This is a genomic window from Pseudomonas sp. B7 (assembly GCF_016735645.1).
In the GTDB taxonomy this organism is placed as follows: Bacteria; Pseudomonadota; Gammaproteobacteria; order Pseudomonadales; family Pseudomonadaceae; genus Aquipseudomonas; species Aquipseudomonas glycinae.
The window spans coordinates 57,672-114,245 of record NZ_JAERRE010000006.1 but is presented as its reverse complement, the minus strand read 5'-3'; the positions used below and the strand labels follow the sequence as shown (position 1 = coordinate 114,245).

The 56,574-nt window shown below is 59.3% G+C and carries 54 protein-coding genes (2 of these 54 running past the window's edge); 32 read left to right on the top strand and 22 right to left on the bottom strand.

All coding sequences use genetic code 11. From position 1 onward, the window contains the following. Window positions 1-603, bottom strand: the 5' portion of a protein-coding gene (locus JKA62_RS15275) for a response regulator transcription factor (protein ID WP_007960391.1). Its footprint begins 99 nt before the window's first position; only the first 603 of its 702 coding nucleotides appear in the window; the start codon lies at window positions 601-603; its stop codon lies off the left edge, out of view. Between the two features lie 184 nt (window positions 604-787). Between JKA62_RS15275 and JKA62_RS15270 the strand changes: the two genes are divergently transcribed. From JKA62_RS15270 to JKA62_RS15255, 4 genes are all read left to right on the top strand, one after another. After that, a complete protein-coding gene (locus tag JKA62_RS15270; RefSeq protein ID WP_011334302.1) occupies window positions 788-1,945 on the top strand; it encodes an efflux RND transporter periplasmic adaptor subunit in 1,158 nt (385 codons plus the stop codon). A 15-nt stretch (window positions 1,946-1,960) separates the two neighbouring features. Then, window positions 1,961-5,059, top strand: coding sequence for an efflux RND transporter permease subunit (locus JKA62_RS15265; protein ID WP_201818488.1), 3,099 nt, complete (start codon window positions 1,961-1,963; stop codon window positions 5,057-5,059). 79 nt (window positions 5,060-5,138) lie between these two features. Then, window positions 5,139-5,780: a DUF1345 domain-containing protein gene (locus JKA62_RS15260; protein ID WP_011334304.1), complete on the top strand. Its 642-nt coding sequence runs from the start codon at window positions 5,139-5,141 to the stop codon at window positions 5,778-5,780. A gap of 161 nt (window positions 5,781-5,941) precedes the next feature. Next, window positions 5,942-6,424, top strand: coding sequence for a hypothetical protein (locus JKA62_RS15255; protein ID WP_041475285.1), 483 nt, complete (start codon window positions 5,942-5,944; stop codon window positions 6,422-6,424). A gap of 76 nt (window positions 6,425-6,500) precedes the next feature. Here JKA62_RS15255 and JKA62_RS15250 read toward each other — a convergent pair whose 3' ends face one another. From JKA62_RS15250 to JKA62_RS15240, 3 genes are all read right to left on the bottom strand, one after another. After that, window positions 6,501-8,744: an autotransporter outer membrane beta-barrel domain-containing protein gene (locus JKA62_RS15250; RefSeq protein ID WP_201818486.1), complete on the bottom strand. Its 2,244-nt coding sequence runs from the start codon at window positions 8,742-8,744 to the stop codon at window positions 6,501-6,503. Window positions 8,745-8,946: 202 nt separating this feature from the next. After that, complete coding sequence (locus JKA62_RS15245) at window positions 8,947-10,944, bottom strand: hypothetical protein (protein WP_201818485.1); 1,998 nt, start codon at window positions 10,942-10,944, stop codon at window positions 8,947-8,949. A gap of 92 nt (window positions 10,945-11,036) precedes the next feature. Beyond that, window positions 11,037-11,840 (bottom strand): hypothetical protein, encoded by an 804-nt coding sequence (locus JKA62_RS15240; protein ID WP_111539367.1) that lies wholly within the window; start codon window positions 11,838-11,840, stop codon window positions 11,037-11,039. Window positions 11,841-12,063: 223 nt separating this feature from the next. Between JKA62_RS15240 and JKA62_RS15235 the strand changes: the two genes are divergently transcribed. The 5 genes from JKA62_RS15235 to JKA62_RS15215 all read left to right on the top strand — a co-directional run bounded on the left by JKA62_RS15235 (window position 12,064) and on the right by JKA62_RS15215 (window position 17,312). After that, window positions 12,064-13,089: a LacI family DNA-binding transcriptional regulator gene (locus JKA62_RS15235; RefSeq protein WP_201818484.1), complete on the top strand. Its 1,026-nt coding sequence runs from the start codon at window positions 12,064-12,066 to the stop codon at window positions 13,087-13,089. A gap of 63 nt (window positions 13,090-13,152) precedes the next feature. After that, window positions 13,153-13,935 (top strand): sugar phosphate isomerase/epimerase family protein, encoded by a 783-nt coding sequence (locus tag JKA62_RS15230; protein WP_201818483.1) that lies wholly within the window; start codon window positions 13,153-13,155, stop codon window positions 13,933-13,935. Next, the gene (locus JKA62_RS15225; protein WP_201818482.1) at window positions 13,928-14,965 is read left to right on the top strand and encodes a sugar kinase; all 1,038 of its coding nucleotides are present in this window, start codon (window positions 13,928-13,930) and stop codon (window positions 14,963-14,965) included. Before JKA62_RS15230 ends, JKA62_RS15225 begins: the two co-directional genes overlap by 8 nt. A 58-nt stretch (window positions 14,966-15,023) precedes the next feature. Next, entirely contained in the window at window positions 15,024-16,322 is a 1,299-nt protein-coding gene (locus JKA62_RS15220; protein WP_085687082.1) for an MFS transporter, read from the top strand. 21 nt (window positions 16,323-16,343) lie between these two features. Continuing rightward, window positions 16,344-17,312, top strand: coding sequence for a 2-hydroxyacid dehydrogenase (locus tag JKA62_RS15215; protein WP_011334313.1), 969 nt, complete (start codon window positions 16,344-16,346; stop codon window positions 17,310-17,312). A gap of 6 nt (window positions 17,313-17,318) precedes the next feature. Here JKA62_RS15215 and JKA62_RS15210 read toward each other — a convergent pair whose 3' ends face one another. Further along, window positions 17,319-18,506 carry a pyridoxal phosphate-dependent aminotransferase gene (locus JKA62_RS15210; RefSeq protein ID WP_011334314.1) on the bottom strand — a complete coding sequence of 396 codons (1,188 nt, stop codon included), beginning with the start codon at window positions 18,504-18,506 and terminating at the stop codon, window positions 17,319-17,321. A 137-nt stretch (window positions 18,507-18,643) separates the two neighbouring features. Between JKA62_RS15210 and JKA62_RS15205 the strand changes: the two genes are divergently transcribed. Then, window positions 18,644-19,102, top strand: coding sequence for a hypothetical protein (locus JKA62_RS15205; RefSeq protein ID WP_201818481.1), 459 nt, complete (start codon window positions 18,644-18,646; stop codon window positions 19,100-19,102). A 36-nt stretch (window positions 19,103-19,138) separates the two neighbouring features. Here the strand turns inward: JKA62_RS15205 and JKA62_RS15200 are convergent, their stop codons facing one another. The 3 genes from JKA62_RS15200 to JKA62_RS15190 form a co-directional block, all read right to left on the bottom strand. Then, window positions 19,139-20,764 carry a methyl-accepting chemotaxis protein gene (locus tag JKA62_RS15200; RefSeq protein WP_201818480.1) on the bottom strand — a complete coding sequence of 542 codons (1,626 nt, stop codon included), beginning with the start codon at window positions 20,762-20,764 and terminating at the stop codon, window positions 19,139-19,141. Window positions 20,765-20,986: 222 nt separating this feature from the next. Beyond that, window positions 20,987-22,126 (bottom strand): glycerate kinase, encoded by a 1,140-nt coding sequence (locus tag JKA62_RS15195; RefSeq protein WP_201818478.1) that lies wholly within the window; start codon window positions 22,124-22,126, stop codon window positions 20,987-20,989. A gap of 91 nt (window positions 22,127-22,217) precedes the next feature. Beyond that, window positions 22,218-23,342: a sugar diacid recognition domain-containing protein gene (locus JKA62_RS15190; protein WP_039768706.1), complete on the bottom strand. Its 1,125-nt coding sequence runs from the start codon at window positions 23,340-23,342 to the stop codon at window positions 22,218-22,220. A gap of 171 nt (window positions 23,343-23,513) precedes the next feature. On the opposite strand from JKA62_RS15190, the gene JKA62_RS15185 reads away from it, so the two are divergent. Then, complete coding sequence (locus JKA62_RS15185) at window positions 23,514-24,824, top strand: MFS transporter (protein ID WP_201818477.1); 1,311 nt, start codon at window positions 23,514-23,516, stop codon at window positions 24,822-24,824. Window positions 24,825-24,880: 56 nt separating this feature from the next. On the opposite strand, the gene JKA62_RS15180 is transcribed toward JKA62_RS15185, so the two are convergent. The 3 genes from JKA62_RS15180 to JKA62_RS15170 all read right to left on the bottom strand — a co-directional run bounded on the left by JKA62_RS15180 (window position 24,881) and on the right by JKA62_RS15170 (window position 26,862). Beyond that, the gene (locus tag JKA62_RS15180) at window positions 24,881-25,252 is read right to left on the bottom strand and encodes a DUF6124 family protein (protein WP_201818476.1); all 372 of its coding nucleotides are present in this window, start codon (window positions 25,250-25,252) and stop codon (window positions 24,881-24,883) included. A gap of 546 nt (window positions 25,253-25,798) precedes the next feature. Then, window positions 25,799-26,161, bottom strand: a complete 363-nt coding sequence (locus JKA62_RS15175) for a hypothetical protein (RefSeq protein WP_011334320.1) — start codon at window positions 26,159-26,161, stop codon at window positions 25,799-25,801. Further along, complete coding sequence (locus tag JKA62_RS15170; RefSeq protein WP_201818475.1) at window positions 26,158-26,862, bottom strand: SDR family oxidoreductase; 705 nt, start codon at window positions 26,860-26,862, stop codon at window positions 26,158-26,160. The genes JKA62_RS15175 and JKA62_RS15170 overlap by 4 nt, the downstream gene beginning before the upstream one ends. A 99-nt stretch (window positions 26,863-26,961) precedes the next feature. Here JKA62_RS15170 and JKA62_RS15165 point away from each other — a divergent pair, with 99 nt between their 5' ends. The 3 genes from JKA62_RS15165 to rarD all read left to right on the top strand — a co-directional run bounded on the left by JKA62_RS15165 (window position 26,962) and on the right by rarD (window position 30,111). Next, on the top strand, window positions 26,962-27,861 hold the full coding sequence (locus JKA62_RS15165) for a LysR family transcriptional regulator (protein ID WP_201818474.1): 900 nt from the start codon (window positions 26,962-26,964) through the stop codon (window positions 27,859-27,861). A gap of 69 nt (window positions 27,862-27,930) precedes the next feature. Continuing rightward, on the top strand, window positions 27,931-28,944 hold the full coding sequence (locus JKA62_RS15160) for an aldo/keto reductase (protein WP_201818473.1): 1,014 nt from the start codon (window positions 27,931-27,933) through the stop codon (window positions 28,942-28,944). A 285-nt stretch (window positions 28,945-29,229) separates the two neighbouring features. Further along, window positions 29,230-30,111 carry an EamA family transporter RarD gene (gene rarD, locus JKA62_RS15155; RefSeq protein WP_201818472.1) on the top strand — a complete coding sequence of 294 codons (882 nt, stop codon included), beginning with the start codon at window positions 29,230-29,232 and terminating at the stop codon, window positions 30,109-30,111. Between the two features lie 63 nt (window positions 30,112-30,174). Here the strand turns inward: rarD and hppD are convergent, their stop codons facing one another. Then, window positions 30,175-31,251, bottom strand: coding sequence for a 4-hydroxyphenylpyruvate dioxygenase (hppD, locus tag JKA62_RS15150; protein ID WP_011334325.1), 1,077 nt, complete (start codon window positions 31,249-31,251; stop codon window positions 30,175-30,177). A 246-nt stretch (window positions 31,252-31,497) separates the two neighbouring features. Further along, entirely contained in the window at window positions 31,498-32,445 is a 948-nt protein-coding gene (locus JKA62_RS15145; protein WP_201818470.1) for a DMT family transporter, read from the bottom strand. A 77-nt stretch (window positions 32,446-32,522) separates the two neighbouring features. On the opposite strand from JKA62_RS15145, the gene JKA62_RS15140 reads away from it, so the two are divergent. The 3 genes from JKA62_RS15140 to JKA62_RS15130 all read left to right on the top strand — a co-directional run bounded on the left by JKA62_RS15140 (window position 32,523) and on the right by JKA62_RS15130 (window position 35,637). Continuing rightward, on the top strand, window positions 32,523-33,395 hold the full coding sequence (locus JKA62_RS15140) for a LysR family transcriptional regulator (protein WP_201818468.1): 873 nt from the start codon (window positions 32,523-32,525) through the stop codon (window positions 33,393-33,395). Window positions 33,396-33,501: 106 nt separating this feature from the next. Beyond that, entirely contained in the window at window positions 33,502-35,037 is a 1,536-nt protein-coding gene (locus JKA62_RS15135) for an EAL domain-containing protein (RefSeq protein ID WP_201818466.1), read from the top strand. Between the two features lie 234 nt (window positions 35,038-35,271). Further along, window positions 35,272-35,637, top strand: coding sequence for a histone-like nucleoid-structuring protein, MvaT/MvaU family (locus JKA62_RS15130; RefSeq protein ID WP_011334329.1), 366 nt, complete (start codon window positions 35,272-35,274; stop codon window positions 35,635-35,637). A gap of 206 nt (window positions 35,638-35,843) precedes the next feature. Here JKA62_RS15130 and JKA62_RS15125 read toward each other — a convergent pair whose 3' ends face one another. Continuing rightward, entirely contained in the window at window positions 35,844-36,362 is a 519-nt protein-coding gene (locus JKA62_RS15125) for a DUF4946 domain-containing protein (RefSeq protein ID WP_007958947.1), read from the bottom strand. Window positions 36,363-36,504: 142 nt separating this feature from the next. Between JKA62_RS15125 and gloA the strand changes: the two genes are divergently transcribed. After that, complete coding sequence (gene gloA / locus JKA62_RS15120; protein WP_201818464.1) at window positions 36,505-37,026, top strand: lactoylglutathione lyase; 522 nt, start codon at window positions 36,505-36,507, stop codon at window positions 37,024-37,026. Window positions 37,027-37,107: 81 nt separating this feature from the next. On the opposite strand, the gene ahpF is transcribed toward gloA, so the two are convergent. From ahpF to JKA62_RS15105, 3 genes are all read right to left on the bottom strand, one after another. Beyond that, window positions 37,108-38,670: an alkyl hydroperoxide reductase subunit F gene (gene ahpF / locus JKA62_RS15115; RefSeq protein ID WP_011334331.1), complete on the bottom strand. Its 1,563-nt coding sequence runs from the start codon at window positions 38,668-38,670 to the stop codon at window positions 37,108-37,110. Window positions 38,671-38,800: 130 nt separating this feature from the next. Next, window positions 38,801-39,364 carry an alkyl hydroperoxide reductase subunit C gene (gene ahpC / locus JKA62_RS15110; RefSeq protein ID WP_007958941.1) on the bottom strand — a complete coding sequence of 188 codons (564 nt, stop codon included), beginning with the start codon at window positions 39,362-39,364 and terminating at the stop codon, window positions 38,801-38,803. 136 nt (window positions 39,365-39,500) lie between these two features. Further along, on the bottom strand, window positions 39,501-40,439 hold the full coding sequence (locus JKA62_RS15105) for a site-specific integrase (RefSeq protein WP_011334332.1): 939 nt from the start codon (window positions 40,437-40,439) through the stop codon (window positions 39,501-39,503). A 177-nt stretch (window positions 40,440-40,616) separates the two neighbouring features. Here JKA62_RS15105 and JKA62_RS15100 point away from each other — a divergent pair, with 177 nt between their 5' ends. Next, entirely contained in the window at window positions 40,617-41,621 is a 1,005-nt protein-coding gene (locus tag JKA62_RS15100; RefSeq protein ID WP_011334333.1) for a DNA-binding protein, read from the top strand. Here the strand turns inward: JKA62_RS15100 and gorA are convergent. Together gorA and galU are read right to left on the bottom strand one after the other, a co-directional pair. Further along, window positions 41,618-42,976 (bottom strand): glutathione-disulfide reductase, encoded by a 1,359-nt coding sequence (gene gorA / locus JKA62_RS15095; protein ID WP_011334334.1) that lies wholly within the window; start codon window positions 42,974-42,976, stop codon window positions 41,618-41,620. The genes JKA62_RS15100 and gorA overlap by 4 nt on opposite strands. Before the next feature lie 129 nt (window positions 42,977-43,105). Next, window positions 43,106-43,945, bottom strand: coding sequence for a UTP--glucose-1-phosphate uridylyltransferase GalU (galU, locus tag JKA62_RS15090; RefSeq protein ID WP_007958937.1), 840 nt, complete (start codon window positions 43,943-43,945; stop codon window positions 43,106-43,108). A 247-nt stretch (window positions 43,946-44,192) separates the two neighbouring features. Here galU and JKA62_RS15085 point away from each other — a divergent pair, with 247 nt between their 5' ends. Together JKA62_RS15085 and JKA62_RS15080 are read left to right on the top strand one after the other, a co-directional pair. After that, a complete protein-coding gene (locus tag JKA62_RS15085; protein ID WP_041475286.1) occupies window positions 44,193-44,381 on the top strand; it encodes a hypothetical protein in 189 nt (62 codons plus the stop codon). 139 nt (window positions 44,382-44,520) lie between these two features. Then, window positions 44,521-44,817, top strand: coding sequence for a hypothetical protein (locus JKA62_RS15080; protein ID WP_011334336.1), 297 nt, complete (start codon window positions 44,521-44,523; stop codon window positions 44,815-44,817). A 2-nt stretch (window positions 44,818-44,819) separates the two neighbouring features. Here the strand turns inward: JKA62_RS15080 and JKA62_RS15075 are convergent, their stop codons facing one another. Continuing rightward, window positions 44,820-45,050, bottom strand: a complete 231-nt coding sequence (locus JKA62_RS15075; RefSeq protein ID WP_011334337.1) for a hypothetical protein — start codon at window positions 45,048-45,050, stop codon at window positions 44,820-44,822. 72 nt (window positions 45,051-45,122) lie between these two features. Continuing rightward, on the bottom strand, window positions 45,123-45,479 hold the full coding sequence (locus tag JKA62_RS15070) for a hypothetical protein (protein ID WP_011334338.1): 357 nt from the start codon (window positions 45,477-45,479) through the stop codon (window positions 45,123-45,125). Window positions 45,480-45,690: 211 nt separating this feature from the next. Between JKA62_RS15070 and JKA62_RS15065 the strand changes: the two genes are divergently transcribed. The 5 genes from JKA62_RS15065 (at window position 45,691) to ada (ending at window position 48,833) form a co-directional block, all read left to right on the top strand. Beyond that, window positions 45,691-45,993, top strand: a complete 303-nt coding sequence (locus tag JKA62_RS15065) for a DUF1883 domain-containing protein (RefSeq protein WP_007958929.1) — start codon at window positions 45,691-45,693, stop codon at window positions 45,991-45,993. A 34-nt stretch (window positions 45,994-46,027) separates the two neighbouring features. Further along, window positions 46,028-46,198 carry a hypothetical protein gene (locus JKA62_RS15060; RefSeq protein ID WP_007958927.1) on the top strand — a complete coding sequence of 57 codons (171 nt, stop codon included), beginning with the start codon at window positions 46,028-46,030 and terminating at the stop codon, window positions 46,196-46,198. Window positions 46,199-46,289: 91 nt separating this feature from the next. Beyond that, window positions 46,290-47,003, top strand: a complete 714-nt coding sequence (locus JKA62_RS15055; RefSeq protein WP_201818463.1) for a 2OG-Fe(II) oxygenase — start codon at window positions 46,290-46,292, stop codon at window positions 47,001-47,003. 5 nt (window positions 47,004-47,008) lie between these two features. Beyond that, complete coding sequence (gene alkB / locus JKA62_RS15050; RefSeq protein ID WP_201818461.1) at window positions 47,009-47,671, top strand: DNA oxidative demethylase AlkB; 663 nt, start codon at window positions 47,009-47,011, stop codon at window positions 47,669-47,671. A gap of 88 nt (window positions 47,672-47,759) precedes the next feature. Then, entirely contained in the window at window positions 47,760-48,833 is a 1,074-nt protein-coding gene (gene ada, locus JKA62_RS15045; protein WP_011334341.1) for a bifunctional DNA-binding transcriptional regulator/O6-methylguanine-DNA methyltransferase Ada, read from the top strand. On the opposite strand, the gene acuI is transcribed toward ada, so the two are convergent. Next, complete coding sequence (gene acuI / locus JKA62_RS15040; RefSeq protein WP_201818459.1) at window positions 48,834-49,817, bottom strand: acrylyl-CoA reductase (NADPH); 984 nt, start codon at window positions 49,815-49,817, stop codon at window positions 48,834-48,836. 214 nt (window positions 49,818-50,031) lie between these two features. Between acuI and JKA62_RS15035 the strand changes: the two genes are divergently transcribed. The 6 genes from JKA62_RS15035 to JKA62_RS15010 all read left to right on the top strand — a co-directional run. Continuing rightward, window positions 50,032-51,093, top strand: a complete 1,062-nt coding sequence (locus JKA62_RS15035) for an NAD(P)H-dependent flavin oxidoreductase (RefSeq protein WP_201818458.1) — start codon at window positions 50,032-50,034, stop codon at window positions 51,091-51,093. A 174-nt stretch (window positions 51,094-51,267) separates the two neighbouring features. Beyond that, window positions 51,268-52,023 carry a molybdate ABC transporter substrate-binding protein gene (gene modA, locus JKA62_RS15030; protein ID WP_201818457.1) on the top strand — a complete coding sequence of 252 codons (756 nt, stop codon included), beginning with the start codon at window positions 51,268-51,270 and terminating at the stop codon, window positions 52,021-52,023. Then, window positions 52,024-52,704, top strand: coding sequence for a molybdate ABC transporter permease subunit (modB, locus tag JKA62_RS15025; protein ID WP_201818456.1), 681 nt, complete (start codon window positions 52,024-52,026; stop codon window positions 52,702-52,704). Between the two features lie 3 nt (window positions 52,705-52,707). Then, window positions 52,708-53,787: a molybdenum ABC transporter ATP-binding protein gene (gene modC / locus JKA62_RS15020; protein ID WP_011334346.1), complete on the top strand. Its 1,080-nt coding sequence runs from the start codon at window positions 52,708-52,710 to the stop codon at window positions 53,785-53,787. A 73-nt stretch (window positions 53,788-53,860) separates the two neighbouring features. Further along, window positions 53,861-54,898 (top strand): DNA topoisomerase IB, encoded by a 1,038-nt coding sequence (locus JKA62_RS15015; RefSeq protein ID WP_201818450.1) that lies wholly within the window; start codon window positions 53,861-53,863, stop codon window positions 54,896-54,898. 143 nt (window positions 54,899-55,041) lie between these two features. Further along, window positions 55,042-56,574, top strand: the 5' portion of a protein-coding gene (locus JKA62_RS15010) for an ABC-F family ATP-binding cassette domain-containing protein (RefSeq protein WP_201818448.1). The gene runs 93 nt beyond the window's last position; 1,533 of the gene's 1,626 nt are visible here — the first part of the coding sequence; it begins with the start codon at window positions 55,042-55,044; the stop codon falls past the right edge of the window.

Sequence of the window (56,574 nt, the reverse complement as noted above, 5' to 3'; positions counted from 1 at the left end):
CTTGGAAATCGCCACGTCCACCGAACGGTCAGTGCCGTTGAACTCGATACCGCGCAGGCGTTGCAGGATCTGGTCGCGGCTCAGCACTTCACCGGCATGACGGGCCAGCACCACCAGCAGGTTGTATTCGCCGCTGGACAGTTCCACCGGTTGTTCGCGCCAGGTCACCGTGCGCTCCGACAGGTCGATGCACAGGTTGCCCATCAGGATCCGGTCGTTGGCGGTCATCGGCTCGCCGAGGCTGCTGCGCCGCAGCAAGGTGCGTACCCGCGCCAGCAGGACCCGTGGCTCGCAGGGTTTGGTGACGTAATCGTCGGCGCCCATTTCCAGGCCCAGTACCTGATCGTGGCTGTCGTCACGGGCGGTGAGCATCAGGATCGGCAGCGTTGCCGAATCGGCCCGCAGCAATCTGCAAACCTGCAAGCCGTCGAGGCCCGGCAGCATCAGGTCGAGAATCACCAGATCCGGCGGATTGAGCCGCGCCCGTTCGCGCACATGGTCGCCACGGCCGATCACGCTGACGGAGTAACCGTTGCGCTCCAGATAGCTGGAAATCAGTTCGGCGAGGGCGGTGTCGTCTTCGACCAGAAGAATGTTGGGCATTGAGGTGATCCAGAACAGGCGGTGGCGACTGCTATGTCGCAAAAAATTTCAAGGCCTGAAGGATATACGCCCTCGCCCGTCCCTGAGCAAAACCCTTACACAATTTCACACAGCACCTACAAAGCTTCACCGCTACCCTCGGCGACTGTCCGTAGGATGCGCAGATCAATATTGGGGGTTGTACATGTCGAAGAATCTGCTGGCCGGGCTCGGCCTGATCGCATTGGCGCTGACGCTGAGTGCCTGTGATAAATCCTCGAACGCCGAGGAACAGGCGCCGCCGGCCACCGTGCGGATCGAAACCCTTGAGGCGCGCCCCCTGTCGATCAGCAGCGAACTGAGCGGGCGGATTGCCGCCCCGCGCATCGCCGAAGTCCGCGCCCGGGTCGCCGGCGTAGTGCTGCAACGCACCTACCGCGAAGGCAGCGACGTGAAAAAGGGCGACGTGCTGTTCCGTATCGATCCGGCGCCGTTCAAGGCTGACCTCGATAGCGCCGAAGCGGCCCTGCGCAAGGCCGAGGCAAACGCGTTCCAGGCAAAACTTCAGGAACAGCGCTACGCCCAGTTGATCGACGACAAGGCCATCAGCGCTCAGGATTACGACAACGCCCGCGCCAACGCCCGGCAGACCGCCGCCGATGTTGCCGCCAACAAGGCAGCCGTCGAGCGGGCGAAGCTGAACCTCGGTTACGCCACCGTCACCGCGCCGATTTCCGGGCGCGTCGGGCGTGCCCTGGTGACTGAAGGTGCGCTGGTCGGCCAGAACGAAACCACGCCCATGGCGCTGATCCAGCAGCTGAACCCGATCCACGCCGACCTCACCCAGTCGACCCGCGAACTCAACGAGTTGCGCAGGGCATTCCGTTCCGGCCAGTTGCAGCAGGTCGGCCAGGATCAGGTCAAGGCCACGCTGATCCAGGACGATGGCAGCCTCTATCCGCTGCCGGGCAAATTGCTGTTCAGCGATATCACGGTCGATCCGGGCACCGGACAAATCATTTTGCGCAGCGAGTTCCCCAATCCGGATCTCGATCTGTTGCCGGGCAGCTACGTTCGCGTGCGTCTGGAGCAAGGCGTGATCCAGCATGGCCTGACCGTGCCACAACGCGCGGTACAACGTGACAGCGCCGGTGTGGCGCAGGTCCTGACGGTCGACGACCAGATGCGCGTTGCCCAGCAGCCAGTGCAGCTCGGCGCGGTACAGAACGACCGCTGGATCGTCACCGGCGGCCTCAAGGCCGGCGACCGCATTGTCATCGAAGGCCTGCAACACGCCCGTCCGGGCGAAGTGGTGCAGATCGACGACACCCCTCTTCCACTTGCCCAGACCTCTGGTCAGTAAGCAGGACGCTCTTCTATGCCGCAGTTCTTTATCGACCGCCCGGTGTTCGCCTGGGTCGTCGCGTTGTTCATCCTGTTGGCCGGTGCGCTGGCCATCCCGCAATTGCCGGTGGCGCAGTACCCCGACGTCGCGCCGCCGCAGATCGAAATCTATGCCGTGTACCCCGGCGCCTCGGCGCAGACCGTCGACGAAAGCGTGGTCAGCCTGATCGAGGAAGAGCTCAACGGCGCCGATCACCTGTTGTATTTCGAATCCCAGAGCAGCCTGGGTAGCGCCACGATCAAGGCGACGTTCCAGCCGGGCACCAACCCGGAGCTGGCGCAGGTTGATGTGCAGAATCGCCTGAAAGTAGTCGAGTCGCGCCTGCCGCAAGCGGTCAATCAGCAAGGTTTGCAGGTGGAGAAAGTCTCCGCCGGTTTTCTGCTGCTGATCACTTTGACTTCCAGTGACGGCAAGCTCGACGACGTGGCGCTCAGCGATTACCTGGCGCGCAACGTGATGAACGAGATCAAACGCATCGACGGCGTCGGCAAGGCCCAGCTGTACGGCGCCGAGCGGGCGATGCGGATCTGGGTCGACCCGCAGAAGCTGATCGGTTTCAACCTGACGCCGGCCGACGTCAACGCCGCCATCGTCGCGCAGAACGCCCAGGTCTCGGCGGGCAGCATCGGCGATCTGCCGAACCCGAGCACTCAGGAAATCACCGCGACAATACTGGTCAAGGGTCAGCTTTCGACGCCCGAAGAATTTGCCGACATCGTGCTCAAGGCCAATCCGGACGGTTCCACCGTGCGCATCAAGGATGTGGCGCGGGTCGAGATCGGCAGCCAGGAATACCAGTTCGGCACCCGTCTTAACGGCAAGCCGTCCACCGCCGTCGGTGTACAACTGTCGCCGGGCGCCAACGCCCTCAGCACCGCGACCTTGATCCGGGCAAAGATGGATGAGCTGTCGCGCTACTTCCCGGCCGGCGTGGAATACAAGATCCCCTACGACACGTCGCCATTCGTGAAGGTCTCGATCACCAAAGTGATCTATACCCTCGGCGAAGCGATGCTGCTGGTGTTCGCGGTGATGTTCCTGTTCCTGCAGAACATCCGCTACACACTGATTCCGACGCTGGTGGTGCCGGTGGCGTTGATGGGTACTTTTGCGACGATGCTGGCGCTGGGTTTCTCGATCAACGTGCTGACCATGTTCGGCATGGTGCTGGCCATCGGCATTCTGGTGGACGACGCCATCGTGGTGGTAGAGAACGTCGAACGGATCATGGCCACCGAAGGCCTTTCACCGAAAGAGGCAACGCGCAAGGCGATGAGCCAGATCACCGGCGCGATCATCGGCATTACCCTGGTGCTGGTGGCGGTGTTCATTCCGATGGCGTTCATGCAGGGCTCGGTGGGCGTCATCTATCGGCAGTTCTCGTTGTCGATGGCGACTTCGATCCTGTTTTCGGCATTCCTCGCCCTGACCTTGACCCCGGCACTGTGCGCCACTTTGCTCAAGCCGATTGCCAAGGGTGAACATCACGAGAAAACCGGGTTCTTCGGCTGGTTCAACCGCCGATTCGAACAATTGACGGATCGTTATCAGGGCTGGGTCGGTTACGCACTGAAACGCACCGGTCGCTATCTACTGATTTACGTTGTGCTGCTGGTGGGTCTGGGCCTGTGCTTCGCGCGCCTGCCCTCCTCGTTCCTGCCGGTCGAGGATCAGGGTTACACCATCACCGACATTCAACTGCCACCCGGCGCGAGCAAGAACCGTACGGTGCAGGTGGTCGAGCAGATCGAAGCGCACAACGCCGGCGAACCGGGTGTTGGCGACAGCACGGTGATTCTCGGTTTCAGCTTCTCCGGCAGCGGGCAGAACGCCGCGCTGGCGTTCACCACGCTCAAGGACTGGTCGCATCGCGGCAGCGACGACTCGGCAAGTTCGATTGCCGACCGCGCCAACATTGCCCTCAGCCAGATCAAGGACGCAGTGGCCTTCGCCGTGCTGCCGCCGCCGGTGGATGGCCTCGGCACATCCAGCGGCTTCGAGTTCCGCCTGCAGGATCGCGGCGGCCTCGGTCATGCGACCTTGATGGAGGCGCGCACCCAACTGCTGGAAGCCGCCGAGAAAAGCCCGATCCTGATGAACGTGCGTGAAAGTGCATTGGCCGAAGCGCCGCAAGTGCAGCTGGAAGTGGACCGCAAGCAGGCCAGCGCCTTGGGGGTTTCGTTCGCCGATGTTGGCAACGTGCTGTCCACTGCCATTGGCTCTTCGTACGTCAACGACTTCCCCAATCAGGGGCGGATGCAACGGGTTGTCGTGCAGGCCGAAGGCGACCGTCGAAGTCAGGTCGATGACTTGCTGAAGATGCACGTGCGCAACGACGCCGGGAAAATGGTGCCGCTGTCGGCATTCGTGCGAGCCACATGGACTCAAGGCCCGGCGCAGCTGACCCGTTACAACGGCTACCCGGCGATCTCGATTTCCGGCGAGCCGAAACCCGGCCACAGCACCGGCGAAGCCATGGCGGAAATCGAACGGCTGGTGGCCCAGGGACCGAAAGGTCTGGGTCAGGAATGGACCGGTTTGTCGCTGCAGGAGCGTTTGTCCGGCAGTCAGGCACCGATTCTGCTCGGGCTGTCGCTGTTGATCGTGTTCTTGTGTCTGGCGGCATTGTACGAGAGCTGGTCGATTCCGACTTCCGTGCTACTCGTCGTACCGCTCGGTGTTCTCGGCGCGGTGCTGGCGGTGACCTTGCGCGGGATGCCCAACGATGTGTTCTTCAAGGTTGGCCTGATCACCATCATCGGCCTGTCGGCGAAAAACGCGATCCTGATCATCGAGTTTGCCAAGAGCCTGTATGACGAAGGTCATGACCTGATTGATGCCACGCTGCAAGCGGCCCGTCTGCGGTTGAGGCCGATTGTCATGACTTCGCTGGCGTTCATTCTGGGTGTGGTGCCGCTGGCGATTGCCACCGGCGCGAGTTCGGCGAGCCAGCAAGCGATTGGCACCGGGGTGATTGGCGGGATGATTACCGCGACACTGGCGGTGATTTTCGTACCGGTGTTCTTCGTAGTCGTGATCAAACTTGTGCGCAGGTTCGCCAAGCCTGATTGATAGAGCGCTCCCGGCGCGGTGGCCACAGGTCGCCGCGCTGGGCTAAGGTGTCTGAACCACCCTGGCCCATCGAGTCCCCATGCGCTTCCTCGCCCGCACCCACCCTCGCCTGTCTGCCGCTGCTTTGTTTGGGCTTGCCGTCGGCCTGCTCACACCCGCCGACTCCGTCATCAGCAAAATCCTCATCGGCTGGAATGCCGGGATCTGGACGTACCTGATCCTGATGCTTTGGCTGACCATCCGCGCCAAAGCGCCGGACGTCAAACGCATCGCCGAAGTCGAGGATGAAAATGCCGGGCTGGTGCTGTTCGTCGTCTGTATCGCCGCTTTGGCCAGCCTGGCGACCATTACTGTCGAACTGGCTGGCAGCAAGGACCTGGAAACCACCCGAAAACTCCTGCACTACGGTTTTACCGCATTGACCGTGATTGGCTCATGGCTGCTGATCGGGGTGATCTTCTGCGTCCACTACGCCCGTCTGTTTTACACCTGGGACGGCAAGGAGCCGGCGCTACGCTTTTCCGAAGGCCTGACGACACCCGATTACTGGGACTTTCTGTACTTCTCGTTCACCATCGGCGTCGCTGTGCAGACGGCAGATGTCGGCGTGGCCACGCGAGAGATCCGCAAGATCGTGCTGGCACAGTCGTTGATCGGGTTTGTGTTCAACACGGCGATTCTCGGGTTCTCGATCAACATTGCGGCAGGGTTGTTTGGTTGACAAAAAATACTGCATGAACAGCACTCATGCTTCACCTTTTCCGACGTTTGTAAACTGTCAGGTATGACAGTTTACAAACGTCGGTCTTAAGCGCTCTGATAGGGAATCCGGGAAGTTCCATTACCTGGATATCCAATGTCATCAATGCAGAGACAACTTTTATGAAAAATATCAAAAGCATGGCCAAGGCCGGTAATTGCTCTGGAACCGTTGGCACTGACAAACCCTTCAATGCCCAACTGGTCGAGCTGACATCAAAAGTATTTCCCCCTCCATTTGGTACAGCTTTGGTCATGTTTGCCAGGCATCGAGAACCACACCCGAGCTACAAGACAAAAGAAATCCATATTTCGTTCGGTAGAAGTTTGGCGAATGATGAATACATTGTCACGCCAGAGTCCAATCAGGTTCGTATCACCTTTGTCGACAACACTTTATCGACAGAGCCTTTGATTTATTCGCAGAAAAGCGGAGTCGCAACGTTGGCATTTGACAATGAAGAAGGCATTTTTTCGGGAAAATTGACAAATATCGTACTGCTGAATCAGGACGAAGATGACTTAGAGCTGCTGGTCAACCTGGATTTCAGTGCGCAGGGTAATGTCTATATCGCAGGACTCAAAAAGAATTTGAAGGTTGCTTGAGACGCATGAATATTGGCACGCAATAAAAAAGGAAGCATTGGCTTCCTTTTTTATTGATCTCTTATTACAGCGTTATCTAGAAGTTATAACGGGCACCGATGTTCAAGCCTATTGGCCGCTCTATATTTTTCCCGTTGCTGTAGTCCGCATCAAAGTGCACCTGCAGGCGGTCGGTCATGGCAATTGCCACGCCAACGGCCAGTTCACCTCGACTCCCCGACAAATCATTGTTGAATTCATTGTTGTTGACCTTGACCTCATTGTTTTTCGCGAACTCGTGCGCCATCGCGACACGGGCGTAGGGTTGAACTTTCAAATCGCGTTCGAGCGCAAATGTGCGTCCCACGGTCATGCCGGCCTCGCCCAGGAGTGATCGAGTACGGTCGCCATCGGCTTGCATGTCGTTATCCAGGGAAAAATGCTTGCCCTCAATGACCACGCCGGACCACTTGGTGTAGGGCTCAATGAAAACACCATCTTCCAGTTTGATGCGCCGCCCCAGCTCGACTGAACCACCCAATCCCGTGTTGTCGTAATCGCCCTTGGCCCTGCCACCGTCACTCAAGCCGACTTTTGCGTCGTTGCGAAAGCGGTTCACCTTGAGTACAGCATCAACGTAATAACCGCTGAGCGGGTCAATCCAGGTGAGGTAGGTTCCCAGATAATTGCTTGTAACCGTGCCGGAAGTGCCGCCATCCAGGTTCAGATCCGATTTGCTGTGCCCTGCCATCACGCCGATCAGCCATTGTCCGTCTCCAAATGGCAGTGGAGTATCAGCGCCTAACGTAAAACCCTGCTGGGTTTGCTGGTAGCCGACACCTGAGGCATCGGCGACATTGTATTTATTGCCATAGGTACGCCCCCACGCACCACCTTGCCCACCGTTGAAACGCAACTCGCCCATGCGCGAATGCAGTGAGGCAAGTTCGCCATACCACACGGTTGGCGCAGTTTTAAATAGCGCCAACACCGAACGCGTTCCAGGGCTGACCGTTTTGGTTGTGGGATCAAGAACCCAGTCATTGCCGTTTTTTTCCAGACCGTATGAGTAGGTGCCAAGGTCGACAGGATGATTTATGAAGAACTCTGCATCGCCCCCGGCAGTCTGCACCACCCTGATCGGTTGACCGGCCGCCGGATCGACACCGGAACTGCTGATTGCGAGCTCATGGCGCCCCGTCGCTGTCCCCGTCACATTCAGCAAGTCTGTCTGACCCGTGGCGAAGTCAGTGCCCAACTCGAAATGGCCAGTTCCCGCCAGTTGCCCGACGTTTAATTGATAAAAAGCATTGTCAGCGCCGAAGCGCACGGTGCCACCGTTCAAAGTAAGGTTTTCAATCTGGCCATCGCCCACCAGAACCCAACGAGATGTGTCGTTGATGGTTGCATGAGAAACGTTTTCCAAACGCCCGGTCAGCGCCGAGTTGTTTTGCAATACCAATTCAGCCGTGCTGCCAGCTTCATTGATGACATTGCCATTCAAGGTACTGTTATTCACCGTCATCGAGGCCGTTGCACCGCCCCGTACATCCAGTATCGTGCCGTTGCCTGCCAACAGATTCGCATTGTCCAGAGTGATGGTCGCTCTGGACGATCCAGCGTTGGCGAAGTCGACCAGAATGGCGGAGCCCGTTACGCCTTCAACGGTTGTCTTGGTAAGGGTCAGTGTCGCAGGCTGAACGGAGTTACCGTCCAGACCAATGATTACGCCGTTTTGTCCTCCTATGATTGTGCTGTCCGTTGCCGTTGCCTGACCGCTCGCCAGGCGCACCCCATAACTGCTGGCACCCGTTGCCTGAAGGGTTGAGTCGACAATATCCAGACGACTGAACGCGCTAACCAATGCGCCGCCCGTCACGCCGGTTATAACGCTTTTGCCGCTTACGGTGGCAGTCGATCCGGTCAGGGTACTTGCGTCACGCACAACCTGAAGCCCGACACGATTACCATTGATCGTGCTGTTTTTGATGCTGCCATCGCTGTTGACAAGTGTCACCGCTGCCAAACCACTTGCACCTGAAACGTTCGCGCCGCTCAGATTGACTTGTGAACCATTGCGGGCAGCAATTTGTTGAGTATTACCCGAATTGACATTGAGGACTGAAGCATCCGTGTTGATAAACAAGGTGTCAGCACCATTGACATTCAAGGTTGCATTGGAACTGAGCGTCCAGTCCTCGGGAGTGCCTCCAGTAATCGTTGTAGTCCCTCCGATCAGATTTCCTCCGATGGCGATTTGCGAAAACGGAGCTAGAAACGATGAAAGCACTAGCCCCCAACGGATATCGCGTAGACGTACATTCGATATTTTTCTTTGCATAGTGAACACCTGTTATTTAAAACGAGCCACGGGGAAAGGGCCATGAAAACGAGGGTCGCTAAGCTAGCTTGAAGTAGCGTAGATTTATGTAGGATTAATCTCTTTCTTTGTCGGAAAAACCCACCATAAAACTTTTATGCGGTGAACAAAGTAACAGCAGACAGCACGCCCGGCTCCCCGGCCGCACTGTCTGCCGCCCGCTTTAAGGTGCGGGGTAAACTTCGTCACAGTATTGTCCTTCGCTGTTAGTCAGCAGGATGAAATGCTGCGCTTTTGCTGAATCGGGAGTCGGTGTTGTGCCCGTACGAGTAATGGTATAAGACAGCACTCCGTTGGCCCGGTTGGCTGGTTTGAAGTGTGTTTCATACACACCAATGTCAATGGTTGCGCCTGCATCTGGATAAGGATCAGGTACGTCTAGCTGTGCTGTAGTGTCCGTCCCTGGAACCAGTACCGGAGGAGTGGCATCAGTATACGCAGCGAAACTCAACGTAATTTTCTCGCCAGAAACGGTGTAGGCACTTTTCGGAATGATGACGCGCAAGTTCCGGCGAGAAGTTCCGTCACCGGTGCCCCAGTTCAATGTTGTACAACCGATTCTTTTCAGTGGGCCAGCAAGATTTTGCACTTCAGGTGCCGGTGTCTGGATTGGAAACGCAGCAACAGGAATATCTTTTGGAGTACAGGAAATCGGGTTGGGATTGTTATCACTATGAAGTATCCAGTGGACAGGTTTGGTGCCTGGACCGTGAGTGAATATAGTGTTCCAGGGTAAAGTCGCCTCTAGCGTTGTGCCCTCATCACCGCCCCGCAGCTCGAAGGTTTTGACCAACTCATTGTCATAGTAGATCGTAGCTTTCCAACCTTCTTCGGCAGGAGGGGCCGTGAACAGTTCTACGGAAAGTGTCGCATCATTCCCGTAGTCCGACTCCTCTACCTTGTCTGTACTACCGCCCGCAAACTGCAGTACAGGTTTCTCAAGAACAGGGTTGACCGGATTGGGCTCATCGGGATTGACGGGGCCGAAGTAGAAGATGTTGACAAGGGTCGTGTCCTTGTTGCCACCAATATATCGATTGCCTCTGAACATGGCATACCTGAACTCGGTTACTTCATCACCGTCGGTATTGCCGTATACCTTCTTGATCTTGTCATAGGGTACATCCCAGGTCAGCTTTCCACCGACGGCGCCACTGACGGGTTTCTCACCCAACTCCTCACTACCCCAATAAGCCGCCAAGGTGTCTGTTGGCGCATTCGGAACAGGCACTTCGGCCTCAAGAGTAACGCCCACACTGCAGTCGCCCAGATCAATCAGGTCGTCTGCAGCCAGTGGCACGACCGGAATATCAAACTCCGTCGGATCGGCAATCCGTCTGATTTCACGGGAGACGGGATTCGAGTTTTTTCCCTCGTTACCGGCAAGGTCCCGTACTTTATAGATAACCGTGTTACTACCCTCTTCAGCGTCAACGTAAGTCTTGATGGGTATCGTAAATTCACGGGAAGCAGGCAAGGTGACTTTAACTACCGGCTCGTCACGCACCGTATCCGGAGCCTTGCCAAACCAGGCCCACAATTCGTCCGTGGCGTGATAATTGTCGTAAGCCGCAGCAGTCAACACGATACCGCCCGGATTATCCGCGATAACCTTTTCATCGATGACACTGCCCGGCGGGATGGAGGCCGGATAATTGGCCGCCTTGGGAGAAAGATTGGAAGCCGGGTTTTTGACTCTGTAAGGCGGCGTCCGGTCAATGGCGTATGTCTTAATCAGCGAATTGCCTTGGTTGACCGCGCCGTACCAGTAGATATATTGAACTTCGTATTCTGTTGGAGCCTCCGGTGTCGTTTTTTCGGTCATCCATGGCGTTAACGGAATGGTTTTTGGCAAAGGCCACTTGCGTTCGGCAATCGGCCCCAGCGCTTGCATGGGTTCGATGTCGCTCCAAAGGGTTGTGCCTTTTTCGCGAATTTTGAACTCGATCAAATCATCTTTATCTTCTGGTTCAGTTGGCTTTGGGATCGTGTACTCAAGTGGTGCGGAAAGCGCTGACACCGGAATACGCAAGTCGCCGCCAGGCAGCGTTTGCGCAGGAATGTCGACGGCTGGAGGATCTGCGAACACTCCAACTGCGCCATAACTTTTCTGAAGTAAAACCCTCCTGGACAATATAGCCTTTTCAACCCGACTGTTCATTTTAAAACTCCCGCTATTAAATTAATCAAGACGTGATATTTTCGATTACTGCTTCCCAACAGTGCTGCTCAAAACTCACTTATCGTCAAACTTCAAGGGCCGCAGGGCATTTCTTGACCTGGCAGAATTCTGTCAATTTTTACCAGTGCGACCTCGGACGTTCCTACTAGTCGGCTTCCACGAAACATTCGATAAATGACGGTGGCTGAGGATTCCCTCTCCATGGGTTCTATATGTACATCGTAGGGCTCCACCAAGAGCGGATATCCTTCACGAATGTCCTTGTCAGTCAGACTATTCCGTACATTTCCCCATCTCGCGCCAACGATCTCCGGGCCGCTGCCATTTAGCGAAGAGTACCCTCGCCAGGTCACTTCACATCGATCGCCTGTTCTAAATAAAGTTAATGGCGGAACATGAATATGTATGCCTTCCCAAATCGGCGGAGTGGTTTGGCAGTGGTAGTAACCCCAAATATCGGTATTCAAAAATTTGGCACCTTCCAGATCGACCGCTACAGGCGTGCGATCAATCGTCAGGTTCCGCCGCTGTGATTTGGATGGATTATCGGCCGTGTCTAAAAGGTCATACCAGAGTTCTCCGACGCCATCATTCAACAAGTGCTCGGGGCCGATATGTATCCTGAACTCAGGCCGCATATCTTCGGGTCGGTAGATGTTCTGGATTTTTACCGGGGTTTGACCGGGCTGCTCAAAGTTCACAGTCAGAATATCCCGCTCCCCGGGATCGGTGGCCGGCTCTTTCCAGAGGGGGACGACAACGTCAATCCCCGTGCGGAGTAACTCGAGCGGAATCCATCCCTCCGGATCGATTGCCGGATCTTCTACGCCGTCGACCTGCGGCGGATCGAAATCCAACGGACCACTTGAGATCACGAGCAATCCCCCTCTTGAACATGGCTGAATGTCAGATATTGCATTGACTGGACGCTGACCAGATTAAGCGCCGTGTCGAAGCGATCGCCAACTGTCAGATCTGACAGGTCTTTCTACCGTCGGTCGGTTTTCTTTGTGGGGAAGCGGTTTTTCTGGCTTGACGAGGAGTCGAGAAACGGGTCTCCTGAAACCGGTTTCATGACATAAAAACAAGGTTCACCCTATGAACGACTTCTCCGCCGCCCAGCGCAGCCGCGTCACCATGCTCGACGTCGCCGAACACGCCGGTGTGTCCAAGGCCAGCGTCTCGCGCTTTATCGGCGATGACCGCGCCCTGCTCTCCGATGCCATTGCCCAGCGCATCGAGCAGGCGATTGCCGAACTCGGCTATCGCCCCAATCAAATGGCTCGAGGCCTGAAACGCGGACGCACCCGACTGATCGGCATGCTGGTGGCCGATATCCGCAACCCTTATTCGATTGCCGTGATGCACGGGGTGGAAACCGCCTGCCGCCGACATGGCTATAGCCTGGTGGTGTGCAACACCGACCGCGATGACGAGCAGGAACGCCAGCACCTGGCGCTGTTGCGCTCGTACAACATCGAAGGGCTGATCGTGAACACCTTGGGCCACCACCGGGATGAACTGGATGAGCTGAAGCGGGAAATGCCACTGGTGCTGGTGGATCGCAAGGTCGATGGGCTGGACAGCGACATGGTCGGTTTGAACAACCCGCGAGCCATCGAGCTGGCGATGGAACATCTTGAGCAACGCGGCTATCGCGATGTGCTGTTGGTGACGGAACCTTATGACGGCACCAGTTCGCGGATCGAGCGGGTCAGCAGTTTTCAGCAGCAGGTTGGCCAGCGCAAAAGCATGAATGGTGCGGTGCTGGAAACCGGCCCAAGCCTTGCGAACGATCTTCAAACCTTTTTAGACACACCTGATTCGGGCCCTAAAGCCCTGTTCTGCGCCAATGGCGTGGCGGCGCTGGCTTGCACCCGGGCCCTGCGCGAGATCGGCTGCCGGTTGTTTGAGGATGTCGGGATGATCGCGCTGGATGATCTGGATTGGTATCCGTTGGTAGGTAGCGGGATCACCGCCCTCGCTCAGCCTACAAAGGAGATTGGGGCGCGGGCGTTTGAGTGTTTGCTCAAGCGGTTGCGTGGGGATGATGAAGTCGCGCGAACTCTGGATTTTGCACCGATGCTGATCGAGCGCGGCTCAACGCTCAGCAAGGCGGAATAAGACCCTACGGGGCCACCAAAAAATTTTTGAACAAAATGAAACCGGTTTCAGAGGTAGATAACAATGAATAGACCTGCCGTTTCCATCAGCCTGTCCAGCTACGGCGCCGACCTCGTCCGCCGCAATGGTCAGGCTTCGTTCATCAAAGTGCTGGCCGCCGCCGGCGCCAATCGCATTGAATGGCGCGAAGAACTGCTGACCATCGAAGTCCCCGAACAACTCGCCGCCGCCACACAAGCCGAAGGCCTGCAAAGCGTCTATTCCTCGCCCACCGAACTGTGGCTGGTCGGTCAGTCACGGCCCAATCCCGAACTCATCACTGCGCTGCAAAACGCTGAAGCGTTCGGCTCGAAGTGGCTGAAGGTTTCCCTGGGTTTCTTCACCGACAACAACGACCTGCAGACACTGGGGCAAATACTCGCGCAGAGCCCGGTGCAACTGCTGGTAGAGAACGACCAGACCTTGCACGGGGGCCGAATCGAACCGTTCCAGCGGTTCTTCGCCGCCGTCGAGCAACACAACCTGCCGATCAAGATGACCTTCGACATCGGCAACTGGCAGTGGCAAGACCAGTCCGCCAGCAGCGCCGCGCGCTTGTTGGGCCGTCATGTCGGTTACGTGCATTGCAAAGCCGTGGCCCGCCGCGCCGACGGCAAACTTGTAGCTGTGCCGCCCGCCGCCACCGACCTGCATCTGTGGGAACAACTGCTGCGGCACATGGCCCAAGGGGTCATGCGCGCCGCCGAATACCCGTTGCAGGGCGATGACCTGGTGCAACTCACCACCGAACACGTCGCCGCCCTCGCCCGCCTCGGCCAATCCCGTCTGGAGCCTGCTCATGTCTGAGATCGATATTCTGTCGTTCGGCGAAACCATGGCCATGTTTGTCGCCGAACAGAGCGGTGATCTGGCAACGGTCGAGCAGTTTCACAAACGGATTGCCGGGGCCGACAGCAACGTGGCCATCGGACTTTCCCGACTTGGTTTCAAGGTCGCGTGGTTGAGCCGTGTCGGTGCCGATTCGCTGGGACGATTTGTCGTTGAAACCCTGGCCCGCGAAGGGCTGGATTGCAGTCACGTTGAAGTCGACCCGGCGCACCCGACCGGTTTCCAGCTCAAGTCGCGCAACGATGACGGCAGCGATCCGACGGTCGAGTACTTCCGCCGTGGCTCGGCGGCCAGTCATCTGTCGCTGCAGTCGATCACCCCGAAACTGCTAGGCGCCCGGCATCTGCACGCCACTGGTATTCCGCCGGCGCTGTCCGCGTCGGCCCGGGAAATGTCCCGTGAACTGATGACCCGCATGCGCAACGCCGGGCGCAGCGTGTCGTTCGACCCGAACCTGCGCCCGAGCCTCTGGGCCGGCGAGCGGGAGATGATCCGCGAGATCAACCGCCTCGCCGCCCTCGCCCACTGGGTGTTGCCGGGGTTGAGCGAAGGCCGGCTGCTGACCGGGTTTGAAGATCCGGCGGATATCGCCGCGTTCTATCTCGATCAGGGTGCCGAAGCCGTGGCGATCAAGCTCGGGCCTCAAGGTGCGTATTACCGCACCCACCTGGATCAGGGGTTTGTCGCCGGGGTGCCGGTCAAAACCGTGGTCGATACGGTCGGCGCCGGCGATGGATTTGCGGTCGGGATGATCAGTGCCCTGCTGGAGCATCAGAGCTTTCCCGAGGCGGTCAGACGTGCCAACTGGATTGGCAGTCGGGCGGTGCAGAGCCGGGGTGACATGGAGGGTTTGCCGACCCGTTCCGAACTAGCCGTTGAATTCGAGGCCGCCATTGCTGGCAAGTCGAATCGTCTCACCGCAGCTCCCACAGTGTCCGTGGAGTACACAAAACCTGTGGGAGCTGGCTTGCCAGCGATGAGGCCCTGACAGACAACACATTTTTTGAACCTGCTGCGACAAAAACAACAAGCTCAGGAGCAAGACCATGAAAACCGCAACCCTCGCCACCCGCCGCTGGTGGTACATCATGCCGATCGTGTTCATCACCTATAGCCTGGCGTACCTGGACCGCGCCAATTATGGATTCGCTGCTGCCTCCGGAATGGCTGAAGACCTGATGATCACGCCGGGGCTGTCCTCGCTGCTCGGTGCGCTGTTCTTCCTCGGTTACTTTTTCTTCCAGGTACCCGGCGCGATCTACGCGCAAAAGCACAGTGTCAAGAAGCTGATCTTCGTCAGCCTGATCCTCTGGGGCGGGCTAGCCACACTGACCGGCGTGGTCTCCAACGCCTATTGGCTGATTGTCATCCGCTTCATGCTCGGCGTGGTCGAAGCGGCGGTGATGCCGGCGATGCTGGTGTACCTGTGCCACTGGTTCACCCGCGCCGAACGCTCGCGGGCCAACACCTTCCTGATCCTCGGCAACCCGGTGACCATGCTCTGGATGTCGGTGGTTTCCGGGTATCTGGTGCAGCATTTCAGCTGGCGCTGGATGTTTATCATTGAAGGCTTGCCGGCGGTGCTTTGGGCATTCATCTGGTGGAAGCTCGCCGATGATCGCCCTGCCCAGGCCAAGTGGCTCAACGATCAGGAAAAGCACGATCTGGAAAGCGCTCTCGCCGCCGAACAGGTCGGCATCAAAGCCGTGAAGAACTACGCCGAAGCCTTCCGTTCGCCGAAGGTGATCATTCTGGCGCTGCAATTCTTCTGCTGGAGCATCGGTGTCTACGGCTTCGTGCTGTGGCTGCCGTCGATCCTCAAGGCCGGCGCGCAGATGGACATGATCGAGGCCGGCTGGCTGTCGGCGTTGCCGTATCTGGCGGCGGTGATCGGGATGCTGCTGGTGTCGTGGGGCTCGGACAAGCTGCAAAAGCGTAAACGTTTCGTCTGGCCACCGCTGCTGATTGCCTCAGTGGCGTTCTACGGCTCCTACGCGTTGGGCGCGGAGCATTTCTGGTGGTCGTACACGCTGCTGGTGATTGCCGGCGCCTGCATGTACGCGCCTTACGGGCCGTTCTTCGCCATCGTCCCGGAGATTCTGCCGGCCAACGTGGCCGGTGGCGCCATGGCGCTGATCAACAGCATGGGCGCCCTCGGTTCGTTCGGCGGCTCGTATCTGGTCGGTTACCTGAACAGCTCCACCGGTTCGCCCGGCGCTTCGTATCTGTTGATGAGTGGCGCGCTGATGCTCTCGGTGGTGCTGACCATTTTTCTCAAGCCCGGCGCGAGCGACCGGGTGACGGCCAAGCGCGTCGCACCGCGTCCGCTGCCGGCCCATTCCTGAATTGATAGAGAGATGACTGCGATGAAAAAGCAGGTTGTGTTGTACAAGAAACTGTCGCCGGCGCTGATGGCGCGCCTTGAGGAACAGGTCGATGTGACGCTGATCGACAGCCTCGACGCCGACGGCCTGATGAAACTGCGCGACGCCCTCCCCGGTGCCCACGGCCTGCTCGGTGCGAGCCTGAAACTGGACGCGGCGCTGCTCGATCTGGCGCCGAACCTTGAAGCGATTTCCAGCGTCTCGGTGGGTGTCGACAACTACGACATCGACTACCTGACCCAACGCAAGGTCATGCTGACCAACACCCCGGACGTGCTCACCGAAACCACCGCCGACACCGGTTTCGCACTGATCCTGGCCACCGCCCGGCGCGTGGTTGAGCTGGCGAACATGGTGCGCGGCGGCCACTGGCACCGCAGCATCGGCCCGGCGCATTTCGGTACCGATGTGCACGGCAAGACCCTGGGCATCATCGGTATGGGGCGGATCGGTGAGGCGCTGGCCCAGCGTGGACATTTCGGGTTCGGGATGCCGGTGATCTATCACAGCCAGTCGCGCAAACCGGCGGTTGAAGAACGTTTCGATGCACAGTACCGCAGCCTTGAAGACTTGTTGCAGCAGGCGGATTTCATCTGCCTGACATTGCCGCTGACGGCGCAGACTGAAGGTCTGATTGGCGCCGAACAGTTTGCGTTGATGCGACCGGAGAGCATCTTCATCAACATTTCACGAGGCAAAGTTGTGGATGAGGCCGCGCTGATCGACACCTTGCGCCATAACCGGATTCGCGCGGCGGGGCTGGATGTGTTCGAGCGTGAACCGTTGAATCATGACTCGCCGTTGTTGCAGTTGAACAACGTGGTGGCGACGCCGCACATGGGCTCGGCAACCCATGAAACGCGCGAAGCGATGGCGCGGTGTGCGGTGGAGAATCTGTTGGCGGCGCTGGCGGGACAAAGGCCCGCCAATCTGGTGAATCCCCCACTCTGATCTTGGTCAGGCGCTGCGCACCTGGAGAAGCTGCGCAGCGCACAGCGCAATCCGCGAACACGCATCCGCCAGCTTCACCCGATCCACCACCAGCCCGATGCGAATATGCCCCGCCGCACTGGGCCCGAACGCTTCACCGGCCAGCACCGAAACCCCGTACCCCTCCAGCAACCGCTCGGCAAAGTCCTGCGCACCGAGCCCGGTCTGACGTACATCAACCATCACGAACATCCCGCCATCCGGCTTGATCGGGTACAACCCCGGACAGCCGCGCAACCGTTCGCACACCAGATCCCGGCGCAAGCGGTATTCCTCGCGCATTTGCGTCACTTCCGGCAGATCCTTTTCCAGTGCGACCTGCGCGGCCTTCTGCACAAAATCCGGCAGGCCGAACAGCATGCTCAGCGATAGATTCACCAGATGTTCGGCCAAGGGTTTCGGTCCGATCATCCAGCCGATGCGCCACCCGGTCATGGCGTGGGATTTGGACAAGCTGTTGATGGTCGCGGTGCGCTCGGCCATGCCCGGCAGGCTTGCCGGGCTGACGTGCTCGCCTTCGTATAACAATTCGCTGTAGACCTCATCGCTGATCAGCCACAGGTCATGACGGATACACAGCGCCGCCAGCTCCTGCCAGATCAACAGCGACAGACTGGCGCCGGAAGGATTATTGGGACTGTTGAGCAACATGGCCCGAGTCTTTGAGGTGATTCGCGCCGCAACGTCCACCGGATCGACGCGAAAGCCGTTTTCCGGCCGTACCGGCACCGGCACCACGGTTGCACCACAGGCACCAAACACGCCTTCATAAGTCACGTACATCGGTTCGGCGACGATCACCTCATCATCCGGATCCAGCAGACACTGCGCCACCGAATACACCGCGCATTGCGCGCCGGGCAACACGATCACATGCTCGGCATCGACGTCCTGACCGCTGCTGCGCCGATGGCGCTCGGCAATCCGCTTGCGCAGCTCCAGTCGGCCGCGCACTTCGGAATAATGCGTATCGCCCGCCAACAGGCTGTCGATGGCGCCATGGATGATCGGCAGCGGCGTATCAAAATCCGGATCGCCCACGGACAGCAGCAAGACATCAATGCCCTCGGCGCGCAGCTCCAGCGCTCGGTCGTGAATCCGCCAGGCCGCTGCTCCCTCCCCGGCGATTCGTTGGGTCAAGGCTGAATAGCGCATGTACGTCTCCTGATTGCGCGGTCTCCAGCCTTCACCCTAGGTCAAATCACGAAGCGCGCCACCATCGCGCTCCCTCCTTCCAGCGGATGCGATGAAACTCTTGGAAAACTAAACACTTTCGACCTCCGAATGCACTGATGGCTACTGTCAGAGTTGACAGTATCGAGGCACGCGAAAGAGTTTTAGTGTTCCGTGGCACCTATCTGAATCAAGGCATTTTTGAACGCCAAGGAGAAATTGATATGCAAGCCCCCCCGCCAGCGCCAACACTTCCGCCTGATCTGGAAAATGGCCTCGTCGATACAAAGTATCTCGATGAACATAACGGAGAACTTATCGTCACCTTCAAGCATGACGGTACTGCCCCCCCACCCGATATTATCCAAGTTTATCTAGAAGCGACTGCTAGCGTACCTTCCACCCCGGTGTACTCCGGTCAATTCAAAGACCCAGAGGAAATCAAGGTCCCTTTTTCAAAGGCTGTATTCAAAGAGAAAGGCAATGGAATTCGCTATTTTTACTACGATTGGATGTTCCTAGACGGGTCTCGAAGCCCGCTATCACATCCTGCACGGGTAACGGTGCTAATTCCCTAAAACCAATCGTCGGGCTCGATATCCGAGCCCGTCATTTCAAATCACAAAGCGCGCCACCATCGCATTCAAATCCACCGCCAGGCGCGACAGTTCGTGAGTCGCGGCGCTGGTTTGATTTGCGCCGGCGGCCGATTGAGTGGCCAGGTCGCGGATGTTGACCAGGTTGCGGTCGACCTCGCGGGACACCTGCGCCTGCTCTTCCGAAGCGCTGGCGATCACCAGGTTGCGCTCGTTGATCTGGTGAATCGATTGGGTGATCTGCTCCAGCGCAACGCCAGCGGCGCGGGCCATTTCCAGGGTGGTCTGGGTGCGCTGGTTACTTTGCTGCATCGACTCGACTGCTTCACCGGTGCCGTTCTGAATGCCGGCGACCATTTTTTCGATTTCCTGGGTCGACTGCGCGGTGCGATGGGCCAGGGCGCGAACCTCGTCCGCTACCACGGCGAAACCGCGTCCCGCTTCACCGGCACGCGCCGCTTCGATGGCGGCGTTGAGCGCCAGCAGGTTGGTCTGTTCGGCGATGGCGCGGATCACGTCCAGCACTTTACCGATGTCGCGGCCCTGAGCCGCCAGGCCTTCGATCATCTGTGCGGTGCTCTGCACGTCGTGGGTCATGGTCTGGATCGCGTCGACGGTTTTCACCACCTGATCGCGACCTTCACGGGCGGCGTGGGTCGACTGGTTCGAGGCTTCGGAAGTCGAAACCGCGTTGCGTGCCACCTCTTCCACCGCGGCGGTCATTTCGTTGACGGCGGTGGCGGCCTGTTCGATTTCGTCGTTCTGCTGTTGCAGACCACGGGAGGCCTCTTCGGTCACCGCGCTGAGTTCTTCGGCGGCGGCGCCCAGTTGGGTGGCGGAGCCGGCAATCTGCTCGATGGTCTTGCGCAGGTTGGTCTGCATCGCGGCCAAGGCTTCAAGCAGGCGCGCCGGCTCGTCCTTGCCGTCGACTTCGATGACTTTGGTCAAATTGCCGCCCGCGATGGTTTGCGCCGCTGCCACGGCGCGATTCAACGGGGTGACGATGCTGCGCGTCAGCAGCCAGGCCAGCAACACCGTGGCCAATGCGGCGATCACCGCGACGATGACGATTCCGGTAATGGCACTGTCGTAATGCTCGCCGGCCTGAATGGAGGCGTCTTTTGCCCCGGCGGCATTGATCGCGATGAGTTTATTGAGCTGCTCACCCATCTGGTCCGTGCCGTCCTTGATCTTCGTGTTGATCAAGGCGCGCATCTCTTCGAGCTTGTCCTGACGCGACAAATCCATCATTTGGTTCTGGGCTTGCAGATAGTTGTCCAGCGTCGTCGCGAAGGCCTGATATTGCGCACGCTCTTCACTCTCAGCGGGCAACGCGGCGTAAGCGGCTTGGGCGCTGCGCACTTTGTCCACCAGCACGCCGATGCGAGTCTGTGCTTCCTGCAGGCCTGCAGCTTCACGGTTGACCAGAATCCGGAACGATAGAATCCGCAGCCGCAATACGTTCTCCGTCATCACCCCAAGATAAGTAACGCTGGGCAACTGATTGGTCTGCATCTCGACGGACGCCTGACGGATGATCGACATGCGGTTGACGGCGAACACGCCGAGCACAATCACCAGCAGGGCAATAAAGGCAAAACCGAGGAAGGCACGGGGCGCGATATTCAGATTACGCAAGGACATAGGAGGACTCTCGGATAGTTGAAACTACTAGCGTCCATGCCCTGTTCACTGGCCCTTGTGCGGGCTTCAGTCCGGCGTCACTGTTTCAGGAAGTCTTGTGCGCGCCTGATCTCTGTATCGGCCAGGCTTGAGGAATTTTGCAGGTAAAGAGCAAATATTTTTCTAATTATTGCGAGTGTTTCGCTATTGAAACACCCGACGGTTTAGATGATGGGTGACAGGTCAGGCCGGAGTCGCCATGCGCCAGACGCGGGCAATATCGGTGGCACGTTCGCGCAACAGACGCGGTGCTTCGGCGCAAGCCTGTTCGAGGGTCATCGGGCCGCTGGTGACGGCGAATGCGGCGTCGATACCGTGATCGTAGAGCGCTTGATAGCCCTCGCCCAAAGTCCCGGCAACGACGATCACCGGTACGCCGTGTTGCTTGGCGATCCGCGCCACGCCAAACGGGGTTTTGCCGCGCAGGGTCTGGGCATCGAAGCGTCCTTCGCCGGTGATGACCAGATGTGCGCCCTTCACGGCATCGGCCAGTCCGACCAGTTCGGCGACCACTTCGACACCGGCCTGGAACCGTGCGCCGAGAAATGCCTTGGCCGCAAAACCCAGTCCACCCGCGGCACCGCTGCCCGGCTCGTCCTGAACATCCTTGCCCAACGCCTGCGCGCACAATTGGGCAAAGTGACCGAGGGCTTGATCCAGTTGCTGCACTTGCGCAGGAGATGCGCCCTTCTGCGGACCGAAGATTGCCGAGGCGCCGTGAGGGCCACACAGCGGATTGTTGACGTCGGCGGCGATATCGAAACGGATGTGCGCCAGACGCGGGTCGAGTTCGCTCAGGTCCAGTCGTGCGAGTTGCGCCAGCGCCAGGCCGCCCGGCACCAACGATTGCCCTTGAGCATCCAGCAGTTTCACACCCAGCGCCTGCATCGCGCCGGCACCGCCGTCGTTGGTGGCGCTGCCACCGATGGCCAGGATCACCCGTTGTGCGCCGGCATCCATTGCTGCACGGATCAACTCACCCGTGCCAAAGGTGCTGCTGATGCACGCATCACGCTGCCCCGGCGGCACCAGCTGCAGACCACTGGCTTCGGCCATTTCGATGATTGCAGTGTGGTTATGCGGTAGCCAGCCCCACGCGGCTTCAACCGCTGCGCCCAACGGACCACGCACGCGGGTGCGGCGCAGTTCGCCTTCGCACGCGGCGAGAATCGACTCCACCGTGCCTTCGCCACCGTCAGCCATCGGGCACTTGACCAGCGTCGCCTGCGGCCAGACCTGCGCCAGGCCCAGCGCAATGGCTTCTGCAACGCTTTGGGCACTCAGGCTGTCCTTGAACGAATCGGGGGCGATGACGATTTTCATGCGAATTCTCCAGTTCCAATGCCCCTCATGCTGCCAGTCGCCTTGCCCGTTGACGCCTGTCCGCTGCACAAGTGGCGCAGGCGTTTATTGTTCATTTCGACAAATCGTCGGTCTGCGGCAGCAATTGCACACCCAGATACAACGCCAGCATCCCGTCGAGCTTCAACGGATCGACCCCGCTCAACTCGGCAATCCGCTCCATCCGGTAACGCAGACTGTTGCGGTGAATCCCCAAGGCATCGGCGCAGGCCTGGCTCTGCCCGTCGTGATCGCACCAGCTGCGCAAGGTCGCGAGCAACTGGCCGTTGCTGTCCTTGGCGATCACTTTGCGTAACGGTTTGAGCAGTTCATCCAGCGCATCGTCGTTGCGATGGCGCCAGAGCATCACCGGCAAGCGATAGCGATTGAGGGTCAGCAGCCGTGAGCGCGGCAGCACTTCGCGGCCATAGGCGAGCAGATCGCCGACCCGTCGATAACAACGGCGCAGCCCGGCCAGCCCATCGGCCTGCCCGCCGACCGCAATGCGCAGGATGTTCCAGCCCAGGCCATCGAGTTTTTCCAGCAGTCGATCATGCTCGACGTTCTGACTCGCCGGCCGGCACCACAGCAGTGACGACTTGGCCGAACTCACGCACCAACTGTCCGGATAACGCGACATCAGCCAGGCACTCAGCGCCTCGACGGTTTGCCCCGGCCCATGTTCCAGGCCCAACTCGAACAGATACGGCACCCGCGTCAGTTGCGGTTTGAGCCCGAGTTGCTGGGCCTCATCGACCAGCCTTGGCGAATCCCCCGCCTCGCTCAGCAGCAAGGCCAGCAAATCATCGCAACGCTGCCGCCGCCATTGCTGTTCGGATTGCTGGTTGCGCTGGCCGACCAGCATTTCAGCCGTCATGCGCACCAGTTCGGCGTAAGTGCGCAATTGCTCCGGCTCGCCGGTGATACCGAGTACACCGATCAAACGCTGATCGAGCAATAGCGGCAGGTTGATCCCCGGTTGCACGCCTTTCAAATGCACGGCGGTCTGCGCATCTATCTCCACCACCCTTCCGTTGGCCAGCACCAGTTGCGCGCCTTCATGGCGGGTGTTGATCCGCTCCGGCTCGCCACTGCCGAGGATCAACCCCTGGCTGTCCATGACGTTGACGTTGTACGGCAAAATGGCCATGGCCCGGTCGACGATGTCCTGGGCGAGGTCGTGATCGAGTTCGAACATAAGGGCTGGAATCCTTGAAAACAGGCGCGGACGGTTGTTCACCCGCACAGGGTCTGGCAGCAAACCCTGTGCTCAGGCACAAAGACAATCCGGCCAAAGGTGGCCGAGACTCTCAGGGCGATCAACGTTACCCTTTGCATCGCAAAAAATCATAATAAAGAGAGAGCCGCCATGTCGCAGAGCGCCGCTGCCGCCCAGACCATCGCTGACGATAAAAATGCCGTCTACAAACGCATCACCCTGCGTTTGATCCCCTTCATCTTCATCTGCTACCTGTTCAACTACCTCGACCGGGTCAACGTTGGATTCGCCAAACTGCAGATGCTCGACGCGCTGAAATTCAGCGAAACCGTGTACGGCCTCGGTGCCGGGATCTTCTTCATCGGCTACGTGCTGTGCGGCGTACCGAGCAACCTGGCGCTGACCAAATTCGGTCCGCGGCGCTGGATCGCGCTGATGATGATCACCTGGGGCACGCTGTCGACCTGCCTGCTGTTCGTCACCACGCCAACCCAGTTCTACACTCTGCGCCTGTTCACCGGCGCCGCCGAAGCCGGATTCTTCCCAGGTGTTGTGCTGTATCTCTCGCAGTGGTTCCCGACCTTCCGCCGTGGCCGGATCATGGCGTTGTTCATGTCGGCGATTCCGGTGTCGGGCCTGCTCGGCAGCCCGTTTTCCGGCTGGATCCTCAATCACTTCGCCGCCGGCCAGGGTGGTCTGGCCGGTTGGCAGTGGATGTTCCTGCTGCAAGGCATTCCAACCGTGGTGCTGGGCGCACTCGCCTACTTCCTGTTGAGCGACAACTTCGCCGCTGCCAAATGGCTGACCCCGCACGAGCGTTCGGTGCTGGAAGCCGATCAGGCAGAGGACCTGGCGAACAAACCGAAAACCACTTCCGATTCGCTGATTGCCGTATTCAAGAACCCGGCCATCTGGGCCTTCGGCCTGATCTACTTCTGCATCCAGAGCGGCGTGTACGCGATCAACTTCTGGCTGCCGTCGATCATCAAGAACCTCGGCTTCAGCGACAACCTGGTGATTGGCTGGTTGAGTGCGATTCCGTATCTGCTGGCGGCGGTGTTCATGCTGGTAGTTGGTCGCTCGGCGGACTTGCGCAAAGAGCGTCGCTGGCATCTGGTGGTGCCAATGTTGATGGGCGCTGTCGGCCTGCTGATCGCGGTGAACTTCGCAGCGAATCCCGCGATTGCGATCCTCGGCCTGACCATCGCGACCATGGGCGCGTTGACCGGTCTGCCGATGTTCTGGCCGGTGCCGACTGCCATGCTCAGTGCAGGTGCTGCGGCGGGCGGGTTGGCGTTGATCAACTCGATGGGGCAGATGGCCGGGTTCCTCAGCCCTTACCTTGTGGGTTGGGTGAAGGACAGCACCGGGTCGACCGACGCGGCGTTGTATCTGCTGGCGGGTGTGATTGTTGGCGGGAGTCTGCTGGCGTTGCGGATGACGCGGACGTTGCGGGCTTAAGCCTTAGTCGAAATACAGAAACGGCCCTTTTCGGGCCGTTTTTCTTTTGGATCTAGCTACAGCGGTGCTTCAGTCTTGAGTTCCAGATTATCCAGCGCCCGGTTCACCGCCAGTTCACTCAGCATGATCAGTTGCGCAATGCCCAGCAGCACATGCCTCTGCGAGCCGTCCACCAGTCCGGCGAAGTCGGTCGCCATGACTTTGGCAGAGGTCAGCGTCTCGCAGGCATCGGCCAGCAGTTCTTCGCTGTCGATGCCGGGGGCGATGAGGTAGCGGGCGTTGGGTTTGAGCAGCGGTTTTCTGGGGAGCAGCGGATTGAGGTAGTGATCGAGGGCGCGTTCGGCGGCTTCGTGGAATTTCTTTGAATCGAGGGTTTCGTAGGGCGAGGTGGTGTCGGCTTCGGGTGGGTTGGGTGTTGGTTTGATCATGGTGGAACTCCTAAGGCACATATATGGAGCCACCACTCTCGCTACCAAACGATGGTGGTGGCCAGACGCAGGTTGGTAGACCGGGCCTTAGGAGAAACGGCGCACCCGAAGGTGCCCTGCGAATGACCACCATAAAACAGAGACAAAAGACTCTACAAAATGGAGCACTCTGCACTTAAAGACCCGGGCTACCAAACCCGATCGCTGTTCTTTTCAGCGACGGGACAACGATAAAACCCGGCCCCCAAGCGCACAAGCCGGCGGATTCTGGCTTAGTCGTAGGCAACGGCGCAAGGTTGTGTAGCCTGGGGTGCGTGTCTGAACGTGTCCTTTAAACACACGGCTTAAACACTGCGATGTGACTGAGAACGTCACCCCCTCACCCCAGCCCTCTCCCCCAAGGGGGCGAGGGGGAAAGGGAGCCGATCTCGGTGCATTTCAACGCCGGAGTTCGACTCGATGTTTCAGGTCGATGTACCTCGTGATAACACCTCGGTCGGCTCCCTCTCCCTCCGGGAGAGGGCTGGGGTGAGGGCGCTCTTGATTTTAAACTCTAGATTTCGCGTCCAGCTCAAGAACCAATCCCCCAGGCATCTGCACAAAAATCTGCAAGACCCCATCCTCCGGCACTTGCGCCACCTGATACGGCAACCCACTGCCCTGCACCCGCTTCAAAACCACCGCCGCGTCTTCATCCGTACGAAACGCAAGATGACTCAACGCTGCCTCATCCAGCGCAGGCTGCTCAATCACATGCACCAACGCCTGCCCATCCTGATACAACCACCGCCCGGGAAATGGAAACGGCGGTCGCCGCCCCGGCGTCAATCCCAGCAATACATTGAAGGCGTCCTGAATCGGCTGCCCGTCCGGCGCATTGAACGCCAGGTGATCGAAGTGCCAGGTCATAACAATCCACCTCCGTCGACATCGATGATGCTGCCGCTGATAAAGCCGTTTTCCATGACCAGCATAAAAGCGGCGGCCAGGTCCTGCGGCTTGCCGACCCGACCCACCGGCAGCGCCGCCGAGGTACGGACGAACATTGCATTGCGCTGACTTTCGTCCATGCCGGCGTAGGCTTCGGTGTCAGTCACGCCGGGGCTGATCACGTTGACCCGGCGCGGCGCCAGCTCCTTGGCCAGTTGTTTGGCCAGAGCTTCCAGCGCGGCATTCAACGTGGTCTTGATGAATTGCCCCGCTACGAATTTGCGCGACAGCAAACCTGACGTCAGGGTGATGCTGGCCCGCTCGCTCAGGTACGGCAGTGCCGCTTGAATGGCGCGCAAGGTGCCCCAGAATTTCACGTCGAAGGCCTGCTGCGCCTGAAGCAGATCGCTGTCGGCCAACAGCTTGGCGCTGACGCTCGGCCCGGCGGTAATCACCAGATGATCGAACGCGCCGATGCGCTCGAACAGTTGACGCAGCGAGGCGTCATCGGTGACATCGGCGGATTCGTGGCGGACACCGTCATGGGTTTCTGACGTTTCAACACGGCGCCCAACCGAATAAACACGGGCGCCTCGTTCAGCGGCGTTCGACGCGACGGCGGCGCCAATGCCGCTGCTGCCGCCGATGACCACAACAGTCTGGTTGTCGAATGGTTTCATGAGAGTTCTCCGGTGGGCTTGAGGAGATTGCATCTTCCCCGGTTGCCAATCGCAGAAAAATCCCGGTAAATCGGAAGGATCTTTAAAGGATTTTTACCAATGAGCTCGATTCTCGATCTTGAGATCTTCGTCCGCACCGCCGACTCCGGCAGCATTTCCGCCGCCGCCCGGGCGCTGGAGCTGACACCGGCCGCCGCCAGCATCGCCTTGAAACGCCTGGAAACCCGCCTCGGCATCCGCCTCTTCGCCCGCTCGACCCGCAGCATGCGCCTGACCGAAGAAGGTCGGCGCTATCTGGAAAGCGTGCGCCTAGCACTGGCCACATTGGCCGAGGGCGAACAGGCGCTGAAGCAACAGACCGAAGGCCTGAGCGGCGTGCTGCAACTGGCGGCGCCGTCGGACTTCGGGCGCAATGTGCTGTTGCCGTGGCTGGACGATTTCAAGCGCGAGCACCCGCACATTCAGCTGCAATTGCTGCTCAACGACCGGCATGCGGATCTGTTTCGCGAGACGGTGGATGTGGCGCTGCGCTTTGGCGTGCCGAGTGATTCGACGCTGGTGGCGTTGCCGATTCTGCCTGAGCATCGCCGCGTGGCCTGCGCCAGTCCTGCGTATATCGAGCGCCACGGTACACCGCAAAATCCTGCCGAATTGAGCGAGCACGGCGCCCTGCTCTACCTGCGCAACGGCCGTCCCTACAACACCTGGCGTTTCCATCGCGACGACGAAACGGTCGAGGTCGAAGTCCGCGGCGACTACCTCAGCGACGACGGCGAAGTCGCCCGCCGCTGGGCGCTCGCCGGGCACGGCATTGCCTACAAGGCCTGGCTCGACGTGGCCGAAGACGTACGCGCCGGGCGGCTGGTGACGCTGTTCGATGACTGGCACGGCGAGAGCGTACCGTTCAATCTCTTGTGCCCGCATCGCGTGCAAGTCTCGGAACGGGTCAAGGTGTTGCAAGCGTTTTTGCGCCAGCGCTGCGAGGCGTTGCGGCGATAAATTCACTTTGCCGCGCCGGGCGCTTCTGGTATTTGATGGAAGCTTTCCCACCGACAAAAGGATTTCGGCATGAGCTATCGCACACTGGGTCACTCAGGGTTGCAAGTGTCCACCCTCACCCTCGGCACGATGATGTTCGGCGAACAGACCAGCGCGGAAGACTCGCTGCGCATCATCGACAAGGCCTGGGATCAGGGCATCAACTTCATCGACACCGCCGACGTCTATACCAACGGCCGCTCGGAAGAGATCGTCGGCGAAGCCATCGCCCGTCATCGGCATGAATGGGTGCTGGCGACCAAAGTCGGTTTCGGCCCCGTGGATGGCGTGCCGAACCGCAGCGGCTTGAGCCGCAAGCACATCTTCAATGGTCTGGAGGCCAGCCTGACCCGGCTCGGCACCGACTACCTCGACATCTATTACCTGCACCGCGAAGACCACAACACCCCGCTGGAAGTGACGATCTCGGCGATTGGCGATCTGATTCGCCAGGGCAAGATCCGTTATTGGGGCCTGTCGAACTATCGCGGCTGGCGGATTGCCGAGGTGATCCGCGTGGCGGACAAACTCGGCGTCGATCGCCCGGTGATCAGCCAGCCGCTGTACAACATCGTCAACCGTCAGGCCGAGACCGAGCAGATCACCGCCGCCCAGACTTACGGCCTCGGCGTCGTGCCTTACAGCCCGCTGGCCCGTGGCGTGCTCAGCGGCAAGTACGCACCGGACGTGACCCCGGACGCCAACAGCCGTGCCGGGCGCCAGGACAAACGGATTCTGGAGACTGAATGGCGCGTGGAATCGTTGCGCATTGCCCAGCAGATTCAGCAATACACCCGGGAGCGTGGGGTTGGGATTGTCGAGTTTGCGATTGCCTGGGTGCTGAACAACGGCGCGGTGACCTCGGCGATTGTCGGGCCGCGCACGGAAGAACAGTGGGATGCGTACACCAAGGCACAGGCGGTGAAGATTACGGCGGAGGATGAGGCGTTTATCGATTCGCTGGTAACGCCGGGGCATGCGTCTACGCCGGGGTTTAATGATGTGAGCCATTTTGTGTCGGGCCGCAAACCGCGTTCGGCTTGAGACCGCTGCCCTCACCCTAGCCCTCTCCCGGAGGGAGAGGGAACCGATTGGGGGATATTGAAGCTAAGCTTTTGCCTGAAGCTCTCGTGGTGAATCCACAATCGACTCGGACTTTCACGTCGCTGAAACTCCTGAGACACCTCGGTCAGTCCCCTCTCCCTTCGGGAGAGGGTTAGGGTGAGGGGCTTTTGGATCTGTTGAAAATAATGACCATCTGGCCAATATTCACCACAAAAACCACGTATCCTGCCTGCCCCGTTTCACCATCCCCCCCGCGAGGACAGTTTGTCTAAAGGCATTGCTCTATCGGTGACAGCATCGACGCTGTTTGCCGTCATGTATTACTACACCTCGTTGCTCACTCCGTTGAGCGGCGTGGAAATCTTCGGTTGGCGGATGCTGCTGACCGTGCCCTGCATGACCGTGTTCATGCTGGTTTCCGGCGAATGGCGGCGGGTGCTGGAGCTGCTGCGCCGGCTCCCTGCACTGCCGAAGTTGATCGGTGGTCTGATCCTCTCGTCAGCGTTGCTCGGCGTGCAGTTGTGGCTGTTCATGTGGGCGCCGCTCAACGGCTACAGCCTTGATGTGTCGCTGGGCTACTTCCTGCTGCCGCTGGCCATGGTCCTGACCGGGCGTATCGCTTATGGCGAAAGCCTGTCGTACCTGCAAAAAGTCGCGGTGTTTTTTGCCAGCCTCGGGGTATTGAACGAGTTGTATCAGGTCGGTGGGTTTTCCTGGGCGACGCTGGTGGTGGTCGTCGGTTACCCGTTGTATTTCGTGTTGCGCAAATACCTCAAGACCGACAACCTCGGCGGTTTGTGGGTCGACATGACTTTGATGCTGCCGGTGGCGTACTGGTTTGTGCGCGGCGGCGAACAGGGTTTCGGCGTGTTCGATCAGTACCCGGCGCTGACGTGGCTGATTCCGCTGCTCGGCCTGATCAGTGCGTCGGCGCTGGTGGTGTACATCATTGCCAGCCGCTTGCTGCCGTTCAGCCTGTTCGGTTTGTTGAGTTACGTGGAACCGGTGTTGCTGCTCGGTGTGGCGCTGCTGCTCGGCGAGAGCATCAAACCCGGCGAATGGCTGACCTACATCCCGATCTGGCTCGCGGTGGTGGTGCTGGTGTTTGAAGGGTTCAAGCATTTGATGCGCCAACGGCGCCCTTAAGACGCGCAATAAAAAGCCCGGCCTGCATTTCTGCAGGCCGGGCTTTTTTACATCTGATGCGGATTACTCGGTAGCGAGAACGCCACGACGCACCTGGTCACGCTCGATCGATTCGAACAGAGCCTTGAAGTTGCCTTCGCCGAAACCATCGTCGCCTTTGCGCTGGATGAATTCGAAGAACACCGGCCCCATCAGGGTTTCCGAGAAGATCTGCAGCAGCAGACGCTTGTCTTCCTTATCCGACGCACCATCCAGCAGGATGCCGCGCGATTGCAACTGATCAACCGGCTCGCCGTGGTTCGGCAGGCGGCCTTCGAGCATTTCGTAGTAGGTATCCGGCGGCGCGGTCATGAAGCGCATGCCGATCTTCTTCAGCTGATCCCAGGTCTTGACCAGGTCGTCAGTGAGGAACGCCACGTGCTGGATGCCTTCGCCATTGAACTGCATCAGGAACTCTTCGATCTGCCCGGCGCCCTTCGATGATTCCTCGTTGAGCGGGATGCGGATCATGCCGTCCGGCGCGGTCATCGCTTTCGAGGTCAGGCCGGTGTATTCGCCCTTGATGTCGAAGTAACGGATTTCGCGGAAGTTGAACAGTTTCTCGTAGAAGTTCGCCCAGTAGGCCATGCGACCGCGATACACGTTGTGGGTCAAGTGATCGATGATCTTCAGGCCGGCACCGACCGGGTTGCGATCAACGCCTTCGAGGAACACGAAGTCGATGTCATAGATCGAGCTGCCTTCACCAAAACGGTCGATCAGGTACAGCGGCGCGCCGCCAATGCCTTTGATCGCCGGCAGGTTCAGTTCCATCGGGCCGGTTTCGATGTGGATTGGCTGGGCACCGAGTTCCAACGCGCGTTTGTAAGCCTTCTGCGAATCCTTGACCCGGAACGCCATGCCGCAAACGGATGGACCGTGCTCGGCCGCGAAGTAGGAAGCAACGCTGTGGGGTTCGTTGTTGAGGATCAGGTTGATCGCGCCCTGGCGGTACAGGTGCACGTTCTTGGAACGGTGGGTCGCGACCTTGGTGAAGCCCATGATCTCGAAGATCGGCTCCAGGGTGCCAGGTGTGGGCGATGCGAACTCGATGAACTCGAAGCCCATCAGGCCCATTGGGTTTTCGTATAAATCTGCCATGGTTGGCGCCTCATCATTCTTATCAATTAACCAGAGTTATTTGTCAGTAATGCTGAGACCGGTGGGTGGCGCACAGGAGATGCCACGCACACTGCGGGCGAGGAAGTCACCGTAGATCAGTTGAAACCCGAATATCTTCATTGTCGACCCAAGGCTCTTGCGGGCGAGGCTTCTGCTGCCAGAAGACGATTATTATTGTATGCGTAACCCGATTCTACACAGCGTAAATAGGGTTGTCTGCCCTCTCTATAAAATCCGCTTTTTTCCGGCTGGTGCAAGGGGTTTGTTGCACAGCCAGATGCCCGTCAGAATCAGCGCGCCGCCCAGGCACATGGCCAGCGTCAGCTGTTCGCCCAGCAGGATTGCGCCGGCCAGCACGGCGGTCAGCGGGTTGAGCGCAATGAATACACCAGAGCGCGTGGCGCCGATTTTACGGATGCCATCGTAATAACCGATGTAAGCCAGCGCCGAGCCGAGTACGCCCAGATAGGCCAGGCTCAGCCATTGGCGCGAGCCAAGTGCGGCCAGCGCCGCAACGTCGACTTCGCCACGGCTCAGGGCCAACGCCCACAACATCAAGGTGCCCAGCAGAATCGAAAAGGTCACGGTCTGCACCGGGCCGATGCTCTGGTTGAGGCTGCGGGAGAACAGCGAATAGACGCCCCAGCTCAGCACACAGCCGAGGATCAGCAGGTCGCCAATCCACGCGTCCGGCGTTTCGCGCAACAACTGCGGGTGGCGACTGACGATCACCACACCTGCCCCACCGATGCAGATTGCGATGCCGATGACCTTCAGCCGGCTCAGCCGCTCCTTGAACAGCAGCCACGATGCCAGACCGATCACCGCCGGATTCAGCGCCACGATCAACGAGGCCCGGGAAGCGTTGATGTATTGCAACCCGTAAAAGAAGCACAGGTTGTAGAAGAAGATCCCGAAGAACCCCAGCAGCGCCAGTTGCAGCCATTGGCGGGGCGTGGGCCGCGCCAGCGCAATCCGCGCCAGTCGCAGAAACCCGAGCAACGCCAAACTGGCCAGCAGAAATCGCAAGCTGGCGGCGAAGACCGGACTCAGGCTGCCGGCCAGAAACCGCCCGGCCACCCACGTTCCGCCCCAGATCATGGTGACCAGGGCCAGGTTCAAATAGACGGGCATGTCCGAGGCGGCCGGACGGACAGGTTCATGACAACTCATAACGCTCCCAACGATGAGACTGACGGATGACGTATCATTCGATTGATTCCTCATCATCGTAAAATGAGTCTTTACTCATGACCCTGACCCAACTCGAAATCTTCTCGCTGGTGGCCGAACTGCGAGGTTTTACTCTCGCCGCCCATCGCCTCGGGATTTCCCAGTCAGCGGTGTCTCACGCCTTGAAGTCGCTGGAACAGGAACTGGGCGTCGAACTGCTGCGCCGGCACCAATCGCAAGTGGAACTGAGCGACATCGGCGAGCAATTGCTGCTGCGGGCCCGGGCGATGCTTGGGCTGGCCAATACCCTACGCCAAGAGGCGGCGGATGCGCGCGGCATGAAGCGCGGCACATTGCGCATCGGTTCGTTCGGGCCGACATCGTCGATCAAGTTGTTGCCCAGGATTCTGCAGCAGTATCGCGAGGCGCATCCGGGGATCGAAGTGCACATCGATGAAGGCCCGGATCGGCAGGTCATCCAGTGGCTGGAGGAGCGACGGATCGACATCGGCTTTGTGGTGCTGCCCGAGGAACGCTTCGACACGTTTACCTTGATCGAAGATCAGATGGTCGCCCTGCTCCCGCTCGGTCACCCGTTGGCGGCGCACGAATCAGTGACGCTGAAAGACTTATGCAACGATCCGTTCGTGCTGACCGAGGCCGGTTCGTCGGAGCTGGTATCGCGCCTGTTCAACACGGCGCGGTTGAACCCGAACATCCGCTATCGCTGCTCGCAGCTGCTCAGCACGCTCGACACCGTGGGCCGGGGCGATGCAATGACTGTGGTGGCGGAAGGCTCGTTGCCCTTCGATTCCGACCCGCGCTATGTAAAACGGACATTGTCACCGCCCGTCAAACGGCAGGTCGGACTGGCGGTACTGGATCAGCGCCAGGCATCGCCCGCCACGCTGGCATTCATTCAACTGGCAACACGGCTGGATTACCGTTGAGCAGCGCAGGCGTCATTGGCCATCTATCATGGGCTCAGACCCTGGGCTTTGCGCGCACGCTTCGCCTGCCATCTAGAGCCCCACTCCATTGCGACAGGATGCGCCCATGCCACTGACTGTCAGGCCCCGCCGCAAGCGCAGCACCCGGATAATAATGACTTTGCTGTGCGGCTTGCTGCCGATCGTACTCGGCAGTGTGATTCTCTATATGCAGGCCGGACGCGCCCTTCAGCAGAGTTCGCAACACACCGCCGAAGAAGCCCTGCGTCAGTTCGAACTGATGCTCGACAACACTGCCCAGGCCGCCCGCGAACTGTTGCCTTTGGCCGGCCAGACCTGCGAGACCGTCAAACTCGCCTTGCGCGAACAAGTCACCCGCCGCCCGTTCGTGCGCTCGACCAATCTGGTGTGGGACGACAATCTCTATTGCAGCTCCTTGTTCGGCGATTTCAAGGAAGCCGTCAATCCAGGCGACTACGCCCAAGGCAAGTTGTGGCTCATGAACGGCAACCCGGTGACGCCTGACACCGCGCTGCTGGTGTACCGCCTCAGCGAAGGCCGTGGTGGCGCACTGACCACGCTGGACGGCTATCACCTGAGCAACATCCTGCGCCTGATCGGCCGGCACACATTGTTGTTGCTGCAAGTCGGCAACAACTGGCTCTGCGCCGACGGCAAAGTGCATCAAGGCGCCTTGCCCGCGTTGCCGGTGGCGCAAAGTACCTTGCACTCGTCGCACTATGCGTTCTCGGTGACAGCCGCTTTTCCAGAAGGCGAAACCTGGCGCTACATGAAAGATGAATACCCGCCGCTGTTCAGCCTGCTGATGTTCTTCGGTGCAGTATCGGGAGCAATCGGTTACATCGTGCAAAAACGATCCACATCGCCCAGCCATGAAATGCTTCGGGCGCTGGAGGCGGGAGAGTTCATTCCCTACTTTCAACCGGTGGTGCACGGCGACAGTAAACAGTGGTCGGGCACGGAAGTGCTGATGCGCTGGAACCATCCCAAGGAGGGGCTGGTGCGTCCGGACCTGTTCATCCCGTTTGCCGAACACTCCGGACTGATCGTGCCGATGACTCGGGCCTTGATGCAGCAGACGGCTGTCGTGCTGGGGCCGCTGTCATCGACCTTTACCGCGCCGTTCCACATTGGCAACAACATCACCGCCAGCCATTGCAACGATCTGGAGCTGGTTGAGGATTGCCGTGAATTTTTGTCAGCTTTTCCGCCGGGCAGCATCAGCCTGGTTCTGGAACTCACCGAACGTGAGCTGATCGAGCCGTCCGACATTACCCATCAACTGTTCGCGCAGCTGCGTGCAATGGGCGTGAAGATCGCGATTGATGACTTTGGCACCGGCCATTCAAGCCTCGGTTACTTGAGGACGTTCAATGTCGACTTCCTCAAGATCGATCAGACATTTGTCGCCATGATCGATAAAGATGCGCTGTCACGGCATATTCTGGACAGCATCATCGAGCTCTCGACCAAGCTGGATCTGGGCATCGTGGCCGAAGGTGTGGAGACGCAAGCCCAGTGTGATTATCTGGCCGCCCACCATGTCAACTTTCTGCAGGGCTACCTTTTCGGCAAACCGATGCCGGCTGCGGACTTCATCGAAGCATTAACTCATCATTAACTTCTCTGGATAAATCCGGACTCGCCGACAGCCCGCACCAAATTGATACAAAACAGCGTTGTTGTTACATGAAGAAAAAGTCAGGATTTACTCTTGCCGCATTAACTACTACAATTTTTCTTACCTGTTGCAAGATGGGCAGGTGAGCCATTATCACCGAGTCGCTTCAAGGCTCTTGGCTTATAGCTTTGTTTGCGGTTGGTATCAGCCAAACACACTATTGGAGTAAAGATATTGTCCAGACTCGCTGAATTTCGTGCAGCTGAAAAGGCCCTTCAGGAACAGCTCAAGCAGCTGGAATCGCTGAAGAATGATGCCGGGCTCAAGAAAGAAATCGAATTCGAAGAAAAGCTCCAGGGGCTGATGAAAACCTACGGCAAAGGCCTGAAAGACATCATCGCCATTCTCGATCCGAACCCGGCGAAATCCGGTCTGCAATCGACCGCCGCACCTAAAACCCGCCGCGCTCGCGTGGTCAAGGTCTATCAGAACCCGCACACCGGCGAGCTGATCGAGACCAAAGGTGGCAATCACCGCGGCCTGAAGGCCTGGAAGGAACAATACGGTGCAGCCACCGTTGATTCCTGGTTGCGCGGTTAATCCCTCGCAAACATGAAAGCCCTGCATATGCAGGGCTTTTTTTCGGACAATATTTAACAAATGCAACGATTTTTCTGGCGGGCAAGTTGAGTTTCAAATCGCTCTCGCGCTGAAACTATGCTTCCGAGTGTTGCCCCGTTAGCCGGAATTAACTTTATGTTTAATCATTTCCGGTATCTAACACCAGACTGCCCCCGAACAGACGACTAGAATTTCAAGCTGTTTCGCGCAGCCACTATGTCGTCGCCGCTGGCCTTATAAACCTCCGCCTGCCCTGCATACGAAAGTACATAGGCCTTATCCGCCTCGACCGCTGCAACCAATGTTTGCGACAACACATGACGGCCGTTTTCAGTCACCGTACAAGTGGTCTCAAGCGCTGTCAGCGAGCCCAGCGTACTCGCGTGAACCTTGTTGCAGACACTCTGATAACCGCTCTGGAAAAAGTCTTTCTGCACCGACTTGCGCATCTCAAGCAACACGCCTTGCAAGTTGACCTGATGACCACTTTCCACACGGGTCATCGTCAACTCCATCACCATCACCTGATTGCCATCGGCGTCAGTTTTCACTGCGCGCTGGCGCGAGACTTCAGGCGAGGTTTCGGGCAGCGCCTCGACCTCCCAGCCGGCAGGCCAGGTGATGCTCGGCGCCTCGGCAAAAGCCGGTAGCGCCAGAAGAGAAAAACCCAGGAAAACGAACAGCGATTTGAACGGTCGGATCATTACCAGAGGCACTCGCGGATTGAGCCGTAAAGTCTGAGGCTCGCCCGCTTGCAGGGCAAGCCCGCGCTTTCGGTTTGGCGATGCCGCAAGGCATGCGTATCATTGCGCCCATTCACTCGCCCCAATTTGTTACGGAGGGCCCATGAGCCTGCAAGAACTGAACACCTTCCCTGGCGTCACCGCCATCCCGGACAGCGCAACCCGTCACTTCGTGTTCAACCACACCATGCTGCGCGTAAAGGACATTACCAAGTCCCTGGACTTCTACACCCGCGTGCTGGGTTTCTCGCTGGTAGAGAAGCGTGATTTCCCGGAAGCGGAATTCAGCCTGTACTTCCTCGCCTTGCTGGACAAATCGCAGATCCCGGCCGACGCCGCTGCTCGCACCGAGTGGATGAAGTCGATTCCCGGCATTCTGGAACTGACCCACAACCATGGCACCGAGAACGACGCAGACTTCGCCTACCACAACGGCAACACCGACCCGCGCGGTTTCGGCCACATCTGCATTTCGGTACCGGACATCGTCGCTGCCTGCGCGCGCTTTGAAGAGCTGGGCTGCGACTTCCAGAAGCGTCTGACCGATGGCCGCATGAAGAGCCTGGCGTTCATCAAGGATCCGGATGGCTACTGGGTCGAGATCATCCAGCCGGCGCCGCTGTAAAGCTGAACGCAGGTAGAAAGCATCACGCAAAGAAAAACCCCCATCATCACTGATGGGGGTTTTCTTTTTCAGACCCTGGATTTACGCCGGAGCCGACGTGCGGATCAGGTGATCGAAAGCACTGAGGGAAGCCTTGGCACCCTCGCCCACCGCGATCACGATCTGCTTGTACGGCACGGTGGTCACGTCACCGGCGGCGAAGATGCCGGGGATCGAGGTTTCGCCGCGGTTGTCGACGATGATCTCGCCGCGCGGCGACAGCTCGATGGTGCCTTTGAGCCAGTCGGTGTTGGGCAGCAGACCGATCTGCACGAAAATCCCTTCCAGTTCGACAGTGCGCAGCTCGTCAGTATTGCGATCCTTGTAGCGCAGGCCGTTGACCTTCTGCCCGTCGCCAGTGACTTCAGTGGTCAGCGCACTGGTGATCACGGTGACGTTCGGCAGGCTGTGCAGCTTGCGTTGCAATACGGCGTCGGCGCGCAACTGAACGTCGAACTCCAGCAGAGTCACGTGGGAGACGATACCGGCCAGGTCAATGGCCGCTTCGACGCCGGAGTTACCGCCGCCAATCACCGCCACACGCTTGCCTTTGAACAGCGGGCCGTCGCAGTGCGGGCAGTACGCCACGCCTTTGTTACGGTATTCCTGTTCGCCCGGCACGTTCATTTCACGCCACCGCGCACCGGTGGCCAGAATCACGCTCTTGGCCTTGAGGGTCGCGCCGCTGGCGAAGCGAACTTCATGCAGCTCGCCATTCTTGCCCGGGATCAGCTTGTCGGCGCGTTGCAGGTTCATGATGTCGACGTCGTACTGCTTGACGTGCTCTTCCAGCGCGGTCGCCAGTTTCGGGCCTTCGGTTTCCTGCACGGAAATGAAGTTCTCGATGGCCATGGTGTCCAGCACCTGACCGCCGAAGCGCTCGGCCGCCACACCGGTGCGAATGCCTTTACGTGCGGCATAGATCGCCGCCGAAGCACCGGCCGGGCCACCGCCAACCACCAGCACATCGAAGGCTTGCTTGGCGCTGATTTTCTCCGCCTGACGCTCGATGGCGCCAGTGTCGAGTTTGGCGAGGATTTCTTCCAGGCCCATACGGCCCTGGCCGAAGTTTTCGCCGTTCAGGTAAATGCTCGGCACAGCCATGATCTTGCGATCGTTGACTTCGTCCTGGAACAGCGCGCCGTCGATGGCGACGTGGCGGATATTCGGGTTCAGCACGGCCATCAGGTTCAATGCCTGAACAACGTCCGGGCAGTTCTGGCAGGACAGCGAGAAGTACGTCTCGAAGTTGAACTCGCCCTTGAGCGAGCGGATCTGTTCGATCACTTCGACACTGGCCTTCGAAGGGTGGCCGCCGACTTGCAGCAGGGCCAGCACCAGCGAAGTGAATTCATGGCCCATCGGGATGCCGGCGAAACGCAGGCTGATATCGGCCCCGGGGCGGTTGATCGAGAACGACGGTTTGCGTGCATCGTCGCCGCTGTCGATCAAGGTAATCTGATGCGAAAGACTGGCAATGTCTTTCAGCAGGTCGAGCATTTCACGGGATTTCGCACCGTCGTCGAGTGAAGCAACGATCTCGATCGGCTGGGTGACCCGTTCCAGGTACGATTTCAACTGGGCTTTAAGATTGGCGTCCAACATACGGGCGATCTCCTGACTTTATTTGAGGCGAAAAAAAGCCCGAGCGAATCTCGCCCGGGCTTTTCTATTGGGCGGTGCAGCTTACTTGAGTAGGTGCGGAGTCCCGCCCTGTATTGCGTGTGTCACAGACTTAGATCTTGCCGACCAGGTCCAGGGACGGAGCCAGCGTGGCCTCGCCTTCTTTCCATTTGGCCGGGCAAACTTCGCCTGGGTGGGCAGCGACGTACTGAGCAGCCTTGATTTTGCGCAGCAGCTCGGATGCGTCACGGCCAACGCCGCCATCGTTCAGTTCAACGATTTTGATCTGGCCTTCAGGGTTGATCACGAAGGTGCCACGGTCAGCCAGGCCAGCTTCTTCGATCAGCACGTCGAAGTTGCGGGAGATGACCTGAGTCGGGTCGCCGATCATGGTGTACTGGATTTTGCCGATGGCTGGCGAAGTGTTGTGCCAGGCAGCGTGAGCAAAGTGGGTGTCGGTCGAAACGCTGTAGATCTCTACGCCCAGTTTCTGGAAGGCGGCGTAGTTGTCAGCCAGGTCTTCGAGTTCGGTTGGGCAAACGAAAGTGAAGTCGGCCGGGTAGAAAAACACTACGGACCATTTGCCTTTCAGGTCAGCGTCCGAGACTTGTACGAAGTCGCCGTTTTTGAACGCGGTAGCTTTGAACGGTTTTACTTGGCTGTTGATGATAGGCATTGATGACTCTCCGTCAGGGTTGTGAATTCGATGAGTGAATCCTACCCAGTCACTCGACGGATGGCTCATTGGCAAACCTGATGCTGCTGATTTGTTTTCGCTATTAGCTGAAGGTATTAATAGAAGAAAACGATATCTACGGCGACAGCGGTTTATCCGTAATCCGGGCCATCCCGTGAAAGGGGCTCGCTTCAACATAGCGCATAGCGGACTTCATATCCTTCCAGCCCACGTAACTCATCAATGATTTGAGATCCCAGCCGCTTTGGTGGGCCCATGTTGCGAAGCCGCGACGCAGGGAGTGGCTGGTGTAGCGCTCGGCGGAGATCCCGGCTCGCTCCAGGGCCTGACGCAGCAACGGAATCACGCTGTTGGCGTGCAACCCCTCTTCGCTCAGGTTGCCCCAGCGGTCGACGGCGCGAAACACCGGTCCTCGCACCAGTGCTGCCTCGGTGATCCACTCGATATAAGCCTGCACCGGACACAACTTCAGCAGCGCCGGGGCCTGATAGGTCTGCCCGAGGTTTTCCCGATCGCCCTTGCTGCGCGGCAGGTACAAGGTGATGCCGTTGCCGGCGTGCGCCTGCACATGCTCGATCTGCACCCGACACAGCTCATCGCTGCGGAAGCCGCGCCAGAAGCCCAGCAGGATCAACGCCCGATCACGGCAAGCTCGGAGCAGCAGCGGCCGGTCCTGTTGTTCCCGGGCGTCTTTCATTTCCTGCTCAAGCCAGGCGACGGTCTGCTCAAGATCGCGCAGTTGGAGTGGCTCGGCCTGTTTTTCCTGCGCGGGATGCAGGGCGCGAATGCCCTTGAACACCTTGCGCACCACCGGCGACTTGGTGGGATCGGCGAAGCCCTGGCTGTTGTGCCACTGCGCCAGTGCCGACAGACGCAACTTCAGCGTGTTAACCGACAGCACGCCCGCATGCGCCACCAGATACCGCGCGACGCTGTCCGCTGTGGCCGGCAGGAACCCTCCCCACGCGGATTCGAAGTGCTCGATGGCCGCGCGATAACTGCGGCGGGTGTTGTCGCGGGTGGCGGCTTGCAGATAGCGATCGATATCGCTCATGGGCTGATTTTCTCGTGGCGTACTGAGGGTTCGTGCAGAAACGGATTTTATGGGTTTCACATGGGGTAATACCAGTATATCCCGTCCGTTTGTCGGCGCTTATTTCACTTTATTTTCAACATGGTACACTGCGTACTTTAGTGGCATGTACCACAGTACGAAATGGTAGGAGCAGATATGGCCCGTGGCGGCGTTAACAAAGCAGTAGTCCAGATCGCGCGCGCAGCGATCCTCGCCCGTGGCGAACACCCCAGTATCGATGCAGTACGCATCGAGCTGGGCAATACGGGCTCAAAAACCACGATTCATCGCTATCTAAAAGAACTGGATGACGGCAGCGAGCCAGCGGATCCGTCGGCAGAACCCATCGATGACGAACTGCTGGCGCTCGTCACCCGCCTTGCACAACGCCTGAAAGAACAGGCGCAAGAGCCGATTGATCAGGCACGCGAGCAGTACGAGCAACAGCGTCAGGCACTGGAGGACGAACTGAATCAGCTTCGTCAGGATCATGCGCAACTGGAGAAGAAACACGACATTCAAACTGCCGCGCTGGCCAAGGAATCCGAAGCACTGAGTGATACACGCTCAATGCTGCAGACCGAGCAGACGCGCAACGCCGGGTTGAATCAGGCACTGGCGGATTTTGAATTGCGCCTGCAGGACAAGGACGAGCAGATCCGCTCGCTGGAAGAGAAGCACCTGCACGCCCGCGATGCACTTGAGCACTATCGCAACGCCATCAAGGAGCAGCGCGAGCAGGAGCAAAGCCGCCATGAAAACCAGGTGCAACAATTGCAGATGGAGTTGCGTCAGGCGCAACAAAGCGCCCTGGTGCGCCAGGACGAAATCACCCAGCTGCACCGCGACAACGAACGCCTGCTGACCGAGAATCGCGGCACCGTGCGCGAACTGAGTCTGATGCAGGATCAGCTCAAGCACAGCAATCAGCGTCAGGATCAACTGCTGGAGCAAGCGTCGCGCGTCGACAGCGAACGCACCCTCCTCCAGGAACGCCTGCGCGTGGCCCTGCTGGAAAGTCAGACGCTTAAACAGAACGTCGACGAGCAGTCGCAGCTCAATCAGTCATTGGAGAAGGAATTGACTAAGATTCAAGCCAGCTTGCGCCTGGCCACTGCCGTTGTGGCAGCGCCAGACGCAGCAGAACCGGAAAAGACTTAAGCGCCGACCGGCGTACGCATGGTGACAAACTCTTCGGCCGCCGTCGGGTGCACCCCGATGGTGTCGTCGAAGTCACGCTTGGTGGCGCCAGCCTTCAGCGCGATCGCCAGACCCTGCACGATCTCGCCGGCATCCGGCCCGACCATGTGACAGCCCAACACCTTGTCAGATTTGCCATCGACCACCAGCTTCATCAGCGTGCGCTCCTGGCAATCCGTCAGAGTCAGCTTCATTGGACGGAAGCGGCTTTCGTAGATCACGACGTCGTGACCCGCTTCCCGCGCCTCTTCTTCGGTCAGGCCGACGGTGCCGATATTCGGCAGACTGAACACCGCCGTCGGGATCATCTTGTAATCCACCGGACGATATTGCTCAGGCTTGAACAGACGTCGCGCCACCGCCATGCCTTCGGCCAGTGCCACTGGCGTCAGCTGCACACGACCGATGACATCGCCCAGCGCCAGGATTGATGGCTCGGTGGTCTGGTATTGCTCATCGACCTTGATGAAGCCTTTGTCGTCGAGCTGCACATCAATGTTCTCCAGCCCCAGGTTGTCCAGCATCGGACGTCGGCCGGTGGCGTAGAACACACAATCCGCCTCCAGTACGCGACCATCCTTGAGGGTCGCTTTCAGGCTGCCATCCGACTGCTTGTCGATACGGGCAATGTCGGCATTGAATTGCAGATCCATCCCGCGTTTGGTCAGCTCTTCTTTCAAATGGTTACGCACTGAACCATCGAAACCACGGAGGAACAGATCCCCGCGATACAACAACGTCGTGTTGGCGCCCAGGCCATGGAAAATCCCGGCAAATTCGACGGCGATGTAACCGCCGCCGACGACCAGCACGCGCTTGGGCAGCTCTTTCAGGAAGAACGCCTGGTTCGAGCTGATCGCATGCTCATGCCCCGGAATCTCGGGGATCTGCGGCCAGCCTCCGGTGGCGATCAGAATATTCTTCGCGGTGTATCGCTCACCGTTGACCTCGACTTCGTGCGGACCAACGATTTTCGCGTGAGCCTCATGCAGGGTCACGCCGCTGTTGACCAGCAGATTGCGATAAATGCCGTTCAGACGATTGATCTCGCGATCCTTGTTGGCAATCAGCGTGGCCCAGTCGAAATCCGCCTCACCCAGATTCCACCCGAAACCCGAAGACTGCTCGAAGTCTTCGGCAAAATGGGCGCCGTACACCAACAGTTTTTTCGGTACGCAACCGACGTTGACGCAGGTTCCGCCAAGATAACGGCTCTCGGCCACCGCCACTTTCGCACCGAACCCGGCAGCAAAACGCGCAGCCCGCACACCGCCGGAACCGGCGCCAATCACATAAAGGTCAAAATCGTAGGCCATTTCTATCTCCTCGGCAGGCGATCAGCATACCCGCCGTCGTCCGTTGGGCAAGCACTCCTGCCGATATAGGGGCAGAAAATGAAAAAGCCACCCGAAGGTGGCTTTTTCGTACAGGCAGATCAGGCCTTATCAGTAAGCCTTGCCAGTCTTGTAGAAGTTCTCGAAGCAGAAGTTGGTTGCTTCGATGTAGCCTTCAGCACCACCGCAGTCGAAACGCTTGCCCTTGAACTTGTAGGCCATCACGCAGCCGTTCTGGGCTTGCTTCATCAGGGCGTCGGTGATCTGGATTTCACCGCCCTTGCCTGGCTCGGTCTGTTCGATCAGGTCGAAGATGTCCGGGGTCAGGATGTAACGGCCGATGATCGCCAGGTTCGACGGTGCGTCTTCCGGCTTTGGCTTCTCGACCATGCTGTGTACGCGGTAGATGTCGTCGCGGATCATTTCGCCAGCGATCACGCCGTACTTGCTGGTTTCCTGCGGATCGACTTCCTGGATGGCAATGATCGAGCAGCGGAACTGCTTGTACAGCTTGACCATCTGGGTCAGCACGCCGTCGCCTTCAAGGTTGACGCACAGGTCGTCCGCCAGCACCACGGCGAACGGCTCGTCACCGATCAGCGGGCGGCCGGTCAGGATCGCGTGGCCCAGGCCTTTCATTTCGGTCTGACGGGTGTAGGAGAACGAGCACTCGTCCAGCAGCTTGCGGATACCGACCAGGTATTTTTCCTTGTCGGTGCCTTTGATCTGGTTTTCCAGCTCATAGCTGATATCGAAGTGGTCTTCCAGGGCGCGCTTGCCACGGCCGGTCACGATGGAGATTTCGTTCAGGCCAGCATCCAGAGCTTCTTCGACGCCGTACTGGATCAGTGGCTTGTTTACCACCGGCAGCATTTCTTTGGGCATGGCCTTAGTCGCTGGGAGGAAGCGAGTACCGTAACCGGCTGCTGGGAACAAGCATTTCTTGATCATATAAGTCCTTGAAAGGGCTGTGTGTACGAGTTTCGGCGCAGTCTAATCAGGCGGCGTGCACCTTACAATGCCCCGCACTGGCTAACCGATGTCAACATAGAGAAATAATCTGGCGGATAGTTCAATCCGCACACAGAGGCTGCGCAATCAGCGTAGCCCAAAGATCTCGGAACAGCTCATCGACCTGCGCCCGTTCGCCGATTTACCGTTATCATGGGACCTTTGAACCAGCCAACGAGGCCGTTAGATGTCCGCAGCAAAAATCATCAATGGGTACACCGTCGCCAAGGCGAAAGATGGTCAGTGGCATATCACTGCCGCCAACGGCGAAGATGTATCCGGCCCGTTGCCCACTGAAGCAATGGCGATTGAAGTGGCCGCGGTGCTTGATTACACGCCTGCCGCACCGAAGCGTCGCGGCAAGGATCAAGACTGATCGGCGACTGCAAATCCCGGCCCTGCCTTCGCGCAGGGCTTTTTTTGGGTTGCGCACAAAGAAGTGGCCAATCGCTATAACCTTTTCGTGCCAGCGCTGTCATAGCGTCTAGCCCCTCCTCCTCGAAGACGACATTGCCATGATCAACCGCCCCATCATCAGCTTCCTGCCCCTTATTGCGCTCGCGGCCCTGGCCGGCTGCGCCACCTCGCAGACCACCTACCTGAACAACGGCGAACAAGGGCTTAGCATCGACTGCTCCGGCGAAGCCAATTCCTGGGCCAGCTGTTATGAAAAGGCCGACGCGTCCTGTGCCGGAACCGGTTATCGGATCGTCGGGACTGACGGCACACCGGCACCCAAGGAAGACGACAAGACGCTGGGCGTTGACGTCGGCAACTACAAAAACCGCAGCGTAGTGGTGGTGTGTAAATAGCCTTACATGTGAATTTCGGCGAACTTGATCCCCAGCCCGCGCACGACCTCGATCAGGTCGTCGAGTCGGTTGAAGGACTCGACTTCGTCGTTATCGTCGACCAGGAAGTAGCTGCGACCGGCGCTTTTCTTGAAAAACACGATCCACTCCCCTGGATTCGCCGGGTTCTGGATTACATGGGTCGCCGCAATGAGCCCTTCCTTGTGTCGCTCCCGCACCTGCTCTCTCTTCATTCACCACTCCAGAAATGACAATGCCGCCACAGCAACGCTGTGACGGCATCAATGCTGACTGTTGACAGTCTATCAGCCGGAAATACAGGCCGTGGCCGCCTTGCGCACATCCCATGGACGCAGCGGTACATTGGACATCCGCTCGTGCAGCTTGATGCTGCTGCCACCCGAACGATCCTCGATGTCGAATACCGCTGCCGGCCCCGATCCCAGCTTGCCCGGAACGATGACCCGAACGTCGTCCTTGTGCCGCTCTACCTGCAAGGCGCCTCGGCTGTCGGACAGCTTTTCGGTCAGGCACTGAGCATACTCATGGGGTTTCTTGCCGGAAATAACGACCATGGTGGGTAGCGTTTCATTGATTTCCGAAACGCTTGCGCAACCGCCCATTGCCAATGCCAACGGCAGAATCACCACACCCCACTTCATACAAAACCTCCGATAAAGACCCTCCGACAGCACGAATGCCGTTTTTCTCCGAGGCCTGCTGCATTTAACCCACATGGAAACGTGAATATCTGTTTTAAATTGTCAAAGCGGTGCCCGACGGCCGGATAATAACCTGTCCGGGCTGATAAACTGCGCCAATCGACAATGCTATCGTTTTGATTTTGTAGAAAAAGCCCTTCTGGAGGCGCCCATGAAATTCATTCACCAGCGCGAGCACCTCAACGAAGACGACATCGTCGTCATTCAATGCTCGCAAACCTGCAACATCCGCTTGATGAACGACGCCAACTTCCGCAGCTTCAAGAATGGCGGCCGACACACCTATCACGGCGGTGCTTTCGACACGTTCCCGGCCCGTATCACCGCGCCGAGCACCGGTTTCTGGAACATTACCATCGACACCGTCAACCGCCGCGCGATCAGCGTGACCCGCAAGCCGACCCTGACGCATTCGATCAAGATCATTCGCCGCTCGAGCTCCAAACTCAGCTGAGCGGTTCCGCCAACGCAGACAGGTAAGCATCAACGTGGCCCAAACGACCAAATACGTGATCAAGTACAAACTCAACGGTGAACGCCGCTTCGAGTTCGCCCAACTGGAAAACGGCACGCCGGAAGAAGCCAAGGCCGCACTGGATGCCCTGCACGGCCAGAGCGACGATGTGATCAGCGACATCAGCGTCAGCAAGGCCCTGTAAAACTCGGGTGACAATTCAACCGCAAGCGGCGGAGTGTTGCAGCCGGGTGGACGGCTCAGACTGATACCTGAATGTGAGCCAAGGAATCAGCATGTCACCCTCACCCGCCTCCCCGCTCGATGCGCTCGACTGGATCGGCCTGGAGCAGCAACTGGATCAGGACGGCTGTGCCGTCATTCGCACGCTGCTGCGCCCGGACACCTGTGATCGATTGAGTGCGCTTTACCCGCAAAGTGAACCGTTTCGATCCCAGGTCATCATGGCCCGCCACGGTTTCGGGCGCGGAGAATACAAATACCTGCGCTATCCGCTTCCCCCCGTGGTGGAACGCCTGCGCAGCGCGCTTTACCCGCGACTCGTGCCTCTGGCCAACCGCTGGCATGAACGAATGGGCCTGCCAGCGCGCTTTCCAGAGCAACACAGCGAATTTCTCGCGCGCTGTCACGCCGCCGGTCAACTGCGACCTACCCCGCTCTTGCTGCAATACGGCCCGCAGGACTACAACTGCCTGCATCAGGACCTGTACGGTGAACATGTCTTTCCACTGCAAGTGGCGATTCTTCTGTCAGAACCTGGCGAAGATTTCACCGGCGGCGAGTTCGTCATGACCGAACAACGTCCGAGAATGCAGTCGCGCCCGCTGGTAATGGACCTGAGAAAAGGCGACGCGCTGATCTTTGCCGTCAACCAGCGCCCGGTCAAAGGCGTGCGCGGCGACTATCGGGTGACCATGCGCCACGGCGTCAGCCGACTGCACAGCGGAACACGGCATACTCTGGGCATCATTTTCCACGACGCGACCTGACGATCATGCAAACCACCTTCGACCTGTTCGCCGACACAGAATCCGAACAACCTCGGCGCGCCGAACAGATCGGCGAGCAATCCTGGGTGCTGCGCGGCTTTGCCCTGCCGCAAATCGAGCAGCTATTGCCGGCCCTGGAATCGATCATCGCCAGCGCTCCGTTGCGCCACATGATGACACCCGGAGGCTTCAGCATGTCGGTGGCCACCAGCAGTTGCGGCGCATTGGGCTGGATCACCGATCGAAGCGGCTACCGCTATTCCTCCGAGGATCCCGTAAGCCATCGCCCCTGGCCGGCCATGCCCGAGGTGTTTCGCGAGCTGGCCCAGGCAGCAGCGAAACGCGCCGGATTTGCCGACTTCATGCCGGACTCCTGCCTGATCAATCGCTATGTCCCAGGCGCGAAGATGTCGTTGCATCAGGACAAAGACGAAAACGCCTACGAAGCCCCGATCGTTTCGCTGTCATTGGGCCTGCCGGCAACGTTCCTGTTCGGCGGTTTCGCGCGCGGCGACAGGAGCCAGAAAATATCGCTGCTGCACGGCGACATGGTGATCTGGGGTGGCGTTGACCGGCTGCGCTATCACGGCATCCTGCCGATCAAGCCTGGCCGGCACCCGCGCCTTGGCGAACAGCGTTTCAACCTGACGTTTCGCACCGCTGGATAATCCTGCAAAGTTTGACCGCAAGGGTCGGAGTGTTCCGGCCGGTGGCACTGGTTAACCTGACATTCAACAGGTCAACGGACTCTCCATCATGAAAACGCTTTCAACCTCGCTGAGCACTGAAGACGATCCACGCTGGGCGGCTGTCGTGGCACGCGACCCTCGGGCGGACGGCCAGTTTGTCTATGCCGTGAAAACCACCGGCATCTATTGCCGCCCCAGCAGTCTGGCGCGCTTGCCGAAACCGCAGAACGTCGAGTTCTTCGATACCGCCGAGGACGCCGAAGCCGCGGGCTATCGCCCCAGCAAACGGGCGAGCAAGGATCAGACCGAAGTCGCAGCGCAGCACGCCGCTACCGTTGCGGCAGCCTGTCGCCAGATCGAAGCGTCGGACAGCCTGCCGGCGCTCAACGATCTCGCCGAGACCGCCGGCCTGAGCGCCTTCCATTTTCACCGGGTCTTCAAAGCCGCAACGGGCCTGACGCCCAAAGGCTATGCCGCCGCGCATCGCTCGCGTCGGGTTCGCCAGCGTCTGGCGGACGGTAGCTCAGTGACGGAGGCGCTGTATGACGCCGGTTTCAATTCCAACAGCCGGTTCTACGAGGCGGCCGATCAGGTGCTGGGCATGAAACCCGGCGACTTCCGATCCGCCGGGCAGAACAACGACATCCGCTTCGCCGTCGGCCAGTGCTCGCTCGGCGCCATTCTGGTGGCGCAGAGCGAGCGCGGGATCTGCGCGATTCTGCTGGGGGACGATCCGCACCAATTGGTGTGCGACCTGCAGGACCAGTTTCGCCGGGCCAACCTGATCGGCGCCGACACCGAGTTCGAACAACTGATCGCGCGCGTCGTCGGCTTCATCGAAGCGCCTGCCATCGGCCTGGATTTGCCGCTGGATGTGCGCGGCACGGCGTTTCAGGAACGGGTGTGGCAGGCACTGCGCGAAATACCGGTCGGCAGCACCGCCAGCTATGCGGACATCGCCTTGCGTATCGGCTCACCAAAAGCCGTACGCGCAGTGGCCCAGGCTTGCGGCGCCAACAGCCTGGCGGTAGCGATCCCCTGTCATCGCGTTGTGCGCAGTGACGGCAATCTGTCGGGCTACCGCTGGGGCGTGGAGCGCAAGCGCGAATTGCTCGAGCGTGAAGGCAAACCACGGCAGTAATCAGCGATTCACATCAACTACAACTCGCCCCCGGAGTTGCCCCGCCAGCAACTTCGGGGCCGCTTCGAGGGCTTCGCCGAGGCCGATTTCATGGCTGATCAGCGGCAACAGCGCGAAATCCAGATCCTTTGTCAGACGATCCCAAGCCTCGATGCGGCGGGCCTTGGGCTGGGTCACGCTGTTGATTCCGGCCAGCGTCACGCCACGCAGAATGAACGGCGCCACAGACGCCGGGAAATCCATGCCCTGAGCCAGACCGCACGCAGCCACGGTGCCTTCGGCCCGGGTGCTGGCACAGGCATTGGCGAGCGTGTGGCTGCCGACCGAATCGATAACGCCCGCCCAGCGCTCCTTGGCCAGCGGCTTGCCGGGTTCGGACAGGGTGGCGCGATCAATGATTTCACTGGCACCCAGTTGTTTCAGGTATTCGTGTTCCGACACACGACCGGTCGAAGCGACCACGCGGTAGCCCAGCTTGCTCAGCAATGCGATGGCAAAACTGCCGACGCCGCCGTTGGCCCCCGTTACCAGCACTTCGCCCTGTTGCGGGGTCACACCGTTACGCTCCAGCGCCATGACGCAAAGCATCGCCGTATAGCCGGCCGTGCCGATGGCCATGGCTTGCGCGGCGGTAAATGCCTTGGGCAGCGGAATCAGCCAGTCACCGTTCAATCGCGCTTTTTGCGCCAGACCGCCCCAGTGGTTTTCACCGACGCCCCAACCGTTGAGCAGCACCGCATCGCCAACCTTGTAATCCGGGTGCGAGCTGACTTCGACGGTGCCCGCCAGATCGATCCCCGGCACCATCGGAAACTTGCGCACCACCGGGCTACTGCCGGTAATCGCCAGGCCGTCCTTGAAGTTCAGCGTACTGTACGCGACGCGAACCGTCACATCGCCCTCGGGCAACTGCTCGTCTTTGATTTCATGCAGGTTGGCGCGATAACCTCTGTCGTCTTTGTCGATCAAAATGCCTTTGAACATGACTGCCTCTCACAGGTGGAATTCAGGATGTCGAGGCATTGGAATAGCACATTGCAACATTTTGCCCCACTCGACCTTTAGCCAATCGCGCCCCAACGCCGAGCCAACGTCGGCTGTTCAAGCTACAAATCTGTGCTGGTCATGGGGTTGGCTTTGCGTTAAAAAACCGGCTGCTACCGTCCCTGCCCTGTTTTGTCGTCGGAGAAGCTATTCCATGAGCCAATGGCCTGATACCCGCATTCTTGACCTGTTCGGCATCGAACTGCCGATCATCCAGGGCCCCATGGCCGGTGCCACCAACTCATCCATGGTCATTGCAGCGTGCAACGCCGGCGGCCTCGGTTCGATGCCGGCTGCGATGCTGACCATCGAGCAACTGCGCGAAGAACTGAAGACCATTCGCCAGGGCACGAACAAGCCGTTCAACGTCAACTTCTTCTGCCATCAACCGCCGGCTGCCGATGAACAAAAGGCCCGCGACTGGAAAAACCTGCTGGAACCCTACTATCGCGAACTGGGCGTCGATTTCGATGCGCCGACGCCGGTGTCCAACCGCGCGCCCTTCGATGCGGCCGCCTGCGAAGTGCTGGAAGAGTTTCGCCCTGAAGTGGTGAGCTTCCACTTCGGCCTGCCGGAAAAATCCTTGCTGGATCGGGTCAAGGCCACCGGCGCGAAAATCATCTCGTCGGCAACCACCGTCGACGAAGCGATCTGGCTGGAGCAGAACGGTTGCGACGCGATCATCGCCATGGGTTACGAGGCTGGCGGTCATCGCGGGATGTTTCTCAGCGACGACCTGAGCAGCCAGGTCGGTACATTTGCCCTGGTCCCGCAAGTGGTCGACGCGGTGAGTGTGCCGGTGATCGCTGCCGGTGCGATTGCCGATGCACGCGGCGTGGCGGCAGCGTTCCTGCTCGGTGCTTCGGCAGTCCAGGTCGGCACGGCGTATCTGTTTACCCCGGAAGCGAAAGTCAGTGCGGCGCACCACAAGGCCTTGCGCACCGCCAAGGAAAGCGAGACGGCAGTGACCAATCTGTTTACCGGACGCCCGGCGCGTGGGATTCTCAATCGGGTGATGCGCGAGCTGGGCCCGATGTCGGACAAGGCTCCTGCCTTTCCGCTGGCGGGTGGGGCCTTGATGCCGCTGCGCGCGAAGGGCGAAGCCGAATTCAGCAACCTATGGGCCGGCCAGGCTTTCACGCTCGGCAAAGACCTCGGCACCGCCGAATTGACCCGGCAACTGGCTGAAGGCGCTCTGGCAAAACTGACCCGGTGATGAACCTGAACGGGTGAGGAGCGTGGCGCCCTCTCCCGGTTTTAATCCAGTGCTTCCCGTTTGACGGCATTTCGCTATATATTTCGATATATAGCGTTTCACTCCCTCGCATCGGCGCAGTCTTCCCATCCAATAACAACTGCCCACTGCACTTGCCACCCACGGAGCCGTTACATGATCAATCGTGCCTCACGTTTTGCCCCTGCCCTGCTCGCGGTATTCGCCATCGGCGCGGCACAGGCCGATGAAGTGCAAGTCGCTGTCGCGGCCAACTTCACCGCACCGATCCAGGCGATTGCCGCCGATTTCGAAAAAGACACCGGGCACAAACTGGTCGCTGCGTACGGCGCCACCGGCCAGTTCTATACCCAGATCAAAAACGGCGCACCGTTCGAAGTGTTCCTCTCGGCCGATGACACCACCCCGGAAAAACTCGAGAAAGAAGGCGACACCGTCAAAGGTTCGCGCTTCACCTACGCCATCGGCACCCTGGCACTGTGGTCGGCCAAGGAAGGTTACGTCGACGCCAACGGCGACGTCCTGAAGAAAAACCAGTACCAGCACCTGTCCATCGCCAACCCGAAAGCCGCCCCTTATGGTCTGGCCGCTACTCAGGTGCTGGAAAAGCTGAAACTGACCGACGCCACCAAAGCCAAGATCGTCGAAGGTCAGAACATCACCCAGGCCTACCAGTTCGTATCCACCGGCAACGCCGAGCTGGGCTTCGTCGCGCTGTCGCAGATCTACAAGGATGGCAAGGTCAGCAGCGGCTCGGCGTGGATCGTTCCGGCGAGCATGCACGACCCGATCAAGCAAGACGCGGTGATCCTCAACAAAGGCAAGGACAACGCCGCTGCCAAGGCGCTGGTTGATTACCTCAAAGGCCCGAAAGCCGCTGCGGTCATCAAGTCCTACGGTTACCAACTGTAAATGGCGCTGACGAGTGCCGATTTCGCGGCGATCTGGCTGACCCTGAAACTGGCGTCCCTGACCACCGCAATCCTGCTGGTCGTCGGCACTCCGATTGCCCTGTGGTTGTCGCGCAGCCGTTCCTGGCTGCGCGGCCCCATCGGCGCGATTGTTGCGTTGCCGCTGGTGCTGCCACCGACGGTCATTGGCTTCTATCTGTTGCTGGCGCTCGGTCCCAATGGCTTCATTGGCCATTTCACCCAATGGCTGGGGCTTGGCACCTTGACCTTCAGCTTCACCGGCCTTGTGATCGGCTCGGTGCTCTATTCCATGCCGTTCGTGGTGCAGCCGTTGCAAAACGCCTTCTCCGCGATCGGCGCTCGTCCTCTGGAAGTGGCCGCGACCCTGCGCGCCAATCCCTGGGACACCTTCTTCAGCGTGATCCTGCCTTTGGCCCGTCCCGGTTTCATCACTGCGGCAATCCTCGGCTTCGCCCACACCGTCGGCGAATTCGGCGTAGTGCTGATGATCGGCGGGAATATTCCCGACAAAACCCGGGTGGTTTCCGTACAAATCTACGACCACGTCGAAGCCATGGAGTACGCGCAGGCGCACTGGCTGGCCGGGGCGATGCTGGTGTTTTCGTTTCTGGTGTTGCTGGCGCTGTATTCCAGCCGCAAAACCCGCACGGGCTGGAGCTGATCGGTGATTAATGCACGCCTGAAACTGGCCTGGTCGGGCTTCAGCCTCGACGTTGATCTGCAGCTGCCCGGTCGCAGCGTGACGGCGCTGTTCGGTCAGTCCGGCTCGGGCAAGACCACGTGCCTGCGCTGCATTGCCGGGCTCGAACGCGCGCCGCAGGCGTTTATCCGCATCAATGACGAGGTCTGGCAGGACAGCGAGAAAGGCATTTTCGTGCCGCCGCACAAACGCGCGCTCGGCTATGTGTTTCAGGAAGCCAGCCTGTTTGCGCATCTGTCGGTGCTGGCCAATCTGCAGTTCGGCCTCAAGCGCATTGCCAAGGCGCAGCGTCGGGTCGATATGACTCAAGCCACCGAACTGTTGGGGATCGGCCACTTGCTCGATCGTCACCCGCAGCACTTGTCCGGCGGTGAGCGTCAGCGTGTCGGCATCGCCCGGGCGCTGTTGACCAGCCCCCGACTGCTGCTGATGGATGAGCCCTTGGCAGCCCTCGACAGTCAGCGCAAAAGCGAAATCCTGCCCTACCTGCAACGCCTGCACGACGAACTGGAAATCCCGGTGCTGTATGTCAGCCACGCTCAGGACGAAGTGGCCAGGCTTGCCGATCATCTGGTGCTGCTCAGCGACGGCAAAGCGCTGGCCTGCGGACCGATTGGCGAAACACTGGCGCGACTCGACCTGCCCCTGGCCATGGACAACGACGCCGGCGTGATCATTGAAGGCCAGGTCAGCGGCTACGATGCCGACTATCAATTGCTCACCCTGCAACTGCCGGACTCGTCACTGAATATCCGCGTGACCCACGCGCCGATGACGACCGGCCAGAGACTGCGTTGCAAGGTTCACGCACGCGACATCAGCCTGACCCTGCAAAACAGCGAATTCAGCAGCATCCTCAATCGCCTGCCAGTCACGGTCGTCAGCGAGCAGCCGGCCGATAACGCCGCCCACGTGCTCATTCGCCTCGATGCCGGCGGGACACCGTTGCTGGCGCGCATCACTCGCTACTCGCGGGATCAGCTTGGCGTGCATCCGGGCCAGTCATTGTGGGCCCAGATCAAGGCCGTCGCGGTGTTGGCGTAAATCCGCGGGCACGACCGTCATGGCGTGCGGTCAATGGCTTTAACAGCCTGATTTGCCGCGAAGGAAGTCCGCCATGCCCGATACTGCGCTCACCGAAGTGTTGCCTTCGGACCTGCATTACGTCGATGACACGCAGCCCGGTATTACCCGCAAAAAACTGCGCGGAAAATTCGCCTACTTCGACCCCGCTGGCCAGCGCATCACCGACCCTGATGAGATCAAACGCATCAACGCACTGGCCGTTCCACCGGCCTACGTCGACGTTTGGATCTGCGCCGACCCGCGCGGCCATCTGCAAGCCACCGGCCGCGATGCCCGTGGGCGCAAGCAATATCGCTATCACGCTCGCTGGCGCGAAGTGCGCGACGCGGACAAGTATTCGCGTCTTCGTGAATTTGGTCTGGCGCTGCCCAAACTGCGTAAACAGCTGGAAGCGCTGCTGGCCTCACCGGGCTTCAGTCGCGACAAAGTCATGGCGACGGTCATCACGCTGCTCGACGCCACGCTGATCCGCGTCGGCAACACGCAATACGCGCGAGACAATCGCTCCTACGGCCTGACCACCCTGCGCAGCCGGCATGTCGAGGTCAACGGCAGCGCGATCCTGTTCCAGTTTCGCGGCAAGAGCGGCATCGAACATCAGATTACGGTGAAGGACCGACGTCTGGCGCGAATCATCAAGCGCTGCCTTGAGATACCGGGGCAGAACCTGTTTCAGTATCTGGATGAAAACGGCGAGCGGCACAGCGTCAGCTCTTCCGACGTCAACGCCTACCTGCAAAACCTGACCGGTGCGGACTTCACTGCCAAGGATTACCGGACCTGGGCCGGCAGCGCCCTCGCTTTGGCGGTTCTGCGGGAGCTGCAATGGGAGTCCGAAACCGAGGCCAAGCGGCATGTGGTCGAGATGGTGAAAGGCGTCGCCCGCCAACTGGGCAACACGCCGGCGGTCTGTCGAAAGTGCTACATCCACCCGGCGGTGGTCGAGCATTTCATGCTCGGCGCCTTGGCCGAGTTGCCGAAACCGCGCATCCGCAAGGGCCTGCGCAAGGAAGAAGTCGCACTGGCGCTGTTTCTTGAACGGATGGTCGAGCAGGCAGACACGCCTTGAAGCCTTCGGCCGTCTCGACTAGGCTACGCCTTCCTACCTCCTCGGGATGACCGCAGAAGTGAACAACTAAGCCTTCAAAAATGTAATCGCGACACGCCGCTCATGGCGCTTGTCAGTGTTCACGACATTTTTTGGAGGTGCCGATGACTCACGTCTCGCGTACGCCTGCTCTCGTCTCCCTGAATCAACTGGGTTTTCAGTTCGCCAATGGCGAGACGATTTTCACTGCACTCAATCTGAAATTCGATCACACCCCGACCGCCATTGTCGGGCGCAACGGCGTTGGCAAAAGCATTTTGGCGCGTCTGATCGCCGGAGTATGGCAACCCACCAGCGGCAGCGTGACGCGTACCGTGGCGCCAACCTACGTGGCGCAAACCTTTGTCGCGACACCCGGCGAGACGGTCGCCGAGTCCACCGGCAGCGCCGCGATTCTTCAGGCGCTGGAGCGAATGAACCGGGGTTGCGGATCAGTCGAGGATTTCGATCTCATTGGCGAACAATGGGATCTGGCGGACCGACTGCGCCGCCTGCTCGATGACGCCGGGCTGACAGAAATTTCTTTCACCGACGAGACTGGCAAACTCAGTGGCGGCCAGCAAGCACGTGTTGCCCTGATTGGGGCATTGTTGAGTCGTGCGTCGTTACTGATTCTGGATGAACCGACCAACCATCTGGATACATCAGGACGGAAATGGCTGATGAACTCATTGGAACGCTGGCACACCGGTTTGATCGTCGTCAGCCATGATCGGCAATTGCTCGACCGGATGCAGCGGATCGTCGAGTTGAGCGCATCGGGTGCAATAGAATTCGGCGGCAATTACTCGGCATTCCGCGAACATCAGCGAATTCATCAAGCCGCGGCGCAAGCACGTCTCGACCACGCCAGAAGCGAACGTCAGCGCGAGCGGATTCGGCTACGACGCGAGCACGACACGATACAGCGACACGCTGCCAACTCTCGACGCAACGCCGAAACCGCCAACATTGCCAGTTTCGAATACGTGGCGATCAAGGGCGCCGCCCGGGAGATCATGGGGCATGTCCGTCGGGGCCATCAGGCCCGCAAGTCCGAACTGGATGCCCAGGTGCGCGAAGCTTACGCCAAGGTGCAGCCCGAGGACGGCGTGCTGATTAACTTGCCTGCCAGCGCGGTGCCGAACAACCGCCAGATCTGTACGTTGATTGACGCTCGGCTGCCCTGGCTGTCGAGCGATGCACTGAATCTGACGATCCATGGCCCGATGCGGATCGCTGTCAGCGGGCCCAACGGCTGCGGCAAATCAACGCTGTTGAAAGTGCTCGCCGGGGAACTGATGCCCGTCGATGGAACCGCCGCGACTCACGTGCCCTTCGCATTCCTGGATCAGCAACTGGCCCAACTAAACGATCAGCGCTCCATTACCGAACAGCTGATGATGCAAGGTACTGCACTGACCGAGGGCACCCTGCGCAGCTATCTCGCGCACTTGCAGCTGGATGCGAGCCGCGCCACGGCCCCTTGCGCTTCGTTGAGCGGTGGCGAGCGCCTGAAAGCCGCACTGGCGCTGACCTTGTGGCGAACGGATCCTGCGCAGCTGTTGCTGCTGGATGAGCCGACCAACCATCTGGATCTGCCGTCGGTGGAAGCGTTCGAACGGGCATTACAGACATTTCCGGGCGCCATAATCGCC

Excerpts from the sequence above, each read along its gene's own strand:
- modB (WP_201818456.1), top strand. The coding sequence starts at position 52,024 with ATGGCGCTGACGAGTGCCGATTTCGCGGCGATCTGGCTGACCCTGAAA.
- JKA62_RS15200 (WP_201818480.1), bottom strand. The coding sequence starts at position 20,764 with ATGTCCTTGCGTAATCTGAATATCGCGCCCCGTGCCTTCCTCGGTTTT.
- JKA62_RS15220 (WP_085687082.1), top strand. The coding sequence starts at position 15,024 with ATGAAAACCGCAACCCTCGCCACCCGCCGCTGGTGGTACATCATGCCG.
- JKA62_RS15145 (WP_201818470.1), bottom strand. The coding sequence starts at position 32,445 with ATGAGTTGTCATGAACCTGTCCGTCCGGCCGCCTCGGACATGCCCGTC.
- gorA (WP_011334334.1), bottom strand. The coding sequence starts at position 42,976 with ATGGCCTACGATTTTGACCTTTATGTGATTGGCGCCGGTTCCGGCGGT.
- alkB (WP_201818461.1), top strand. The coding sequence starts at position 47,009 with ATGCAAACCACCTTCGACCTGTTCGCCGACACAGAATCCGAACAACCT.
- JKA62_RS15070 (WP_011334338.1), bottom strand. The coding sequence starts at position 45,479 with ATGAAGTGGGGTGTGGTGATTCTGCCGTTGGCATTGGCAATGGGCGGT.
- JKA62_RS15125 (WP_007958947.1), bottom strand. The coding sequence starts at position 36,362 with ATGATCCGACCGTTCAAATCGCTGTTCGTTTTCCTGGGTTTTTCTCTT.
- JKA62_RS15230 (WP_201818483.1), top strand. The coding sequence starts at position 13,153 with ATGAATAGACCTGCCGTTTCCATCAGCCTGTCCAGCTACGGCGCCGAC.
- JKA62_RS15260 (WP_011334304.1), top strand. The coding sequence starts at position 5,139 with ATGCGCTTCCTCGCCCGCACCCACCCTCGCCTGTCTGCCGCTGCTTTG.
- JKA62_RS15185 (WP_201818477.1), top strand. The coding sequence starts at position 23,514 with ATGTCGCAGAGCGCCGCTGCCGCCCAGACCATCGCTGACGATAAAAAT.
- galU (WP_007958937.1), bottom strand. The coding sequence starts at position 43,945 with ATGATCAAGAAATGCTTGTTCCCAGCAGCCGGTTACGGTACTCGCTTC.
- ada (WP_011334341.1), top strand. The coding sequence starts at position 47,760 with ATGAAAACGCTTTCAACCTCGCTGAGCACTGAAGACGATCCACGCTGG.
- JKA62_RS15235 (WP_201818484.1), top strand. The coding sequence starts at position 12,064 with ATGAACGACTTCTCCGCCGCCCAGCGCAGCCGCGTCACCATGCTCGAC.
- JKA62_RS15055 (WP_201818463.1), top strand. The coding sequence starts at position 46,290 with ATGTCACCCTCACCCGCCTCCCCGCTCGATGCGCTCGACTGGATCGGC.
- JKA62_RS15140 (WP_201818468.1), top strand. The coding sequence starts at position 32,523 with ATGACCCTGACCCAACTCGAAATCTTCTCGCTGGTGGCCGAACTGCGA.
- JKA62_RS15075 (WP_011334337.1), bottom strand. The coding sequence starts at position 45,050 with ATGAAGAGAGAGCAGGTGCGGGAGCGACACAAGGAAGGGCTCATTGCG.
- JKA62_RS15080 (WP_011334336.1), top strand. The coding sequence starts at position 44,521 with ATGATCAACCGCCCCATCATCAGCTTCCTGCCCCTTATTGCGCTCGCG.
- JKA62_RS15265 (WP_201818488.1), top strand. The coding sequence starts at position 1,961 with ATGCCGCAGTTCTTTATCGACCGCCCGGTGTTCGCCTGGGTCGTCGCG.
- JKA62_RS15100 (WP_011334333.1), top strand. The coding sequence starts at position 40,617 with ATGGCCCGTGGCGGCGTTAACAAAGCAGTAGTCCAGATCGCGCGCGCA.
- JKA62_RS15035 (WP_201818458.1), top strand. The coding sequence starts at position 50,032 with ATGAGCCAATGGCCTGATACCCGCATTCTTGACCTGTTCGGCATCGAA.
- JKA62_RS15190 (WP_039768706.1), bottom strand. The coding sequence starts at position 23,342 with ATGTTCGAACTCGATCACGACCTCGCCCAGGACATCGTCGACCGGGCC.
- JKA62_RS15250 (WP_201818486.1), bottom strand. The coding sequence starts at position 8,744 with ATGCAAAGAAAAATATCGAATGTACGTCTACGCGATATCCGTTGGGGG.
- JKA62_RS15135 (WP_201818466.1), top strand. The coding sequence starts at position 33,502 with ATGCCACTGACTGTCAGGCCCCGCCGCAAGCGCAGCACCCGGATAATA.
- JKA62_RS15170 (WP_201818475.1), bottom strand. The coding sequence starts at position 26,862 with ATGAAACCATTCGACAACCAGACTGTTGTGGTCATCGGCGGCAGCAGC.
- JKA62_RS15180 (WP_201818476.1), bottom strand. The coding sequence starts at position 25,252 with ATGATCAAACCAACACCCAACCCACCCGAAGCCGACACCACCTCGCCC.
- gloA (WP_201818464.1), top strand. The coding sequence starts at position 36,505 with ATGAGCCTGCAAGAACTGAACACCTTCCCTGGCGTCACCGCCATCCCG.
- JKA62_RS15270 (WP_011334302.1), top strand. The coding sequence starts at position 788 with ATGTCGAAGAATCTGCTGGCCGGGCTCGGCCTGATCGCATTGGCGCTG.
- acuI (WP_201818459.1), bottom strand. The coding sequence starts at position 49,817 with ATGTTCAAAGGCATTTTGATCGACAAAGACGACAGAGGTTATCGCGCC.
- JKA62_RS15210 (WP_011334314.1), bottom strand. The coding sequence starts at position 18,506 with ATGCGCTATTCAGCCTTGACCCAACGAATCGCCGGGGAGGGAGCAGCG.
- JKA62_RS15085 (WP_041475286.1), top strand. The coding sequence starts at position 44,193 with ATGTCCGCAGCAAAAATCATCAATGGGTACACCGTCGCCAAGGCGAAA.
- JKA62_RS15205 (WP_201818481.1), top strand. The coding sequence starts at position 18,644 with ATGGCTACTGTCAGAGTTGACAGTATCGAGGCACGCGAAAGAGTTTTA.
- JKA62_RS15195 (WP_201818478.1), bottom strand. The coding sequence starts at position 22,126 with ATGAAAATCGTCATCGCCCCCGATTCGTTCAAGGACAGCCTGAGTGCC.
- modA (WP_201818457.1), top strand. The coding sequence starts at position 51,268 with ATGATCAATCGTGCCTCACGTTTTGCCCCTGCCCTGCTCGCGGTATTC.
- JKA62_RS15255 (WP_041475285.1), top strand. The coding sequence starts at position 5,942 with ATGAAAAATATCAAAAGCATGGCCAAGGCCGGTAATTGCTCTGGAACC.
- JKA62_RS15165 (WP_201818474.1), top strand. The coding sequence starts at position 26,962 with ATGAGCTCGATTCTCGATCTTGAGATCTTCGTCCGCACCGCCGACTCC.
- hppD (WP_011334325.1), bottom strand. The coding sequence starts at position 31,251 with ATGGCAGATTTATACGAAAACCCAATGGGCCTGATGGGCTTCGAGTTC.
- JKA62_RS15160 (WP_201818473.1), top strand. The coding sequence starts at position 27,931 with ATGAGCTATCGCACACTGGGTCACTCAGGGTTGCAAGTGTCCACCCTC.
- ahpF (WP_011334331.1), bottom strand. The coding sequence starts at position 38,670 with ATGTTGGACGCCAATCTTAAAGCCCAGTTGAAATCGTACCTGGAACGG.
- JKA62_RS15175 (WP_011334320.1), bottom strand. The coding sequence starts at position 26,161 with ATGACCTGGCACTTCGATCACCTGGCGTTCAATGCGCCGGACGGGCAG.
- JKA62_RS15245 (WP_201818485.1), bottom strand. The coding sequence starts at position 10,944 with ATGAACAGTCGGGTTGAAAAGGCTATATTGTCCAGGAGGGTTTTACTT.
- JKA62_RS15105 (WP_011334332.1), bottom strand. The coding sequence starts at position 40,439 with ATGAGCGATATCGATCGCTATCTGCAAGCCGCCACCCGCGACAACACC.
- JKA62_RS15065 (WP_007958929.1), top strand. The coding sequence starts at position 45,691 with ATGAAATTCATTCACCAGCGCGAGCACCTCAACGAAGACGACATCGTC.
- JKA62_RS15015 (WP_201818450.1), top strand. The coding sequence starts at position 53,861 with ATGCCCGATACTGCGCTCACCGAAGTGTTGCCTTCGGACCTGCATTAC.
- JKA62_RS15215 (WP_011334313.1), top strand. The coding sequence starts at position 16,344 with ATGAAAAAGCAGGTTGTGTTGTACAAGAAACTGTCGCCGGCGCTGATG.
- ahpC (WP_007958941.1), bottom strand. The coding sequence starts at position 39,364 with ATGCCTATCATCAACAGCCAAGTAAAACCGTTCAAAGCTACCGCGTTC.
- JKA62_RS15225 (WP_201818482.1), top strand. The coding sequence starts at position 13,928 with ATGTCTGAGATCGATATTCTGTCGTTCGGCGAAACCATGGCCATGTTT.